The organism is Desulfonauticus submarinus, from assembly GCF_900104045.1.
Lineage (GTDB): Bacteria > Desulfobacterota > Desulfovibrionia > Desulfovibrionales > Desulfonatronovibrionaceae > Desulfonauticus > Desulfonauticus submarinus.
Window position 1 is genome coordinate 1 of the sequence record NZ_FNIN01000012.1, and the last position, 52,517, is coordinate 52,517.

58 protein-coding genes and 3 tRNA genes are annotated in these 52,517 nt (G+C 32.8%); 20 read left to right on the top strand and 41 right to left on the bottom strand.

Going from position 1 to position 52,517, the window contains the following annotated elements; translation table 11 throughout:
- The first annotated feature begins 521 nt into the window (after nucleotides 1-521).
- On the top strand, nucleotides 522-842 hold the full coding sequence (locus tag BLP60_RS08615) for a hypothetical protein (RefSeq protein WP_092066034.1): 321 nt from the start codon (nucleotides 522-524) through the stop codon (nucleotides 840-842).
- 18 nt (nucleotides 843-860) lie between these two features.
- On the opposite strand, the gene BLP60_RS08620 is transcribed toward BLP60_RS08615, so the two are convergent.
- Both BLP60_RS08620 and BLP60_RS08625 read right to left on the bottom strand, forming a co-directional pair.
- On the bottom strand, nucleotides 861-1,076 hold the full coding sequence (locus BLP60_RS08620; RefSeq protein ID WP_092066036.1) for a hypothetical protein: 216 nt from the start codon (nucleotides 1,074-1,076) through the stop codon (nucleotides 861-863).
- Between the two features lie 9 nt (nucleotides 1,077-1,085).
- Nucleotides 1,086-2,189, bottom strand: a complete 1,104-nt coding sequence (locus tag BLP60_RS08625) for a Card1-like endonuclease domain-containing protein (protein WP_159427718.1) — start codon at nucleotides 2,187-2,189, stop codon at nucleotides 1,086-1,088.
- A gap of 153 nt (nucleotides 2,190-2,342) precedes the next feature.
- Between BLP60_RS08625 and cas1 the strand changes: the two genes are divergently transcribed.
- The 7 genes from cas1 (at nucleotide 2,343) to BLP60_RS08660 (ending at nucleotide 7,961) form a co-directional block, all read left to right on the top strand.
- Nucleotides 2,343-3,467 (top strand): CRISPR-associated endonuclease Cas1, encoded by a 1,125-nt coding sequence (gene cas1, locus BLP60_RS08630; RefSeq protein ID WP_092066040.1) that lies wholly within the window; start codon nucleotides 2,343-2,345, stop codon nucleotides 3,465-3,467.
- A gap of 1 nt (nucleotide 3,468) precedes the next feature.
- On the top strand, nucleotides 3,469-3,744 hold the full coding sequence (cas2, locus tag BLP60_RS08635) for a CRISPR-associated endonuclease Cas2 (protein ID WP_092066042.1): 276 nt from the start codon (nucleotides 3,469-3,471) through the stop codon (nucleotides 3,742-3,744).
- Entirely contained in the window at nucleotides 3,744-4,022 is a 279-nt protein-coding gene (cas2, locus tag BLP60_RS08640) for a CRISPR-associated endonuclease Cas2 (RefSeq protein ID WP_092066044.1), read from the top strand. The genes cas2 (BLP60_RS08635) and cas2 (BLP60_RS08640) overlap by 1 nt, the downstream gene beginning before the upstream one ends.
- On the top strand, nucleotides 4,019-5,131 hold the full coding sequence (csm6, locus tag BLP60_RS08645; RefSeq protein WP_092066046.1) for a CRISPR-associated ring nuclease Csm6: 1,113 nt from the start codon (nucleotides 4,019-4,021) through the stop codon (nucleotides 5,129-5,131). The genes cas2 (BLP60_RS08640) and csm6 overlap by 4 nt, the downstream gene beginning before the upstream one ends.
- Nucleotides 5,132-5,449: 318 nt before the next feature.
- The gene (locus BLP60_RS08650) at nucleotides 5,450-7,144 is read left to right on the top strand and encodes a M50 family metallopeptidase (protein WP_092066048.1); all 1,695 of its coding nucleotides are present in this window, start codon (nucleotides 5,450-5,452) and stop codon (nucleotides 7,142-7,144) included.
- Between the two features lie 112 nt (nucleotides 7,145-7,256).
- Nucleotides 7,257-7,499 (top strand): nitrile hydratase subunit alpha, encoded by a 243-nt coding sequence (locus BLP60_RS08655; protein ID WP_092066050.1) that lies wholly within the window; start codon nucleotides 7,257-7,259, stop codon nucleotides 7,497-7,499.
- A gap of 204 nt (nucleotides 7,500-7,703) precedes the next feature.
- Nucleotides 7,704-7,961 carry a hypothetical protein gene (locus BLP60_RS08660; RefSeq protein WP_092066052.1) on the top strand — a complete coding sequence of 86 codons (258 nt, stop codon included), beginning with the start codon at nucleotides 7,704-7,706 and terminating at the stop codon, nucleotides 7,959-7,961.
- Nucleotides 7,962-7,965: 4 nt separating this feature from the next.
- Here BLP60_RS08660 and panB read toward each other — a convergent pair whose 3' ends face one another.
- From panB to BLP60_RS08755, 19 genes are all read right to left on the bottom strand, one after another.
- Nucleotides 7,966-8,802: a 3-methyl-2-oxobutanoate hydroxymethyltransferase gene (gene panB / locus BLP60_RS08665; RefSeq protein WP_092066054.1), complete on the bottom strand. Its 837-nt coding sequence runs from the start codon at nucleotides 8,800-8,802 to the stop codon at nucleotides 7,966-7,968.
- Nucleotides 8,795-9,775: a DNA polymerase III subunit delta gene (gene holA, locus BLP60_RS08670; protein ID WP_092066056.1), complete on the bottom strand. Its 981-nt coding sequence runs from the start codon at nucleotides 9,773-9,775 to the stop codon at nucleotides 8,795-8,797. The genes panB and holA overlap by 8 nt, the downstream gene beginning before the upstream one ends.
- 8 nt (nucleotides 9,776-9,783) lie before the next feature.
- Nucleotides 9,784-10,281, bottom strand: coding sequence for an LPS assembly lipoprotein LptE (gene lptE / locus BLP60_RS08675; RefSeq protein ID WP_092066058.1), 498 nt, complete (start codon nucleotides 10,279-10,281; stop codon nucleotides 9,784-9,786).
- Entirely contained in the window at nucleotides 10,282-12,780 is a 2,499-nt protein-coding gene (gene leuS / locus BLP60_RS08680; protein WP_092066060.1) for a leucine--tRNA ligase, read from the bottom strand.
- Between the two features lie 16 nt (nucleotides 12,781-12,796).
- A complete protein-coding gene (locus tag BLP60_RS08685) occupies nucleotides 12,797-13,276 on the bottom strand; it encodes a hypothetical protein (protein WP_092066062.1) in 480 nt (159 codons plus the stop codon).
- On the bottom strand, nucleotides 13,251-13,742 hold the full coding sequence (gene nusB, locus BLP60_RS08690) for a transcription antitermination factor NusB (protein WP_092066064.1): 492 nt from the start codon (nucleotides 13,740-13,742) through the stop codon (nucleotides 13,251-13,253). The genes BLP60_RS08685 and nusB overlap by 26 nt, the downstream gene beginning before the upstream one ends.
- Nucleotides 13,742-14,212, bottom strand: coding sequence for a 6,7-dimethyl-8-ribityllumazine synthase (ribH, locus tag BLP60_RS08695; RefSeq protein WP_092066066.1), 471 nt, complete (start codon nucleotides 14,210-14,212; stop codon nucleotides 13,742-13,744). Before ribH ends, nusB begins: the two co-directional genes overlap by 1 nt.
- 41 nt (nucleotides 14,213-14,253) lie before the next feature.
- Nucleotides 14,254-15,459: a bifunctional 3,4-dihydroxy-2-butanone-4-phosphate synthase/GTP cyclohydrolase II gene (locus BLP60_RS08700; RefSeq protein WP_092066068.1), complete on the bottom strand. Its 1,206-nt coding sequence runs from the start codon at nucleotides 15,457-15,459 to the stop codon at nucleotides 14,254-14,256.
- A gap of 11 nt (nucleotides 15,460-15,470) precedes the next feature.
- Nucleotides 15,471-16,124: a riboflavin synthase gene (locus BLP60_RS08705; protein WP_092066070.1), complete on the bottom strand. Its 654-nt coding sequence runs from the start codon at nucleotides 16,122-16,124 to the stop codon at nucleotides 15,471-15,473.
- 3 nt (nucleotides 16,125-16,127) lie between these two features.
- The gene (ribD, locus tag BLP60_RS08710) at nucleotides 16,128-17,243 is read right to left on the bottom strand and encodes a bifunctional diaminohydroxyphosphoribosylaminopyrimidine deaminase/5-amino-6-(5-phosphoribosylamino)uracil reductase RibD (protein ID WP_092066072.1); all 1,116 of its coding nucleotides are present in this window, start codon (nucleotides 17,241-17,243) and stop codon (nucleotides 16,128-16,130) included.
- A gap of 31 nt (nucleotides 17,244-17,274) precedes the next feature.
- On the bottom strand, nucleotides 17,275-17,718 hold the full coding sequence (locus BLP60_RS08715) for a deoxycytidylate deaminase (protein WP_092066073.1): 444 nt from the start codon (nucleotides 17,716-17,718) through the stop codon (nucleotides 17,275-17,277).
- A gap of 5 nt (nucleotides 17,719-17,723) precedes the next feature.
- Nucleotides 17,724-18,968 carry a serine hydroxymethyltransferase gene (gene glyA, locus BLP60_RS08720; protein ID WP_092066074.1) on the bottom strand — a complete coding sequence of 415 codons (1,245 nt, stop codon included), beginning with the start codon at nucleotides 18,966-18,968 and terminating at the stop codon, nucleotides 17,724-17,726.
- A gap of 75 nt (nucleotides 18,969-19,043) precedes the next feature.
- Nucleotides 19,044-20,282, bottom strand: coding sequence for a beta-ketoacyl-ACP synthase II (fabF, locus tag BLP60_RS08725; RefSeq protein WP_092066076.1), 1,239 nt, complete (start codon nucleotides 20,280-20,282; stop codon nucleotides 19,044-19,046).
- A 70-nt stretch (nucleotides 20,283-20,352) separates the two neighbouring features.
- Nucleotides 20,353-20,583 (bottom strand): acyl carrier protein, encoded by a 231-nt coding sequence (gene acpP / locus BLP60_RS08730; RefSeq protein ID WP_092066078.1) that lies wholly within the window; start codon nucleotides 20,581-20,583, stop codon nucleotides 20,353-20,355.
- A gap of 49 nt (nucleotides 20,584-20,632) precedes the next feature.
- Nucleotides 20,633-21,367, bottom strand: coding sequence for a 3-oxoacyl-[acyl-carrier-protein] reductase (fabG, locus tag BLP60_RS08735; protein WP_092066080.1), 735 nt, complete (start codon nucleotides 21,365-21,367; stop codon nucleotides 20,633-20,635).
- Between the two features lie 13 nt (nucleotides 21,368-21,380).
- On the bottom strand, nucleotides 21,381-22,361 hold the full coding sequence (locus BLP60_RS08740) for a beta-ketoacyl-ACP synthase III (RefSeq protein WP_092066082.1): 981 nt from the start codon (nucleotides 22,359-22,361) through the stop codon (nucleotides 21,381-21,383).
- A 4-nt stretch (nucleotides 22,362-22,365) separates the two neighbouring features.
- Nucleotides 22,366-23,430: a phosphate acyltransferase PlsX gene (gene plsX, locus BLP60_RS08745; RefSeq protein ID WP_092066083.1), complete on the bottom strand. Its 1,065-nt coding sequence runs from the start codon at nucleotides 23,428-23,430 to the stop codon at nucleotides 22,366-22,368.
- Nucleotides 23,423-23,605: a 50S ribosomal protein L32 gene (gene rpmF, locus BLP60_RS08750; protein ID WP_092066086.1), complete on the bottom strand. Its 183-nt coding sequence runs from the start codon at nucleotides 23,603-23,605 to the stop codon at nucleotides 23,423-23,425. Before rpmF ends, plsX begins: the two co-directional genes overlap by 8 nt.
- An 11-nt stretch (nucleotides 23,606-23,616) precedes the next feature.
- A complete protein-coding gene (locus BLP60_RS08755; RefSeq protein WP_159427719.1) occupies nucleotides 23,617-24,144 on the bottom strand; it encodes a YceD family protein in 528 nt (175 codons plus the stop codon).
- Between the two features lie 148 nt (nucleotides 24,145-24,292).
- Between BLP60_RS08755 and rpmB the strand changes: the two genes are divergently transcribed.
- Complete coding sequence (rpmB, locus tag BLP60_RS08760) at nucleotides 24,293-24,490, top strand: 50S ribosomal protein L28 (RefSeq protein WP_092066090.1); 198 nt, start codon at nucleotides 24,293-24,295, stop codon at nucleotides 24,488-24,490.
- A gap of 7 nt (nucleotides 24,491-24,497) precedes the next feature.
- On the opposite strand, the gene BLP60_RS10615 is transcribed toward rpmB, so the two are convergent.
- A complete protein-coding gene (locus BLP60_RS10615; RefSeq protein WP_159427720.1) occupies nucleotides 24,498-24,644 on the bottom strand; it encodes a hypothetical protein in 147 nt (48 codons plus the stop codon).
- 91 nt (nucleotides 24,645-24,735) lie between these two features.
- Nucleotides 24,736-25,869, bottom strand: a complete 1,134-nt coding sequence (locus tag BLP60_RS08765) for a KamA family radical SAM protein (RefSeq protein ID WP_234970983.1) — start codon at nucleotides 25,867-25,869, stop codon at nucleotides 24,736-24,738.
- A gap of 177 nt (nucleotides 25,870-26,046) precedes the next feature.
- On the opposite strand from BLP60_RS08765, the gene ahbD reads away from it, so the two are divergent.
- The 8 genes from ahbD to BLP60_RS08805 all read left to right on the top strand — a co-directional run bounded on the left by ahbD (nucleotide 26,047) and on the right by BLP60_RS08805 (nucleotide 35,032).
- On the top strand, nucleotides 26,047-27,102 hold the full coding sequence (gene ahbD / locus BLP60_RS08770; RefSeq protein ID WP_092066094.1) for a heme b synthase: 1,056 nt from the start codon (nucleotides 26,047-26,049) through the stop codon (nucleotides 27,100-27,102).
- A gap of 26 nt (nucleotides 27,103-27,128) precedes the next feature.
- Nucleotides 27,129-27,587: a siroheme decarboxylase subunit alpha gene (gene ahbA / locus BLP60_RS08775; protein ID WP_092066096.1), complete on the top strand. Its 459-nt coding sequence runs from the start codon at nucleotides 27,129-27,131 to the stop codon at nucleotides 27,585-27,587.
- Nucleotides 27,584-28,258: a ribulose-phosphate 3-epimerase gene (rpe, locus tag BLP60_RS08780; protein ID WP_234970984.1), complete on the top strand. Its 675-nt coding sequence runs from the start codon at nucleotides 27,584-27,586 to the stop codon at nucleotides 28,256-28,258. The genes ahbA and rpe overlap by 4 nt, the downstream gene beginning before the upstream one ends.
- Before the next feature lie 15 nt (nucleotides 28,259-28,273).
- Complete coding sequence (locus BLP60_RS08785; protein WP_092066098.1) at nucleotides 28,274-29,194, top strand: phosphate/phosphite/phosphonate ABC transporter substrate-binding protein; 921 nt, start codon at nucleotides 28,274-28,276, stop codon at nucleotides 29,192-29,194.
- Nucleotides 29,187-31,253: an ATP-binding protein gene (locus BLP60_RS08790; RefSeq protein WP_092066100.1), complete on the top strand. Its 2,067-nt coding sequence runs from the start codon at nucleotides 29,187-29,189 to the stop codon at nucleotides 31,251-31,253. Before BLP60_RS08785 ends, BLP60_RS08790 begins: the two co-directional genes overlap by 8 nt.
- Nucleotides 31,254-31,314: 61 nt before the next feature.
- Nucleotides 31,315-31,674: a response regulator gene (locus BLP60_RS08795; protein WP_092066102.1), complete on the top strand. Its 360-nt coding sequence runs from the start codon at nucleotides 31,315-31,317 to the stop codon at nucleotides 31,672-31,674.
- The gene (locus BLP60_RS08800; protein WP_092066104.1) at nucleotides 31,675-34,044 is read left to right on the top strand and encodes a PEP/pyruvate-binding domain-containing protein; all 2,370 of its coding nucleotides are present in this window, start codon (nucleotides 31,675-31,677) and stop codon (nucleotides 34,042-34,044) included.
- A gap of 1 nt (nucleotide 34,045) precedes the next feature.
- Complete coding sequence (locus BLP60_RS08805) at nucleotides 34,046-35,032, top strand: protein-tyrosine phosphatase family protein (protein ID WP_159427721.1); 987 nt, start codon at nucleotides 34,046-34,048, stop codon at nucleotides 35,030-35,032.
- A gap of 81 nt (nucleotides 35,033-35,113) precedes the next feature.
- On the opposite strand, the gene uvrB is transcribed toward BLP60_RS08805, so the two are convergent.
- From uvrB to BLP60_RS08850, 9 genes are all read right to left on the bottom strand, one after another.
- Nucleotides 35,114-37,111: an excinuclease ABC subunit UvrB gene (gene uvrB, locus BLP60_RS08810; RefSeq protein ID WP_092066108.1), complete on the bottom strand. Its 1,998-nt coding sequence runs from the start codon at nucleotides 37,109-37,111 to the stop codon at nucleotides 35,114-35,116.
- A gap of 21 nt (nucleotides 37,112-37,132) precedes the next feature.
- The gene (gene modD / locus BLP60_RS08815; RefSeq protein WP_092066110.1) at nucleotides 37,133-37,981 is read right to left on the bottom strand and encodes a ModD protein; all 849 of its coding nucleotides are present in this window, start codon (nucleotides 37,979-37,981) and stop codon (nucleotides 37,133-37,135) included.
- A 33-nt stretch (nucleotides 37,982-38,014) separates the two neighbouring features.
- Nucleotides 38,015-39,079 (bottom strand): ABC transporter ATP-binding protein, encoded by a 1,065-nt coding sequence (locus tag BLP60_RS08820; protein WP_092066112.1) that lies wholly within the window; start codon nucleotides 39,077-39,079, stop codon nucleotides 38,015-38,017.
- On the bottom strand, nucleotides 39,076-39,858 hold the full coding sequence (locus BLP60_RS08825; protein ID WP_092066114.1) for an ABC transporter permease: 783 nt from the start codon (nucleotides 39,856-39,858) through the stop codon (nucleotides 39,076-39,078). The genes BLP60_RS08820 and BLP60_RS08825 overlap by 4 nt, the downstream gene beginning before the upstream one ends.
- The gene (gene modA, locus BLP60_RS08830) at nucleotides 39,846-40,610 is read right to left on the bottom strand and encodes a molybdate ABC transporter substrate-binding protein (RefSeq protein ID WP_092066116.1); all 765 of its coding nucleotides are present in this window, start codon (nucleotides 40,608-40,610) and stop codon (nucleotides 39,846-39,848) included. The genes BLP60_RS08825 and modA overlap by 13 nt, the downstream gene beginning before the upstream one ends.
- Before the next feature lie 139 nt (nucleotides 40,611-40,749).
- Nucleotides 40,750-41,271, bottom strand: coding sequence for a tRNA (N6-threonylcarbamoyladenosine(37)-N6)-methyltransferase TrmO (tsaA, locus tag BLP60_RS08835; protein ID WP_092066118.1), 522 nt, complete (start codon nucleotides 41,269-41,271; stop codon nucleotides 40,750-40,752).
- A 14-nt stretch (nucleotides 41,272-41,285) separates the two neighbouring features.
- On the bottom strand, nucleotides 41,286-42,374 hold the full coding sequence (locus BLP60_RS08840; RefSeq protein ID WP_092066120.1) for an iron ABC transporter substrate-binding protein: 1,089 nt from the start codon (nucleotides 42,372-42,374) through the stop codon (nucleotides 41,286-41,288).
- On the bottom strand, nucleotides 42,371-43,126 hold the full coding sequence (locus BLP60_RS08845) for an ABC transporter ATP-binding protein (RefSeq protein ID WP_092066122.1): 756 nt from the start codon (nucleotides 43,124-43,126) through the stop codon (nucleotides 42,371-42,373). Before BLP60_RS08845 ends, BLP60_RS08840 begins: the two co-directional genes overlap by 4 nt.
- Nucleotides 43,117-44,133: a FecCD family ABC transporter permease gene (locus BLP60_RS08850; protein WP_092066124.1), complete on the bottom strand. Its 1,017-nt coding sequence runs from the start codon at nucleotides 44,131-44,133 to the stop codon at nucleotides 43,117-43,119. Before BLP60_RS08850 ends, BLP60_RS08845 begins: the two co-directional genes overlap by 10 nt.
- 234 nt (nucleotides 44,134-44,367) lie before the next feature.
- On the opposite strand from BLP60_RS08850, the gene BLP60_RS08855 reads away from it, so the two are divergent.
- Both BLP60_RS08855 and BLP60_RS08860 read left to right on the top strand, forming a co-directional pair.
- A complete protein-coding gene (locus BLP60_RS08855) occupies nucleotides 44,368-46,068 on the top strand; it encodes a bifunctional metallophosphatase/5'-nucleotidase (RefSeq protein WP_092066126.1) in 1,701 nt (566 codons plus the stop codon).
- Nucleotides 46,068-46,379, top strand: a complete 312-nt coding sequence (locus BLP60_RS08860) for a J domain-containing protein (protein WP_092066128.1) — start codon at nucleotides 46,068-46,070, stop codon at nucleotides 46,377-46,379. The genes BLP60_RS08855 and BLP60_RS08860 overlap by 1 nt, the downstream gene beginning before the upstream one ends.
- Before the next feature lie 23 nt (nucleotides 46,380-46,402).
- On the opposite strand, the gene BLP60_RS08865 is transcribed toward BLP60_RS08860, so the two are convergent.
- Nucleotides 46,403-46,783 carry a cupin domain-containing protein gene (locus tag BLP60_RS08865; protein ID WP_092066130.1) on the bottom strand — a complete coding sequence of 127 codons (381 nt, stop codon included), beginning with the start codon at nucleotides 46,781-46,783 and terminating at the stop codon, nucleotides 46,403-46,405.
- A complete protein-coding gene (locus BLP60_RS08870) occupies nucleotides 46,767-47,864 on the bottom strand; it encodes a glycosyltransferase (RefSeq protein ID WP_092066132.1) in 1,098 nt (365 codons plus the stop codon). The genes BLP60_RS08865 and BLP60_RS08870 overlap by 17 nt, the downstream gene beginning before the upstream one ends.
- Here BLP60_RS08870 and BLP60_RS08875 point away from each other — a divergent pair.
- Entirely contained in the window at nucleotides 47,863-48,669 is an 807-nt protein-coding gene (locus BLP60_RS08875; protein WP_092066134.1) for a glycosyltransferase family 2 protein, read from the top strand. The two genes, BLP60_RS08870 and BLP60_RS08875, sit on opposite strands and share 2 nt — an antisense overlap.
- A gap of 23 nt (nucleotides 48,670-48,692) precedes the next feature.
- Here BLP60_RS08875 and BLP60_RS08880 read toward each other — a convergent pair whose 3' ends face one another.
- From BLP60_RS08880 to BLP60_RS08910, 7 genes are all read right to left on the bottom strand, one after another.
- Nucleotides 48,693-49,052 carry a molybdenum cofactor biosynthesis protein MoaE gene (locus BLP60_RS08880; RefSeq protein WP_092066136.1) on the bottom strand — a complete coding sequence of 120 codons (360 nt, stop codon included), beginning with the start codon at nucleotides 49,050-49,052 and terminating at the stop codon, nucleotides 48,693-48,695.
- A gap of 92 nt (nucleotides 49,053-49,144) precedes the next feature.
- Complete coding sequence (locus BLP60_RS08885) at nucleotides 49,145-49,462, bottom strand: TusE/DsrC/DsvC family sulfur relay protein (RefSeq protein WP_092066138.1); 318 nt, start codon at nucleotides 49,460-49,462, stop codon at nucleotides 49,145-49,147.
- Nucleotides 49,463-49,638: 176 nt separating this feature from the next.
- Nucleotides 49,639-51,357, bottom strand: coding sequence for a YcaO-like family protein (locus BLP60_RS08890; RefSeq protein ID WP_092066140.1), 1,719 nt, complete (start codon nucleotides 51,355-51,357; stop codon nucleotides 49,639-49,641).
- The gene (locus tag BLP60_RS08895) at nucleotides 51,350-52,069 is read right to left on the bottom strand and encodes a class I SAM-dependent methyltransferase (RefSeq protein ID WP_092066142.1); all 720 of its coding nucleotides are present in this window, start codon (nucleotides 52,067-52,069) and stop codon (nucleotides 51,350-51,352) included. The genes BLP60_RS08890 and BLP60_RS08895 overlap by 8 nt, the downstream gene beginning before the upstream one ends.
- Nucleotides 52,070-52,141: 72 nt before the next feature.
- A tRNA-Gly gene (locus BLP60_RS08900) sits at nucleotides 52,142-52,216 on the bottom strand.
- A 40-nt stretch (nucleotides 52,217-52,256) separates the two neighbouring features.
- Nucleotides 52,257-52,331 (bottom strand) — tRNA-Cys (locus tag BLP60_RS08905).
- A 5-nt stretch (nucleotides 52,332-52,336) separates the two neighbouring features.
- Nucleotides 52,337-52,411: transfer RNA gene (locus BLP60_RS08910), tRNA-Gly, on the bottom strand.
- Nucleotides 52,412-52,517: the final 106 nt, after the last annotated feature.

The following is a 52,517-nucleotide window of genomic DNA, read 5'->3' on the forward strand; positions in this document are numbered from 1 at the left end:
GTTTCTATAAAATTCCCATTTGAATTGTCCCTTGATGAAAAAAGGATTGAGACCCATCTATTTTTCTCCCAAAAATAAAAGAGCGCTCCAGTCTGTATTTGAATTGTCCCTTGATGAAAAAAGGATTGAGACTGGCCTTCATAATCGAAGGCCTTTTCTGGGCGCTCCACGCATTTGAATTGTCCCTTGATGAAAAAAGGATTGAGACAGTTTTCCAATAAGTGTTGTATGTTATCCAATTGCTTTTAGATTTGAATTGTCCCTTGATGAAAAAAGGATTGAGATAATAGTTTAAAGCTATCAAAGCTACCTTGTTTTATATTTTTTATTGAAATTTTTATTGAAAAATTAAATGGAGCGTTGACTTTTAGATTATCATATTTTTAGCAATAAATATAAATTTAATAATTAATATTGTCTCAATATTGTTTTTTCCCTATTTAACTATCTTTAAGCTAAAAAGGAGGAAAGAAATGTGGTTCGATGGATTGTGAAAATTTTATTATACAAGGAGAGGATAAATGAAACAGATAAAAGAAATCATCCAAACAACAATTAAAGATTTTGTAGAAGTTATAAAAATTCCTAGAACAATTAGAAATACCTTTAAACCAAAACTTTTATTAATTTTATCTCAAAATTTAGGCAATATCCCCAAGGATTCTAAAATTAATTATATAGAAATATCTGATACAGATGGGATGTTATATTTAGATTCTGTATTTTTGATTTATCTTCCATCTAAAATAACCAAAGCACTTTGTTTAGTAGTTAAACAAAATCCAAGTTGTTATGAAGTTTTTGTCAACCAAAATAAAATAATAGAGTATTGTTGGGATTAATGTTTATATTATATTTTGTTAATCTTTTTTAATTTCATCTATAAGTAGTTCAACATAAAATACTACAACACATACAATTAACCAAAATACAGGATTTATAATTAGATTATCTAGATTAAATTTATTTCTTGGTATTACTAATGACAATAGATGACATACTCCCAAAATAAACAAAAGGCCACGACATGAATATAAAAGAACTATAAAGAATCTTTTTACACCTTTTTTAGACATTAGTTACCTCTATGAAATCCAATCACTAATAATGTTTTTGAGATTTTTTAAACTGTTTCCATAGCTTGTTTTTATGTTTAATAGATTACAGCGCTCTAATAAAGAGGAGGATAGTTGATGAAAGGATATAAGCATAGCTTGTCCAAATGTCCCACCCATTATTTGGCGTAAAGAATCTAATTTGTATATGGGTTCGGTTGTAGAGGCTGATTTGTGATTTCTAAAAGTTTTTGTTTTGCATTCAATTAAAAACAATTTGTTGTCGCAACAAAAAGCAACATCTATTTCGTTTTCTGTATTTTCTCTTTTGACTTTAAATGTGCCAGCAAAGTCATAAATCTTATTTATTTGGCTAACAGTATAAAGGGTATATTCTTCTAGCCAACCACCATTGCAAAATTCTAGATTTTTAAATGAAGTAAATTTAAAAACATTCCTATTTATTTGTTGTAGAATATTATTTTCTTTTAAAATTGATAATAATTTTTTCATAGCAGTTGTCATTGTAGGTACTTTAAAAGTTAAATCTTGTTTGTTTCTGGATTCACTAGCATGGAAATTAAGTGTTTTTATTGCTCGGCTAAATAATTTTGGTTGAGCAATTATTTTATTTATTGCATTTAAATGGTTATTTTTTGGTTTAGATGGACTTTTTTTATTAACTTCATATCCATAAAGGTTAAAATATTGTGTCATGTTGATTAGATTAGAAGGCAAAGTTTCTATATCGTATTTTGGAGTAAGATGAATAATTTGTTTTTGATATGTATTGATATAATAACTATTCAAGTTAAATGTTTTACAGATTTCAAATCCAGCCATAGTCATTATTTTTGTCCCGCCTGTGAGATTTAAATATATTTTATATTTTGATTTGTATTTATTTACTATATTAGAAAGCTGTTTTCTTATTTGTTCCAAATTGTAAGGAAGAATTTTATATATTTCTACCATGCTGAATTTCTCTATGTTCTTTTTTAAGATGTTAGATTTAAGAAGTTTATCTTTTGAAGTAAGTAAAGCAACCTTTTCAGCTTTGAATTTTGTTAAGAGTAGGGGCATAAAATTTGGGATAGGTTGGTCAGAAACCAACATAATATGAAGTTGCTTCATTATTCCTCCTTTCATAAGAGTATATTGCAAAATTATTTTTTAAGTTAAAAACAATATTGCAGCAATATTGTTTTTTTAATTTTTTTAAAAAAATAGGTTAATGACTATAAAAAAAAGAAATAATTTAGGTCAACAAAAAAGTAGGGGTAAACGATGGCTGTAGTTTATATAACAAAGCCTCATAGCAAAGTGCATTTAGAAGGGAATCATCTTTTAGTAAAAGCTGAAAATTTTAAGCAAAACATATATACTTTTAATTTAGAGCGTTTAATTATTGTTGGAAAAGTGGAAATTACTCATGCAGCCTTAATGCATATTTTTAGAAATAATATAGATTTGGTTTATTTAACAAGACAAGGTAGGTTTGTTGGTTCTTTTTTAGGTGAATTCCCTAAAAATTTATTTTTGCGTTTGCGACAATATGAAAAAAGCAAGGATAAAGATTTTTCTCTTCAAACAGCATGTTCAATTGTAAGAGGAAAGGTTTCAAACATGCGTACTTTTGTCTTACGTATGGGTAGGGTTTTGAAAAAGCCTGTATTTCAACAAGTTGCAGATAATTTAAATAAAATATTATTTCTTTTGCCCAATGTTAAAGATGTAGAGAGCTTGCGAGGATTTGAGGGGCAAGCATCTAAAGAGTATTTTAGAGCTTATCGAGAGGGGTTTTCTCAAAATTTAAAATTTAAAAAAAGAGTTAAAAGGCCTCCTACAGATCCTGTAAATGCTTGTTTATCGTTTGGTTATACTGTGTTGTTTAATATTGTTCTTGGGGCATGTTATGCAGTAGGTCTTGATCCTGCTTTTGGGGCATTGCATTCATTAAATTATGGTCGAGCGTCTTTGGCTTTAGATTTGATGGAGGAATTTAGAACACCTATAGTAGATATGACTGTTTTAGCCTGCTTTAATCTTAAAATACTAAAAAAAGATAGTTTTGTTTTTGAAAAATTTAAGCCAGAAGATAGTGATTCAGCTATTATTGAACAAATAGATCCTTTAAAGGATAAATTCATGTCCAACGGAATTCAAGATATTGAGCAAGAAGAAGCAGATAATATAGCAAATGAGCCAGATACTGCAACAAGAGTATTATTAAAAACAGAGGCAAAAAGACTTTTTTTAAAAAGACTTGAAAGTCGCTTGAGCAAACAAATTTACTATCAACGCAAAGAAAAACGTCTTAGTTTAAGAGAAATTATTTATGCTCAAGTAGAACATTACGCCTCTTATTTAAGAGGAGAATATACAAAATATATTCCATTTCAAAGTAGATAATATGTTATATGTAGTAGCTTATGATGTTTGCTCTCCAAGACGATTGAGCAGAATTCATAAATTTTTAAAAGATTTTGGAGTTCCTGTTCAGTATTCTGTATTTGAGTGCGATTTAGATCTAGAACAAATAAATAAAATGATTGCAGGAATAAAAGATATTTTAGATTTAGAAGAAGATTCTTTAATTGTTTATCCTGTTTGTAGAGAATGTAGGCCTAAAATTAGCATTGCTGGGCAAGGTTATATTTGGATAGATAAAGAGTTTTGGGTTTACTAATGTGGGTAGTAGTTATTTACGATATTAGAAATTCAAGGCGATTGTCCAGAGTTGCCAAGGTAATGGAAGGTTATGGAAAAAGAGTGCAAAAGTCGGTTTTTGAATGTCAACTTGAGCTAAGTCATTTAAAAAGATTGCAAAGAGAAATAGAAAATATTATCAACAAAAAGGAAGATTCTGTAAAATATTTTCGTTTGTGTGGAAAGTGTTTTGAAAAAAGTTTTGTGCTTGGCCAGTGTGAACGCCATATTGTTATCCCAGAGGTAGAGATTATTTGAAAAATAGAATTTTACTTTGTCTTTGTGGTTTAACCCCTCAAGTTATCACAGAAGCAGTTTATTGTTTAGCTCATTACGAGCCCCAATTTATTCCTGATAAATTAGAAATTATTACTACTTCTAGAGGCAAGATGCATATTTTAGAAAGTTTATTGCATCCAATGCAGGGTAAATTTAACTTATTATGTAAAGAATATAATTTGAATATATTTTTTGATGAGTCTTGTATTCATGTAGTGGATTTTCAAAAAGAATATCTAGATAATTTTGAGACTAAGAATAATAATCTGAAGATGATGGATTTAATTTTAGCCATTGTAAGAAATCTTTGTTTGCCTCAAGAAAATCAAGTCTATGCTTGTCTTTCTGGTGGACGCAAGACAATGAGCTTTTATTTAGGTATGGCAATGCAGTTTTATGCTAAAGAAAATGATGAACTTTTTCATGTATTGGTTAATAAAGAGTTTGAAAATCATCCAGAATTCTATTTTCCCCCTAAAATAGAAAAGCAAATTGTTTCTGTTGATTCAAAAAGTGGGAAATTAACTTATTTTTCCAGTAAAGATGCAAAATTGGTACTATATAAAGTTCCTTTTGTAAGATTAAGGCCTTTAGGTGTAGTAAAAGATATAGAAAAAATTTCTTTTGCTAAACAAGTTAAATATGTACAAGAAACTATTAATAAATCTTTGAAATTACATGTAAACATAGGAAAAAGAACTTTAGTGTATGGAAATAGAATGGTTGAGCTAACTCCAATGGAAATGGCGTTATATTGTTTTTTTGTAAAAAAGAAACTTGATTGTCCTCAAAATAAATGTATTTTAAATTGTACAAAATGTTTTGTTTCTGTATATGATTTGGATGTAGATGTGTTAATTCGATTTTTAAATAAGATTAAAGGGCATTGGAATCCTAATTCAGCTCAACTTTATCAACTTAAACAAAAAGGGGATATTAAAAGTTGGTTTTTTCCTCATAGATCAAGAATAAACAGAAAAATAAAAAAAGTATTTGGCTCAATTGGACTTATTGAGTCTGAAAAACGTTATGCAGGTACACGATATGGTTTAAATATTGATAAAAAAAATTTAATTTTAGAAGATTAAAAAAAGTAAAAACAAATTTTTTGATTTAGGTATGAAAAAATTCAAGCCTAAGAAGAGCTTTTATTCTCTGTTATAAGGGTGTTTTGGGGTAGTTTTTGAGGCAAAAAGGGATTGAAATTAGGAAAACATAAGATTTACAAAGTTGTTATCGTTTTTTATTATCTCTCTTGTTTCCTCATAAAAAGTTTGCAAGTGTAGGCTATAGACCTACCAAGAATTGTATCCTTGAAGGCTGCATCGCATTTGATGTTCCTTTCTTGAAACTGGCAAAAATTTTGGTTTAATTCAAGAGTATAGAGGGGATAAAATTAATTTTTTATGAATAATACTGAAATGCGTGACACGTATTTAATTATTAATCCTGAGCTTTCAAATGTTCGTAAAGCAACAGAATTTGTAAAGCAATGGGCTGTAAGATCAGGGCTTGCTGATAAAATACTTTTAAGATTTCTTTTTGCTGTTAGTGAGTTAATCGAAGCTATTGTGCTGTTTTCTATTGAAAATAGTTTGAGAGAAAAAATAAATATTGAAGTCGAGCCATGGGAAGGATGGATAAAAGTAAATGTAAAGTTTTCTGCCAAAGTCCCCATAGAGCCTTATTTTGAGCATAAAGAATCTAAAAGTGATAAATTCCCAGGACATGAAATAGCTCCAGAGGTGTTTTGGCATCGTGTAGTTGTGGAGTGGGTAGATAAAGCAGAGTGGACAGAAATTGGCGGATGGAAACGAGTAAGTTTTGTTCAGTATGCAAGGCCTTCAGGTAGTCCTGGAGAATTATATTTTTTAGGTCTTGTCCCTATTCAAAGAAAAGGAGTGAATATAAAAATCGTGGGAGAAGATGTTGGCATTGTTACGATAGAAGGAGTTAGAAATGCATTTAGAATGACAAAAGAAATGATGTTTATACTCAATGCTGTAGATGGCAAACGCAATGTGAGAGAAATTTATCGTTTGTATGTAGAAAAGTTCGGAATTGTCCACCCAAAAGTAGTTGGTGGTATGATAGAAGAGCTTATAAAGCGAGGTATTTTATTACCTGGATACCGTATTACTGCAAAGGGTTCCACCCTAACAAATACAAAGCAGAATAAATTTTTGCAAAAGCTGTTGCGCTTTCAATATTCTATCCCACATCCAGATAGCTTTGTTTCATTTGTACATCGTTACTTAGGTTGGTTATGGTCTCCTTTTGTGGTTGTTGTTGCTTTTGTTTTAATATTTTCTTCTTTTCATATTCTTGTATTTAACTTCAGAGCTGTTGAATCTATTTCTGGTAAGGCATATTTGCTTTTTTCGCGCGCAGGAGGGCTAATTGGACTAGTTAGTCTTTTATTACTTAATGTGCATATTATTTTTCATGAATTATCGCATGCTGTAGTATGTAAACGATTTGGAGGGCGTATTCATGCTCTGGGCATCCTTTTTTATTATGGTTTTATATGCGCATTTGCAGATACCACTGATTCCTGGGCGTTTCCATCGCGATGGAAGAGAATAATGGTTTCTTTTGCTGGACCGTTGTCTGATCTTACTGTTTCGTGTATTTATGGTTGGGCTCATATTTTTTTTACACGGCAGAATTTAGATATATATGCTGGCGTATGTGGATTGATGAGTATTTTACTTTTTTATTTTTCTTTGGTTAATATGATACCTTTTTTTGAAACAGATGGTTATTATATCCTTTCTGATATGTTGAATATCCCCAATTTAAGGAAGAAATCATGGAATTATTTAAAACAGTTTTTGTTTTCAATTGTTTTAAACAAAGATAGGCCAAAAATTTCTTGGAAGGAAAAATTTTCGTATCTTATATTTGGAAGCGTTTCTCTTTTATGTGTTGGAGCTATATTGCTTCCGCCTATTCTTGTCGTTTTTGGATTAAAGCAATCACCCAATGATTTTGTTTGGTTTTTTTCTTGTTTTTTTGTTGTCATAATAGCATTAAAAATTTCAAAAATAGCCTTTGAATGGTATCATAAGGCTCGTTTGACCCAGATAAAATTGAAATAAATATAGTTTTTTGAACGAAGACATTAATTTTTTATGGATTTTGGAGATTTTTTTTTGTAAATAAAAAAACACATATATTCACATATATTTTATTAAAAAAAGGAGGCGTAAGATGAAAGAAAAAGAACTTTTATTAAGCCTACTTTCCGATGCTGAACTTATGGCAAAATTCAAGGAAAATCCCAAAGCAGTATTAAAAGAAAAGGGAATTGATGTTCCTGAAGATGTGGAAATTAGGGTTGTGGAAGAAACAGAAAAGGTAAAGTATTTTGTAATTCCTTATGTGGGTAGCGATGCCCCAGCTAGTATTGAGGAATTGGAACAAAGGACAGCAAAATATTGGATTATAGCGTAAAAATTTAAGTTGAAGTTTATAATTTTGTAGAATACTTGTTAAAAGAATCCTCGACGTACTTTTTTGTGACGTCGAGGATTCTTTTGTTATGTGATATTGAAGCTAAAAAATATTATGCAGGTACAAGATATAATTTAAGTTTTGATAAAAAGAAGGTTAAGTGAGAAAATTAAAAAAAGTAAATAACATAAGGAGAAATTAAAAATGAGAAAAAGTTTATGGGTAATCATAGTGTTATTGGCTTTGGTTATAAGCACTATTGCTAGTGCAGGCATTTGGACATCTATTAACTCTTTGACCTTAAAAGAAGTAAAGCCTTCCAAAACTTATGCTTTAGACGTGGTAGGCTTAAATGTAAGAGTATATGAATTTGACACTCAAGAAGAGCCTGTTCATCATTGTGTTGTTATTTTTACAGAAAGTAAGTATAAAGCTCCAGTAATGCAATGTTGGAAAAAATAAAGAGCTAACTTTCTTTTAACTCTTTTAATTCTTTTTCATTTATAGAAAAGCAGTGTTCGTGTTGAGGAAATTTTTCTTCTTCTACTTCTTTTTTAAATTGTTTTACGGCATTTTCTATTTCTGGGTTAAGGTTTAAATATTGTTTTACAAATTTGGGAACAAATCTATCAAACATGCCTACTAAATCGTGAAATACTAAAACTTGTCCATCGCAGTCCTTTCCCGCACCTATACCAATAGTAGGTATAGAAATATTTTCTGTGATTAATTTAGCTATAGGCGCTGGAATTGCTTCTAATACTATACTAAAACAACCCGCTTCTTCCAGAGCTTTAGCATCTTCTATGAGTTTTTTGGCTGCTTTGGCTGTTTTCCCTTGAACTTTAAATCCTCCTAATTGGGCGATGCTTTGAGGTGTTAGTCCTAGATGGCCTTGTACAGGAATGCCAGCATTGATGATGGCTTTTATTTGAGGAATAACTGTTGCTCCTCCCTCTAATTTCACAGCTTGAGCTCCACCTTCTTTTAAAAATCTCCCAGCATTTTCAACTGCTTGTTCTGGACTTATTTGATAGGACATAAATGGCATATCTCCTATGACCACAGAGTATTTTACAGCTCTACTTACGGCCTTTGTATGGTGGAGCATTTCTTCCATAGTGACAGCTAAAGTGTCTTTATGTCCTAATACTACCATAGCCAAAGAATCTCCAACCAAAATCATATCTATTTGGCATTTATCTAAAAGAAGGGCTGTTGGGTAGTCGTAAGCAGTTAGCATAGATAGTTTTCGTTTACCTTTTGTTTGTATTATTTCTGGTATAGTCATAGGTTTAGTCATGGAGCTCTCCTTTTTTTAGATTACTTATTTTAAATATTAGATAATCTAGTGATTCTGATGGTGTTATTTGCCCTGTTTTTATTTTTAGTTCCAAGTCTAAACACAAGTCAAACAAGAATCCTATTTTGCTAGGCCCCAGTTTTAGAGCAAGATTTTTTTTTCTTTGTTGGACAAAATTAGGTAGATATACCTTTTCTCCAAAATAGAGCATCCATAATATTTTGGCCTCTCTTTCTAAAAGCGAGAGTAAGGGGAAAATTATATTTTCTTCCTGACCCAGGTAGCTGTTTTTATAGAGCCAGGTTTTAAAGGAGTGGGGAGAGGTTAAAAGAAGATTTATAAAGTCAAAAATATTTTCATCTATCTCTAAATTTAAAATTTGAAGATGTTCTTCTTTTACTTCTTGATCTGCAGAGGCTAAAATTTCTAATTTTTCCAGTTCATGTAGACAGTATGTAGAATCAAGAGGCAAAAGTTGGCTTAATTTGTTTAGGAGTATAGGGGGAATGGTTATTTTTTTTTCTACAAAATAATTTTGAATGAATTGGGCAATATTTTTTCGGTTGAGTCCTTTAGAGCTAAATATCCATTTATTTTTTTGAGCTAGTTGATATAGAGCATGTTTTTTAAACCAAGCTGGCCAAGGAGGTTCTTTAGTTGACCATTCCTGTTCAAAAAAAAAGATACTTAGAGAAGATTTGTTAGTTGTAGTAAGATAAGGTTTTACTTGATCCCAGAATCCCTTATTAAGCTTGTTCGCTAGACGCACTACTACAACTTTTCCAGGTCCAAATAAGTTAGCTGTAGAAATGGAGTTCCAAAATTCTGACTCTAAAGGCTCGTCTGCCCAAAATACTTTTTTTTCCCAATGTTCGAGCTGAAATTGTTTAATTGTTTTGGCAAGACGTATGTTTAATATCCCACTATCTGGGCTTATAAAAAACAAAAAATTAGGTTTGTGAGGCTTAGGCATTTTTTTATTTAAAAATCATTGTTACTCAGTTGATTTAATCCTAAACGTAAGCACTCATCTACTGCTTTTGCAAGAGCCTCTTTTTTTTCTGCCTCAGAAGTATAACTTTCACTATAAGTAGTCGGTTTAGTTTTTAAGACAACAACTCCCTTTGAATCTTTAAAAATTAAAGATAAACTTACTTTTGCTGCATATTTAAAAGTTAAATCGTTTTCTTCTTTTGTTTGTTCTGAAGTGCTTATATGTTCTATTCTTACAATTAGACTTAAATCCGCAGTATTTTGACTGATGATTTTAGCGTTGCTTCTTTTAGTAATTTCTTCATTTAAAAAGCTTCTTATTTCTCCTTCTAGCCATGATTCCTGAGATGGGTTGATAACTTTTTGAATAATTATAGTTTTGGCGTTATTGGGAAAAATAATAGGAATTGTAGCACTAAAGTGATAGCCACAACCCAAAGTTATTAAACCAATAGCTATAGATAAAATAAAAGATTTTAAATACATTTATTTAACTACAATATTTACTAATTTTTTAGGTACTACAATAGTTTTTACTATTGTTTTTCCCTGAACGTGTTTTTGTACATTGCTATCTTCTAGTGCTTTGGCTTTTACTTCTTCGTCAGAGATATTTGCGGCAACCTCTATTTTGCCCCTAAGTTTCCCATTTACCTGAATAACAATAGTTAAAGTATCTTGTTGTAATGCTTCTGGATCTGCTTTTGGCCAGCTAGTTATTGCCAAGTGTTCTTTATATCCAATCATTTGCCACAATTCTTCGCAAATATGAGGCACAATAGGATAAAGTAAGCAGCACACTGAACTTAAGGCAGAAGAGAGAAGTTTAGCTCCTATTTCATCTTGTTTAAGTTCATCTTTTACCAGATAAATAAGATTTACTAACTCCATTACAGCGGCAATAGCTGTATTAAATTGAAATTTTCCCTTTAGGTCTCTGGTCACCTTGTCTATGGTTTGATGTTCTTTAAAGAGTAATTTTTTGGCATTAGGAGAAAGGTTATTTTTATCTATTTTGCAGGCAGCACCTACTGGAGAAAGTATAGGAAGCAGTTCTATGATAACTCGCCAGAGACGATTTAAAAATCTAAATGAACCATCAATACCTTGATCACTCCATTCCATGTCTTTTTCTGGTGGAGCTGCAAAAAGGCAAAAAAGTCTTACAGTATCTGCTCCATATTTTTGAATCATTTCATCTGGATCTACAACATTTCCTTTAGATTTAGACATCTTAGCGCCATCTTTCAAAACCATCCCTTGGGTAAGGAGATTTTTAAAAGGTTCATCAAGATCTATATATCCTAAGTCGCGCAGAACTTTTACAAAGAAACGAGAATAAAGAAGATGCAAAATTGCGTGTTCTACGCCTCCAATATATTGGTCTACTGGTAACCAATACTTTAAACTATTGGGGTCAAATGGTGCATCTTCTTTGCGAGGAGAGGTATAGCGTAGAAAATACCATGAAGATTCAACAAAAGTGTCCATAGTATCTGTTTCTCTTTTAGCTTTAGCGCCACATTTAGGACAGGTTGTTTCTACAAATTCTTTATATTCTGGTAATGGAGAGCGTCCATCTTCTTTAGTTTTAACGTCTAAGGGTAAAACTACTGGCAAATCCTCTTCTTTTACTGGGACTAAACCACACTTGGGGCAATAAATTACAGGGATAGGGGCTCCCCAGTAGCGTTGGCGAGATATATTCCAGTCTCTTAAGCGATAATTGACAGTTCTTTTGCCTAAATTTTTCTCTTCAAGGTATTTAGCTATGGCCACTTTTGCATCTTCGTTAAATAAGCCATTAAATTCGCCTGAATTAACTAAAAAGCCTTGTTCTGTATAGGCTTGAGTCATAGAAGAAGGATCTAGAGTTTCATTTTTAGGTTGAATAACCACTTTAAGGGGTAAATTATATTTTTTAGCAAATTCAAAGTCTCTTTGATCATGGGCAGGAACAGCCATTACAGCTCCTGTTCCATATTCTGCTAAGACAAAATTTGCCAAGTAAATTGGCATTTTTGCTCCTGTAACAGGATTGATACAGTATCTTCCAGTGAATACTCCTTCTTTTTCTAAGTCTTCAGAAGTTCTTATAATTTTGTCTAATCTTTTTGTCTTTTCAATAAATTCTTTGCAAGCCTTTTCTTGGTTAGTTCCAGAAATAAGAGCTGGAACAAGGGGGTGTTCTGGGGCCATACTCATAAAGGTAGCTCCAAAAAGAGTGTCTGGTCTGGTGGTAAATACCCTAATTTTAGTGGCTTCGCCATCTACTTGAAAATCGATTTCCACACCTTCACTTTTTCCAATCCAATTTTTTTGCATGGCCAATACTTTTTCTGGCCAGCCGCCCTTTAATTTTTCAAGATCCGCAAGTAATTCTTCTGCATAATCAGTAATTTTTAAAAACCACTGTTCTAATTCTTTTTGTTCTACTACAGAGCTACATCTCCAACAGAGGCCTTCTTCCACTTGTTCATTGGCAAGCACAGTATGACATCCAGGACACCAGTTTACAGGTGATTTTTTACGATAAACAAGCCCTTTTTCCCATAATTTGAGAAAAAATAGTTGTTCCCATTTGTAATATTTGGGATGGCAGGTAGCGATTTCTCTGTCCCAGTCATAAGAATAACCAAGTCTTTTTAACTCCTTGCGCATATAATCAATATTTTCATAGGTCCATTTTGCTGGATGAACATTGCGTTTTATAGCTGCATTTTCTGCAGGAAGCCCAAAAGCATCCCACCCCATAGGATGTAATACATTATATCCTTGCATTGTTTTTAAGCGAGCCACTACATCGCCTATGGAATAGTTTCTAACATGGCCCATGTGGATACGTCCTGATGGATAGGGAAACATTTCTAGAACATAATATTTTGGTTTTTTAGAATCATCTTTTACCTTAAAATATTCTTTTTCTTCCCAAATTTTTTGCCATTTAAGTTCAATTTCTTGAGGATTGTAATTTTTCTTGTCCATAGGTTCTCCTCGCTTTTTAAGTAGTTGTTGATAGGGATATGGAGTTATTGAAGTTTATCTTTGTTGTGGAATTTTTACTTTCTCTTAAATCGTATTTTTCTTTAAAGCAAACGTGAGTAAATTTTTTTATCCATTTAGTGAAAACTTCTTCCAAAGAATAATTTTTTACTAAAAAAAAGAATGTGCCATCCCATTTTTTAAAACTTGGCCAAATACTTTCTCCCCATTTAGTTAAAGCATCGATTAAAGAAAGTTTATAAATGCTAACCAATACCGTGGGATCAAAGCAGATGTGTTTTACATTTAAGCCAGAAATGGCCTCAAATAATACTTCTCCAAAAGGTTGGCTGGGGTGAAAAAATAACTGAAGCCATGCAGTTTTATTAGCATCTATTTTTAAGATAGTTTTAGCTTTATTTTGGCTTTTATGTAATTTTAAAATTAATGCAGGTTGGGGCAAAAGTGTATATTTATCTATCAAGCCCAAGTTGACCATTGTTTATATCCCTAGCAATGGCATCTAAAATACCATTTACAAATGTCTTAGAATGTAAATCCCCAAAATTTTTAGCTAATTCCACAGCCTCATTAATACTTACTTTAGGTGGTATATCTGGCCTAAATAGAAGTTCAAATGTAGCTAGTCTTAAAATAGTAAGTTCTATTTTTGCTATTCGATTTATTTTCCAGTTAGTAGAATATCTTGCAATATGGTCATCTATTTGGGATAAGTTTTGGATTACTCCATTTATAAGTTCCCAGGCAAAAACAGCTTGGTCTGGATAAAAATTATTTTTTCTTTTATCTGGGAAGTTGTCTAAACTGAGTTGTAATTGTTTTAATATTTTTTCTGGGCATTCACTCTGTAAGCTAAAATTAAGTGCATACAGAACTTGAAAAGCAAATTCCCGTTGTTTTCTTCTTGAAGGAGTTTTATCTAATTTTGGACTTGTTTCCTGCATTAGATCTGTTCCATTACCCTAATAGTTTCTAAAAGAGCTTGGGCTGCTTCAGCTCCTTTGTTTCCAGCTTTGCTTCCTGCGCGTTCAATGGCTTGTTCTAATGTATCTGTGGTAAGTACCCCAAAACCAACAGGAGTTTCTGTTTCTAAGCTAACTAGGGCAATTCCTTTGCTAGCTTCTGCGGCAACATAATCAAAATGAGGAGTGGCTCCTCTAATGATTGCTCCTAAACAGATTACCCCATCAAATTTTTTACTTTTAGCTAACTTTTTGGCCACAAGAGGAAGTTCAAATGCGCCAGGAACTCTAACCAAGGTTAGGTCCTCTTTTTCTAGACCATGTCTAGTTAAATAATCTACTGCCCCTGCAATGAGCTTGTCTACAATAAAGTCATTAAATCTGCTGGCCACAAGGGCAATCTTAAGACCTTTAGCTTCCAATTTTCCTTCAATGGTCTTTAGGTTCAACATTTTTTATCTCCTCTTAAAATTTTATTTCTGAGAATAAAACTTTATTTTGTTATGTTGTTTAAAAGGTGTCCTAATTTATCTCTTTTAGTTCTAAGATAACAGAAGTTTTCTTCACATGGTTTAATTTCGATAGGCACTCGCTCTACAACTTCTAATCCGTACCCTTCTAAGCCTACGATTTTTTTGGGGTTATTGGTCATGAGACGCATTTTGCTTATGCCCAAACTTACTAGAATTTGTGCGCCTATGCCATAGTCTCTTAAATCTGGTGGAAAGCCAAGGGCTAAGTTTGCCTCTACAGTGTCTTTCCCTTGTTCTTGCAGGGCATATGCCTTGATTTTATTGGCAAGACCAATACCTCTACCTTCTTGGCGCATATAAAGGATAACCCCTTTACCTTCTTTTTCTACCATTTGCATAGCTGATTTCAGTTGACTTCCACAATCACAGCGTAGAGATGCAAAAACATCTCCTGTTAAGCATTCGCTATGCACTCTGACTAGAACTGGTTCGTCTTTGTCCCATGTCCCTTTAACTAAAGCAATGTGCGTTTCTTTATCTGTTTCGCTTTCAAAGGCAATGATTTTAAAGTTCCCATAAGCAGAAGGTAGGTGAGCTTCTGCTACTTTTTTTACCAGAGAATCAAAACGCATTCTATAGCGAATCAAATCTTCTATTGTACAGATTTTTAAGTCATGTTCTTTGGCGAATTCTTCTAGGTCTGGCATTCTAGCCATGGTGCCATCATCTTTCATAATTTCACAGATTACAGCAGCTGGCTTAAGGCCTGCTAATCGGGCTAAGTCCACACTTCCTTCTGTTTGTCCTGCACGTTGTAAGACCCCTCCTTTTCTAGCTTTTAGGGGGAAAATATGACCAGGAGTTACAATATCTTGAGGCGAGACATCATCTTTAATCGCAGTGAGAATGGTAGTTGCCCTGTCATGAGCAGAAATTCCAGTGGTTACTCCATCTCTGGCTTCAATAGATACAGTAAAGGCTGTGCCAAAGCGAGATCCTCCGCGTTGAGGTTGCATTGGTAATTCTAATTTGTCGATTAATTCTGGTGCCATAGCTAAACAAATAAGACCACGACCATATTTTGCCATAAAATTAATAGCTTCTGGAGTAACCTTTTCTGCAGCTATAGTAAGGTCTCCCTCATTTTCTCTGTCTTCGTCATCTACTAAAATAATCATTTTGCCTTGTTTAAGATCTTCAATTGCTTCTTCTACACTACACTTCATTTTTGACCTCTTTAAAATCCATATTTTTGTAAAAAATCCAAAGTAATTCCACTATCAGGTTTGGATTTTTTTTCACTATTTGAGTGAGTTAAAAAACTATGCACATACTTGCCTATTAAGTCTGTTTCTAGATTAACTAAGGTCCCTTTTTGCCAAATAGAAATGGTGGTTTCTTTTTTAGTTGCAGGAATAATGTTTACTGTAAGATAACCAGAACCACAAGTGTTTACTGTAAGACTAATGCCATCTAAGGCTACTGAACCCTTGGGAATAATAAAAGGGCTTAGATCACTAGAAAATTTTAAGGTGAAAATGGTTGATTCTCCTTTGGGAGTAATTTCTACTACTTCTGCTAGGCCATCTACATGCCCAGAAACAAGATGTCCGCCTATTCTAGAGTTTAGTTGTAAGGCTTTTTCTAGGTTAACTTTGTCTCCTGATTTAAGAAATTGCAGGTTGGTTCGTTTTAGTGTTTCTTCTGAAGCATAAGCTTCAAAGTAATTATGGCCAAAGTTTTCTACAGTAAGGCACACTCCATTTACTGCAATGCTTTCTCCTTTTTTAAACTCAGAGAATTTAAATGTTTTTACTACTAATCTTTTTTCTTTTAGAGTAGGACTAATTTCAAGAATTTGTCCAATGTCTTCAATAATACCTGTAAACATATTTTAATCTCTTGGTTGAAAAATAAGTAATAAGTCTTGATCTACTTTTCGATGTTTTTTTAGTTTCAAGGACAAACAATCTTGAATAGAGTTTGCCTTTCTTCCCCAAAAGCTAGAAATACCTGCTTGGTCCCCCATAATTTTTGGTGCAAGAAAAAGCCAAAATTCATCTACTAGATGATTGAAAAAGAAGCTCTGAGCAATAAATCCACCGCCTTCTATTAGTATATAGTAGTATTGGTTTTGAAAAAGCCAGGAGGCAACTTTATATAAGTCTAAAAAGTTATCTTTTTCAGGTACAAGAATCGTTTTAATTCCCAGGTTTTTAAAAGAGTTTATTGTTTTTTGATTGTCTTTATTTTGTAGAGCAAAAAAGATAGTTTCCTGTGGTCTTTTACTCCCTAGATAATATTGTATGGGATTAGAAGGAAGATGTTTTGTTAAAATAATTGCCTTGGGAGTAGAAGAGGTGTGTTTTAAACGTACAGTAAGTTTTGGATTATCTTTTCGAAGGGTTCCACCTCCAATTAAAACTCCATTTACTTTTGATCGCAATTTATGAACTAATTTACGAGATTTTTCACAGCTAATCCAATTAGAGGCGCCCGTAGAAGTGGCAATTTTCCCATCTATAGTTGAGGCTAATTTGAGATAAAAAAATGGTCTTTTTTGAATAGTCCAACAATAAAAATCTCGGATCAAATTTTGGCATTCTTTTTCTAAAATAGGATAAACAACTTTTACTCCCTGTTGTTGGAGAAATTGGGCACCTCCACCATTTACTTTAGGGTTAGGATCTAATGTTCCAATATAAACCTCTTTTATTTTTGCTTCTAATATAGCTTTAGTACAAGGTGGTGTTTTGCCATAATGATTGCATGGTTCTAAAGTTACAAAAAGGGAGCATTTAGAGGTATCAATTCCTTTTTTTTTCGCATCAGTAATAGCTTCTACTTCTGCATGAGCACAGCCATATTTCCGATGATATCCTTTTGCTACAATTTGTCCATCTTTAGTTAGAACTGCGCCTACACATGGATTGGGGGCTGTTTTCCCTTTTCCTTTTTTTGCTAAGGAAATTGCCATTTTCATGAATGTTTTGATTTGTCTGTCAGTCATAGAGCAGCTAAGTAGAAATGATATTATATGGTTATTTTAGTTTTTTAAATTTTATTTTGGCTTCTTTTAGCATTTCTACAGCCAATTCATCTGGATAACCTTCAGCAAAATAAATAGCTTTTATCCCACAATTGATGAGCATTTTAGTACAAATAAGACACGGCTGAGTAGTGCAATAAAGAGAAGCCCCTTTTAAACTTACTCCATGCAAGGCAGCTTGAATAATAACATTTTGCTCTGCATGGAGCCCTCTGCATAATTCATGGCGTTCTCCAGAAGGAATATTCAATTGCTCCCTAAGGCAACCTATATCTAAACAATGAGTTAAGCCAGTAGGAGCTCCATTATATCCTGTGGCTAAAATACGTTTATCTTTAACTGCAATGGCTCCTACTTTGCGGCGCAAACAAGTAGATCTTTTAGCCACTAACTTGGCGATTTCCATATAATATTCATCCCAAGAAATACGTTCCATTTATTTTACCACGCAAATAGAGGGAATTGACTGGCAAATTTTTCTACTTCTTTGCGAATTTCTGATAATTGGGTTTCGTTATCTTTAGATTCTATTGCTGCTACAATCCACTTAACTATTTTTTCAATATCTTTGGGTTGCATTCCCCTTGTAGTAATGGCTGGGGTCCCTACCCGAATGCCAGAAGTTACAAAAGGTGACTTGGTTTCAAAAGGAACGGTGTTTTTGTTTACTGTAATCCCAGCTTTATCAAGAGCTTCTTCAGCTTCTTTTCCTGTAACATTTTTGTTTGTAAGGTTAATGAGTATAAGATGATTGTCTGTTCCGTCAGAGACTAAATTAAAACCAGCATTTTTTAGCTCTTCAGCCATTTTTTGAGCATTTTTAATTACTAACTTTTGATATTCTTTAAATTCAGGTTTTAGCGCTTCTCCAAAAGCCACTGCCTTGGCAGCAATTACATGCATAAGAGGACCGCCTTGAATCCCTGGAAAAATCTGAGAATTTAACGTCTTGCCAAACTCTTCAGAGCTTAAGATCATTCCACCTCTTGGTCCACGAAGAGTTTTATGTGTTGTAGTGGTTGTAAAATGAGCATAAGGTATGGGTGAAGGATGTAAATCAGCTGCAATAAGTCCTGCTATGTGGGCCATATCTACCATTAATTTTGCACCTACACTGTCTGCAATGGCTCTGAACTTGGCAAAATCTATTTCTCTAGGATAAGCACTAGCTCCAGCAACAATGACTTTTGGTTTGTGTTCTTGAGCTAATTTTTCCACTTGAGCATAATCTATAGTCTCTGTGTCTTTATTTACTCCGTAAAATACTACTTTGTATAGCTTCCCTGAAAAATTTACAGGGCTTCCGTGGGTTAGGTGCCCTCCATGAGAAAGATCCATCCCCAAAATAGTATCGCCAGGTTTTAGGCACGCAAAGTATACAGCCATGTTAGCTTGAGAACCACTATGAGGCTGAACATTAGCGTATTCGGCTTGAAAAATTTGCTTAGCCCGTTCTCTAGCCAAGTCTTCTGCCATATCTACGAATTCACATCCGCCATAATATCTTTTCCCAGGATAACCTTCAGCATATTTATGAGTTAAAACACTACTCATAGTTAATCTAACAGCAGGAGAGGCAAAATTTTCTGAGGCGATTAGTTCTAATTTTTTAAGCTGACGTTGTTCTTCTAAAAAAATTGCCTTAGCCAAATCAGGATCATGTTTTTGTAAAAATTCTAATAACATGCTCTCTCCTCACATTTTTAACATTTTTTAATTTTAAAAAATAAAGGTTTAACTTGGCTTATTTTGTTAAATTTTCTATGAGCGAAATTTTTTAAACAAAATAGAGCCATTAGTCCCACCAAATCCAAAAGAATTACATAGGGCAAATTCTATTTCTTGTTGGACACTACCATTGGCACAATAGTTAAGATCGCATTCTTCATCTGGGGTTTCTAGGTTGGTTGTACCAGGAATTTTGTCGTGATATAAACTAAGAACACTGAATACAGATTCAATACCGCCAGCTGCTCCTAGTGTATGTCCTATCATAGATTTATTTGCGGTTATTAAAATATTATAAGCATGGCTGCCAAAAACTTTTTTGATCGCTCTTGTTTCACACAGGTCATTTAACTTAGTTGAGGTTCCATGAGCGTTGATGTGATCTATTTGTTCTGGTTGCACATGTGCTTCTTTTAGGGCTCTTTGCATAGCCAAAGCCATGCCTTCTCCATCTTCTTTAGGTGCTGTCATATGATAGGCATCAGAAGAGGCACCAAAACCAACTACTTCTGCATAAATAGTAGCTCCTCTCTCTAAAGCACTTTCTAAACTCTCTAATAAAAGTAAACCACAACCTTCTCCTATTACAAATCCATCTCTGTCTTTATCAAAGGGACGACTAGCCTTTTCTGGTTCATCATTTCTAGTGGAAAGGGCCTTCATAGCATTAAATCCAGCTACAGCCATAGGTGTGATGGTAGATTCAACTCCTCCAGTAATGATGGCTTTTACTCTACCTAGCTTAATTTCACTATAGGCAAAGCCTATTGCATGGAGACCTGAAGCACAAGCAGAGGTTGTAACCAAATTTGGTCCTTTGGCCTTAGTGCCAATAGAAATTTGTCCTGCGGCCATATTAGAAATTAGTTGGGGAATAGAGAAGGGAGAAACTTTTTTTGGACCTCTTTTTAAAAGTTTAGAGTGAAAACTTTCTATGGTTTCTAACCCTCCAAGGCCACATCCTACAATAACCCCCAAGTTTTCATTGAGTTCTTCGTCAAGAGGCCATTTGGCATCTTGCATTAACATTTTTGCAGTAGCCAAAGCATACTGACAGAATCTGTCTAATCGTTTTATTTGTTTTGGTTCGAGAAAATTTTGAACTTCAAAATTCTTTATTTCTCCTGCAATTTGAGTGTCATACTTACTACAATCAAATCTTGTAATGGGTCCAATTCCATTTTTCCCTGCTAAAAGATTTTGCCAACTTTCCTCTAAAGAATTTCCAATAGGAGTAATAGTAGCTAGTCCTGTTACTACAACTCGTTGCATAAATTAGCCTCTCTTCACAAGATAGTTTTTAAGTAGTTCCAGAAGTTTATTTCTGGAACTACTAGTTTGGTTATGTATTGGATTTAATAAAGTTAATAGCATCTTGAACTGTTCTTATTTCTTGAGCTTTGTCATCATCGATTTCTACATCGAATTCATCTTCCATAGCCATAATAAGCTCAGTAAGGTCTAAAGAGTCTGCCCCAAGGTCTTCTACAAACTTTGCTTCTGGTTTTACTTGGTCTAAAGATACTCCCAATTGTTCAGCTACTATTTCCTTTACTTTTTCTTCTACAGACATTTTAACCTCCAAATTTAATTTTTTTATTTAAGTGGGTTAAACCTTTTAATTAAAGGTACATACCGCCATTTACTCCAATAATTTGTCCTGTGATATAGCCAGCTTTTTTAGAAGCTAAAAAAGCAACCAGCTCAGCAATGTCTTCACTAGAACCAAATCTATGAAGAGGTATTTTTTCTTGATAAGATTTTTTTATTTCCTCTGGGAGTTTTTCTGTCATATCTGTAGTAATAAACCCTGGAGCTATTGCATTTACTGTAATGTTTCTAGGGGCTAACTCTAAGGCAGCTGTTTTAGTAAGACCTATAAGGCCTGCTTTTGCCGCAGCATAATTGGCTTGCCCAATATTTCCGCATTGTCCTACCACAGAAGTGATATTAATTATTCTCCCATACCGTTCTTTCATCATAATTTTTGCAGCTTGTTGAAGAAAAATAAATGCCCCTGTTAAATTCACTCTTAATACGTCTTCCCATTGTTCTTTTTTAAGTCTGACAATAAGGGCATCTTTGGTAATACCAGCATTGTTCACTAATACTTCTAATTTTACCTTGCCTTTAACTTGCTCTTTAAAAAAATTTGTAACTTCTTCCCAATTACTGCTATCTAAACAAAAGGCCTTTGCCTCAACTCCTTTTTGTTTAATTTCTTCTACCACTTCTTGAGCTAGGTTTGGCTTACTTACATAAGTGAAAAAAATTTGAAAACCTTGCTCTGCCAGTTTTAACGCAATAGATTTGCCGATTCCTCTAGATGCTCCTGTTATGATAGCCGTTTTTGTCATAATGTTATACCCCTTAAAATTCTAAAATACTTGCGCCCCAAGTAAAACCACCTCCAAAAGCTACAAGCAAGACTTTATCCCCTTTTCTTATTTTATTTTTTTCATAAGCTTCACTTAAAGCTAGTGGTATAGAGGCAGCAGACGTATTGCCATAGTTTTGAACATTTATGTATACCTTGTCTAGGGATAGGTCCAATTTTTTAGCAAGTGCTTCAATAATACGGATATTGGCTTGATGAGGAATGAAAAGGTTAATATCTTTTGAACTTAAATTGTTGCTTTCTAATATTTCTTCGCAGATGCTCGCCATAGAACGTACAGCGTGTTTAAATACTTCCCGTCCTTTCATTTGCACAAAATATTTTTCATCTATAATTTTACCGAGCTGGGGAGGATGCATGGAACCTCCACCAATTACAGTTAACAGGTTTCCTAATGTCCCATCTGCTTTTAATCTTACATCCTTTATTTTAATATTAGATGAAGATTCTCTAGATACAATAATTGCTCCAGCAGCATCTCCAAACAATACACAGGTAGTGCGATCTTGAAAATTCATTCTAGAGCTTAGAATTTCTGAGGCAACTACTAACACTTTTGCCTTTTCGTGAATAGCGCAGATACCTCTAGCAAGCTCTAAGGCATATAAAAAGCCTGTGCAGGCAGCGTTTACATCAAAGCAAGGAATATTTTTTAATCCTAGTTTGGCTTGGAGTACAGTTGAAGCATTTGGCACATAGGCATCTGGCGTAAACGTAGCTATCAAGATATGAGTTAAGTCTTCAGGCGTTAAATTAGCATCTTTTAAAGCATTTAAACTTGCTTTAAACGCTAAATCTGAACAGGTTTCTTTTTCTACTAGATGCCTTTGTTTTATTCCTGTTCTAGTAGTGATCCATTCATCAGATGTGTCTACTATTTTTTCTAAATCTTCATTAGTGAGAATTTTGTTTGGCACAAAATGGCCTATTCCAAGAATATTACATTTTTCCATGGTTCTATTTAATTTTTGTTTGTTGAGTATTGTTTTCCAATGCTTTTTTACTTAACAGAGAAATTTCTCTGTGCATAGAAAGACCTTCTTCTAAGTGTAAATTAGCTTTATTCCTTACAAAAGAAGCTGCCATTAACACAGCATTTTTTATAGCCTTGCTATTAGAGGAACCATGGCAGACAAGGGCAATTTTTTTCAAGCCTAATAGAGGTGCTCCTCCATATTCTGCATAATCTATTTTACGACTAAAATTTTTTAATGCTCTTCTGCCCAATAGAAAACCAATTTGAGCTAAAAGACTTTTTTTAACTTCTTGTTTTAAAATTTTAGTCAGAGAGTTTGCTAAGCCTTCCATTAATTTAAGGGCAACATTACCTACAAATCCATCGCATACAATGACATCTACATTTCCTGTAAAAATATCTCTTCCTTCTACATTCCCAATAAAGTTAAAAGAAGAGAGTTTAAATAAATTAAAGCTTTCTTTAGTAAGAGCATTTCCTTTTCCTTCTTCTTCTCCAATGGTTAAAAGACCTATTTTAGGCTCTTTAATTTTAAGGACATCTCTGGCAAAAATTTCTGCCATAAGACCAAATTGAAGAAGATGAATAGGTTTGCAGTCCACATTGGCGCCTACATCTATTAAGATAACAGGTTTTTTTTCTGTAGGTAAAATAGAAGCCAAAGCAGGGCGTTCAATGCCTTTAATTCTGCCTACAATAAACATTCCACAAGCCAGTGTAGCTCCTGAATTACCAGCACTTACTACACCATCCACTTTGCCTTTGCGGGCTAAGAGAAAGGCTTTTTGAATAGAAGAATCTTTTCGTTTTCTTAAGACTTCAGAAGGTTTTTCTTCCATGCCCACAACTTCGCTTGCTGGGCAGATGTCAATACTTAAGCCTTTTATGTTCTCTTGCCCCAGAATATTTTTTATCTTCCCCTCATCTCCCACTAAAACCACAGAGAGATTTTTAGTGCGAGCGGCTTGGATGGCGCCTGGGACAATTACTTCTGGGCCGTGGTCTCCTCCCATTGCATCCACGGCAATGCAAGGCTTTTTACTCATTATCCTCGCGTCTTAAATATTGTTTGCCCCTATATTTTCCACACGCAGGACATACACTATGAGGAAGAGTAGCCTCCCCGCAAGAACAGTAAATAAAATTGGGAGTGTCTAAATGATGATGAGATCTTCTCATTCCTTTTTTTGATTTAGAAGTTCTTTTTTTTGGATTAGCCATTTTTTTACCCCTTATTTAGAATTTATTTTTAGTTGTCTAAAAATGCTAAGCCTTGGATCCCCATTATCTTGCTCACAAGAGCATTCCCCTTGGTTTAGGTTTTGTCCACATTTGGGGCAAAGGCCCTTACAATTTTTTTGGCATAATTTTTTTTCAGGCAATGCCAATAAGAACTGTTCCCACAATACCTGAAATACATTTAACTCAAAGTGATCATCAACATAACGTAACAGCCGTTCTCCTAAAAGCTCGATTTCTTGAGGCTCAAATTCTTCAAAAAAATCAAAAGAGCTTTTTATCTCAATTTTGGCTGGCTCTAAACACCTATCGCAAGGGAATAGAGCGTACCCTTGCAATGTCCCCTGAATTAAGAACCCTTTTTTTTGAGGGAAAATGGTCAATACCATAACTAAAGGAGATTTTAGTTTAAATTCTAAGTGAAACTTTGAGACAAACTTTATCCATTCTGGAGTTGTCTCAAATGAAAATTCCCGGCCCTCAGCCGGGATATCTGTTAATTTTAGCCAGCCTTCTACCATAATACTTTTCCTTAAAAGGAGCTGAAACTTCATCTGTCTATAGTGGGAATGCCTTTCTTGTCAAGAATTTAGACTTGCCATTTTTCCTTAACAAGGATATAGACCTCTCTTCTTAATTGATTTTGAAAAAATTTTGGAGGTAATAGATATGTCTAGGCGATGTGAGATCTGCGGAAAAGGTCCTTTAGTAGGCAACAATGTGAGCCATGCTAATAATAAAACCAAAAGAAGATTTTTACCTAACTTGCAAAAAGTAAGAGCTGTTTTACCAAATGGAGAGGTAAGAAGAATTAGAGTTTGCACACGGTGTATTAGAAGTGGTGCAGTTAAAAAACCTTCTTGTTAATTTAATATTAGGTTAATTTAGCCCTGCTTTTAGGCAGGGCTTTATTATTTATTTCTTCTTCTTCCATTTCTTCTATCATTTCTTCTTTAAATTTTTCTAACTCATCTTTGTAAAAGGCAATACTTGTTTCTATTCCGCACCGCGGACAGTACACTCTAGCATTTGCTCAGCGACCTTTTATTTCCACAGGATGTCCACAGAACTTACATAAAAGCTCAGCCATTTTTATTCCTCTTGGTTAATTTTTATTCAGGCCCAAAACATCTGTATGGTTTTTGGTAAGCATAAGTGTCAACTATTTCTTGATAATCGTCAAACCAATACGCATTTGGATTTCGTTTAAAGAGCATGATGTCGCCACTGGTAGAGTCATCTGCAGCTCTATGATAGCGAAAAATAATATGTTTATCTGTTAAGGCTACAGGCTCTATTTTTCCACTAGCATGAGACATAGTAAGACGTGCTCTTTTAGCAAGGCCTGAACACATCATTTGTGCTTTTTGAAAAATTTCTAGGGCCTTTTCTATGGGGACGCTAAAACTGAAATTTCCTATGGTTGGTCTGCAAATAAATACATAGTAAGGAGGAATCCCAATATAAGATAATTTTTTAAATAAATTGGCTAAAATATAAGGGGAATCATTGATTCCTTTTAGCATAGGAGTTTGATTAGCTAAGATAACGCCCGCTTTTAGAAGAAGCTGCACGGCTTTTAGAGTTGGTTGGCTAATTTCAGCAGGATGATTAAAGTGGGTCATGATATAAATTCTTTTTTCTGGCAAACTATAAGCGGAAAGTAGTTTTATTAAATTTTCATCATTTAAAATTCGAAAAGGATTAAAGGCTAGGAGCTTAGTGCCTATTCTAATGATTTTCACATGGTTAATTTGTCTAAGCCTAGAGATAATGGTTTTAAGCTTTGAAGTAGATAAAATTAGTCCATCTCCTCCAGTAAGTAAGACATTATTTATTTCAGGATGCGCCTCAATATAGGAAAAGACAGGTTCAAGGTCTTGTATATATTCATTCATTTCAGGGTGAAGAAAAAGCCTTTTTCTAAAGCAAAATCTACAAAATCCTCCGCATACATTGCTTATAAGCATTACTGCTGTGCTTGTATATTTGTGTTGAAACCCTGGCATTATAGAGTAGTCTTTTTCATTAGAGGCATCTAATCGTCCCCATTTTTCTAGTTCTTGTAAGTTAGGGATAATTATTTTTTTTATTGGATCGTCAGGATTTTGCCAATTAATAAGAGATAAGTAGTGTTCATGTGCTCTAAAGCTGAACTTGTTTAGTACAGGTTGGAGTGCGTCTAGTTCTGTTTTGTTAATACCCTTAACTTTTTGAATATCTGTTAGATATCCTTGATTTGGCAATTTTCCCTCCTTAACATTTAGAGATGTTGAGTATTTTAAACGAAGCTTTTGAAGATATAGAAGAAGAGCTTTTAACATTGGATTAAAGTTTAAGTCAAATGGACGAAAGATTAGATTTGACTTACTTTAGGGAAGCTGGCAACAACAAAATTTAAATAAAATCAAATGGAGTTTTAAATGAATAAATTTAATCTTAGGCTAGTTGCTTGGGAGGTTACGCGTGCCTGCAACTTGGCTTGTAAGCATTGCAGGGCAGAAGCAAGGCTAGAACCTTTTGAGGGAGAGTTAGATACTAAAGAGGCTTTGAGCTTAATTGACGAATTTAAAAAATGTGGTGATCCTGTCATTATTTTTACAGGCGGAGAGCCTTTATTACGCAAGGATATTTTTGAGTTAGTTTCGTATGCGTCTTCTTTGGAGTTGCGCTCTGTTATGGCTCCTAATGGCACTTTAGTTACCTTAGAAAATGCTAGGGAGATGAAGAGAGTTGGGATTCAGAGATGTAGTATTTCTATAGATGGTGTGGACGCTAAAAGTCATGATGAGTTTAGGGGGCAACCAGGTGCATTTGAAGGAGCCTTACGAGGGATTGAATATTTAAAACAGGCTGGAATTCCTTTTCAAATTAACACTACTGTTACTAAACAAAACCTGCATAGTTTTAAGGATATTTTTTCTTTAGTAGAAAAATTAGGAGCTGTTGCTTGGCATATTTTTATGTTAGTGCCCACAGGTAGAGGCTCAGAGATTAGAGATGAGATTATTTCTGCTCAGGAATATGAAGAAGTATTAAATTGGTTTTATGATTTTAGAAAAACAACTTCTATGCACTTAAAGGCCACTTGTGCGCCCCATTACTATAGAATTATGAGACAACGAGCGAAACAGGAAGGACTTAAAGTAGATAAATCTACTTTTGGGTTAGATGCAATGACAAGAGGATGCCTTGGTGGTATTGGCTTTTGTTTTGTTTCTCATTCTGGGCAGGTTCAGCCTTGTGGATATTTGGAGCTTGACTGTGGGCAGATACGTGAAATGCCATTTTCAAAGATTTGGGAAAGTTCTCCTATTTTTTTAAATTTAAGAAATCCCAAAGCGTATAAGGGAAAATGTGGATATTGTGAATTTCATAGAGTATGTGGGGGGTGCAGAGCCAGAGCCTATACTATGAAAGGAGATTATTTAGCAGAGGAACCTCTTTGCACTTATGACCCTAAAAAAATAAAAGCGTAACTATATTCTTTTTAAAGAGAGGTGTTATGGATAAAATAGATAAAGCTATTTTAGATATTATTCAAACGGATTTTCCTTTAGTGTCTAGGCCCTATGCAGTAATTGGAGAAAAATTGGGATTAGAAGAAAAAGAAGTGTTTAACAGAGTGATAAAGTTAAAAGAAAAAGGAGTTATTAGAAGAATTGGAGCAAATTTCCAATCTAGAAAGTTAGGGTGGTTTTCTACTCTTTGTGCAGCTAAAGTGCCTAAAGAAAAATTAGAAGAATTTGTGCAAGTGGTAAATTCATATCCTGGAGTTACACATAATTATTTAAGAAAACATGATTTTAATGTGTGGTTTACATTTATTGGACCTTCAGAAGAAGAGGTAAATAAGAATTTGCTTGAGATTAAAGAAAAAACAGGCATAGCAGTTTATAGTTTGCCTGCAATTAAAATGTTTAAGATAAAAGTGGATTTTCCTATGCAGAGGAGGAATAAGTGAAAAAAAGAATTATTTTGTCACCATCTTTATTATCTGCGAATTTTGGAAGATTAGAAGAAGAACTTTTTGCTTTAGAAGAAGCTGGTTTAAAATGGGTGCATTGGGATGTAATGGATGGTATTTTTGTCCCAAATATTACTTTTGGTCCTCCAGTAATTAGGCAGTTGCGAAAGAAGAGCAAATTGTTTTTTGATGTGCATTTAATGATAGATAAGCCAGAAAGGTTTTTTGAGGTGTTTACAGATGCGGGGGCAGACTTAATTTGTTTTCATGCAGAAGCAAGTTTGCATTTAGAGAGAGCAGTGCAAAAGGTAAAAGATTTGGGAGTCAAAGTAGGGGTAGCCTTAAATCCTGCGACACCCCTTTGTAAAATAAAATATCTTTTGCCAGATTTAGATATGGTTTTGCTTATGAGTGTAAATCCTGGTTTTGGAGGACAGAAGTTTATTCCTTTTACTAAAGAAAAAATCAAAGAGCTAAGACAATTGCTGGAAGAGAAACAACTTTCTGTAGATATTCAGATAGATGGTGGAGTGAGTCCTCAAAATATAGGAGAGTTGGCAAGTTTAGGGGCAAATATTTTTGTATCTGGCTCTGCATTTTTTAATTTCCCTCCGTATGGGCAAAGATATGAAACTTTTTTAAAGGCTCTTAAGGATAAAGACAGTTAAATTGTGTGATCAAAAATGAAAAAGATTTTATTGTTGTTTATTGTTTTTTCTTTTTTTCTAGGGGCGTGTGAGGATAAAGATTATCCTTATGTAGATTTAAATGATCGTCAAGATATTGCTATTTCTCCCTCCAAACCTGCTTTGACTTATGCTTATTTGCCTCAATATTCGCATACAGTCTCTTTTGAACGACATCATCTTTTGGTAAAATATCTTAGCGCTGTTACAGGGTTGCCAATTAGACAGGTTTTCCCTGATTCTTTTGCAGATCATATTAAAATGGTGGGAAACGGAAAGCTAGATATCTCTTATTCAAATCCTTTTGTTTACGTAAAGATTGCTAAGCGTTATAAAGCTCAAGCTATTGCAAGAGTAGTTGAAAATACAGGAACTCCATATTTTCGAGGCCAAATCATTTGTCGAAAGGATAATAAGGCAATTAATTCTGTTTCTGATTTAAAAGGAAAGTCTTGGATTGCTGTGGATCCTTCGTCAGCAGGTGGTTATCTTTTTGTGTTAGGTTATCTCTTGAATCATGGATTAAAACTTTCTGATTTTTCTGAGGTTAGCTTTGCAAGAGGGTCTGGAGGCAAACAAGAGCAAGTTGTTATGGCAGTTTATTTAGGAAAATATGATTTTGGCTCTATTAGAGAGGGAACTTTAGATGTAGTTAAAAAAGAGATAGATGTTTCTCAGATCCGTGTTCTTGCCAATACTCAATGGTATCCTGGTTGGGTGTTTGCAGTTAGAAGTGGGCTTAGTAAAAACGTTAAGGAGAAAATTCAGCAGGCTTTGTTAAGATTAGATATTGCAAAGCCAGACTATAGAAAAATTTTAGAAGCAGCAGGCTTTAAAAAAGTGATTTTAGCTACAGATAAAGACTATGATCCTATTCGTAATTTATGTAAGAAATTAAATATTAACTTAGATGAATAAATTAAAAAATATTTATTTTTCAAGATTACCGTTTCGAACCAAAATAACCTATGGTCTTAGTTTACTATTGTTGTTTTGTGGTCTTAGTGTTGGTTATTTTGTTACCCAAATTTCAGAGAAATCTATTTTATGGGAACATTATAGTAGAGGAAAGACTCTGGTAAAAAGTTTTGCTTATAGAACGATAGAACCCTTACTTGCCAGAAACTATCTTCAATTACAAAAGGTAATTACAGAACTTAAAAAATATCCAGAATTTACCTATGCCTATATTTTAGATGAACACAAGAATATTTTAATTCATTCTTTTGATAATGGATTCCCTTTAAAGTTATTGCAAATAAATGCAGCTCTTACCAATGAGATAAGTATTATAACCATTAAAACAAATTTGGGATTAGTAGATGATTTTGGAATAAAAATTACTTTAAAGGGTGAAGATATTGGGTATATTCATCTTGGCTTAAATAGACATGGTATTGCTCAAATTTTAGCTTCTCAAAGAAGAACAGCTTTTTTTACTACTTTAGGGATAATTTTTTTAGGTATATTTTTGGCTCATTGGTTTTCTCAAAATATTACTCGGCGTTTAGAGACTTTAAAATTATCTGCAGATGAGATTATTAAAGGTAATTTAGATGTACAGGCGGGTCCTTTATTTGCAAGAAATTGTTGGGATATTATGCACTGTAAGCAAAAAAATTGTCCTGCCTATAAAGATACTAGGAGACGTTGTTGGCATTTGGTTGGAACTTTGTGTGAAAATTGTAGCCAAGAAGGTTATCCTTCTAAATTGAGTTCTTGTGTGAAATGTAAAGTATATCAACAACTTTCTGGAGATGAAGTTCAAGATCTAGCCGAAGTTTTTGATGTAATGGCGTTAAGTTTAAAAAATTATATCTCTGAGATTAGAAATCAACAAAAAGAGTTAAAACGACAGGAAAATTTACTTAGAACCATAGTTAATACTACTCCTGATTTTATTACCTTCCAAGACATAGATTTAAAGTATCAGATGGCCAACAAAGCGTTTTGTGATTATTTTAAAACAACAGAAAGAGATGTCTTAGGGAAAACAGATTTTGATATTTTTTCTCCTGAACAAGCAGATCATAATTATCACGAGGATAAACAGATTTTTCTTACGAAAAAACCTCTTTCTAAAGAGATTCAGGTAAGAAAAGGGAAACAGGAACGATGGTTTCATGTATTAAAGGTTCCTGTGTTTGAAGGTGATAAGATGGTGGGCCTTTTACTTACTGCCAGAGATATTACTATGTTGAAAAAGTATCAGGAACAACTTTTGGCTTCTCAAAAAATGGAACATTTAGGTCGATTAGCTGGTGGTGTTGCCCATGAGATAAATACGCCCCTTAGTATTATCCTAGGTTATACTCAACTTTTGTTAGAAGATGTGGACAATCCTCAATGGAGAGAGGATCTAAAAACTATTGAAAAACAAACAAAAGTTTGTCGAAAAATTGTTGCGGATTTACTTCGTTTTTCAAGGCAAGGTCCAACAGAAGCCAAAAATGTCGACTTAAATGCTTCTTTAAAAGAGGTTGTTTCTTTAATTGAACATACTTTTTCCTTAAGTCATGTAACTATTTTAACTAATTTTGATTCTAGCTTACCTCCTATTAAAGGAGATGGAGAAAAATTAAAACAAGTTTGGCTAAATTTGTTAAATAATGCCTTAGATGCAATAGGAGAAAATGGATATATTTTTATTAGAACAAAGCTCTGTGCCCATAGAAGAAGGATTGTGGTTCATTTCCTAGATACTGGCTCTGGCATTCCTCAAGAAAATTTAGATAAAATTTTTGATCCTTTTTTTACCACCAAAGAAGTTGGAAAAGGTACTGGCTTGGGTCTTTCTGTAACTTTTGGTATTATAAGAGATCATGGAGGAAGGATTTTTGCTTATTCTCCTCCTCCTGTAGAATATTTGCCCAAAGAAGATAAAGCAGATGATAAAGAATGGGCAACTATTTTTATTATAGAGTTGCCTTTAAAAGAGGAAAAGTTGCCAGACGACTTAGAACCCTGTCAGGGTTAGAGTTTATTTTTTAATTTTAACACACGTTGTTTTTTATATTAGGTCCTATGAGGGGGTAAAAATGGCCAAGATTTTAGTTTTAGATGATGTGGAGGATCAGACAATTTTATTAAAAAGAATTTTAGGACGTAAAAATTATGAAGTAATAACTTTTACTTTAGAAGAAGAAGCTTTGAATTGGATAAAAGATAATCCTGTAGATTTAGCAATTTTAGATATAAAATTAAAAAAATCTAGTGGTATAGAGGTGTTAAAGGCTTTAAAAAATATTTATCCTAAAATTAAAGTCATTATGCTCACTGGTTATCCTACTTTGGAAACAGCTCAGCAAGCACTGCAGCTGGGAGCAAACGAGTATTTAGTAAAACCAATAGATAAATCTGAATTAGAAGAAAAAGTAGCCAAGGTTTTGGCTGAGTAAATGGATTGGTTAAAAAAATTCTATTTTCTTTTAAAGGCTAAAGTTTTTCCCTTAACAGCGTCTTTAAAATACAAACATTTTAGAGAACTTTTGCTTTGGGATCGCCGTTCTTTAGAAAGCATTGCGCAAATAGAGGAGATTATCTTAAAAAAAATCCCATGTGATTTTTACTTTTTATCCTTGAAGATAGATGAAGTAAAAAAGTATGTAAAACAGACTATAGAATGTTTAATTCAAATAAATCCTCAATATATAATTTTAAGAGAATATTTTAAAAAGGTTTGTTTTTATCTTGATTTAAATTTAAAGTTTGCATTCCCTTCTCCAGAACTTCCTTTTGTTTTGCCTCTTTACCAGGCTAAAAATTCTTTTTTATGCGGAGGCAAAGCATCTTCTTTGTCTAAAATATTAGAATTAGATATAAAGATAAATATTCTCCCTGGGTTTGTAATTACTACCCAAGCATTTTCCTTTTTTTTAAAGGAAAATGATTTGATCAGTTTTATTAGATTGCAGCTATCATCTTTAGATAATAATGATTTTTCTAAGATAAAAAAAATAAGCTCTGAGATTCAAGAAAAAATTTTAAATAGCCCTGTTCCTGATAAACTTAAACAGGAAGTAGAACATGCTCTTAAAAATCTAAAGTTCAGTAAATTTGCCTTTCGCTCTAGTGCGCATCTTGAAGACAGTTGTTTTTCTTTTGCAGGGCAATACAAGTCGTGTTTAAATGTAGAGAAAAATAAGTGGGAAGAGGCATATAAACAAGTATTAGCTAGTAAATATGCTCCTTCAGCGATAACTTATCGTCTCAAATCCCACCTACCAGACACAATGACTCCAATGGCTGTTTTGGTTATGCCCATGTTAAGTCCAGAGAAAAGTGGAGTAATGTACACCTCTTTGCCAGAGAATAGAGCAAATTTAGGTATTTTTTATGTTTCTGGGATAGGAGAAAATCTTGTAGGAGGAGAACAAAAAGGAGATAAAATTATATTAGAAAAAAAATATAACAAAAAAATAGAACTGTTAGATAAAGGGATTAAAACCCTCTTCAAATGGGGGCTAGCCTTAGAAAATATCTTACAACACCCATTAGATATAGAGTGGGCAATTCAAGATTCTAGAGTGTATTTGTTGCAGGTTCGTCCTTTTATGTTTTTTGAACATTCTTCAAAAGAGATAGATCTTCCTGTTTTGACTGAGGGAAGTGGAGTATCTTTTGGATTTGGTTGTGGCTCTATTTTTGTTTTAAATAGTTTAAAAGACATAGAGAAGGTTCCAGCTAAAAGTATTGTTTGGACAAAATATTTATATCCTGAGCTCACTCTTATTTTAGATAAAGTTTCAGGGATAATTGCAAAAGAAGGAAGCCTTGCTTCTCATTTTAGTCATATCGCACGGGAAATAGCAAAGCCTGTACTTACAGGCATTACATTAGATGAGCTACCTTTAAATGGCCAAGTTGTATCAATAGATGGTCAAACAGGCAAAGTATTTTTAGGCAAAATTAAAATAAATGAAAGTATAAAATCTACTCCATTTGAATGTAAAAGTGCTGAAACATTAAATAAAATATTGACTCATTTATCTAAATTAAATCTTGTTACTACAGATGAAAACTTTGTCCCAGAAAATTGTAGATCTTTACATGATTTAGTGCGTTATTGTCATGAAATGGCTATTAAAGAGATGTTTTATTTACAACCAAGTAATAGGAAAAGAGTAGTGAAACAGTTAAAAACAAGTCTACCTCTTTCTATTTTTATTTTTAATTTAGGTAGCGCTTGGGAAAAATTTAAAAAAGACAAAAAATATATTAATCTAGAGGATATAAAAAGCACTCCATTTCAGTATTTATTTAAAGGTTTTTTAAATTCTGCTGTTTCTTGGGGAAATACGCCACCTAATTTTGATTGGGATAAGTTTGATGACTTGAGTGCAGGTATATTTAATCCTAAGAATGCTATTGAACTAAATAGTTTTTGTCTTTTAGATAAAGATTATATGCACTTTATGTTGCGTTTTGGTTATCATTTTACATTAATAGATGCGCTTGTATCAGATATAACAGAACAAAATTATGTTCAAGTTAGTTTTAAAGGAGGAGGAGGACTAGAGATTGGGAAAAATTTAAGGTTAAAATTAATTTCTTTTGTTTTTAGAAAGATGCACTTTCAGATAAAACGAGAAGGAGATTTTTTAAAGGCAACCTTAAGATCAAGAACAAAAGATGAACTTAAGATGATTTTAGAATTACTAGGTATTCTTTTTGGATTGACTAGAATGCTAGATATGCATTTAAATTTTTCAAATTATAAAAATTATGTTCATACTTTTTTAAATTTGCTTAAAGAATATGGATTTTAATATGTTTAATGGTATTGCTAAATTTTTTTCTCCTCCCAAAAAGAGTATAAATTGGGTAACTGCTAATTTAGCTGAAGGACCTGCACCTACAACTATACGGCAAATTAACTTTTTAAAAAATAATGGAATTCAAGCTATTTTAAATTTATGTGCTGAATGTCCGTGGATCGTAGAAAATGAGAGAAAGGCCGGATTTGAGGTTTATTTTTTACCTGTAGAAGATGAAGATGTCCCTTCTTGGGATGAACTAGAAAAGGCTTTAACCTGGTTAGAGGAGAATATATTTTTAGGCAAAAAGGTATATATTCACTGCAAATACGGTATTGGTAGGACAGGAACAATTTTAGCTGCTTATCTTTGTAGGCGTGGTATGAGTTTAAAGCAGGTAGAATCTGTTTTGAAATCTCTTAGAGCTAAACCAGAAAGTTATCCTCAATGGCAGTTACTTTTAAAATATCAAAAAACACAAGGTCATTTAAAAGAACTTAGTCCATGTATTTCTTTAGAATGTGGTTTGCATTATATTCCGTTTTTTAAAGCACTTCAAAAGATTTATAATCAGGTTGAGTCCTTTTATTCTCCTAATCAAAGACAATGTGGGAAAGAACATTCATTATGTTGCAGAAAAGGAAAAAAACTTTTTTTGGTTGAGGCATATTATTTACAATTTAACTTTAATCTTGCGCTTAATTTAAATATTAGAAATAAAATTTTAAATAATTTGAATAGTAACATGCTTTGCCCCCTGAATAACAATAGTAGTTGCATTTTATTTAATTATCGACCATTTGATTGCAGATTAAGTGATTTTGCTACAAAGGATATAGAAAGATTAAATTATTTTAAGAATAAAATTTTTAAAATCAATATGAGCTTTTTAAAAGTTAATTTTCAAATTAAAAATTTTCAGCACAAGTTCGATATAGAACAATCTATTAGTGGAAAATATGTTCAGAGCTTTTTTTCTTGTATTGTGCATAAAAAATAATTTTTAGACAATAACAATTCAAACTAAAAAAGATAAATTTTATTTTTTAAATTGTTAATAAAATTAGTAAAATTAAGATGTTTAACTTATTTTTAAAAGAAAATCTTTTAAGCGTAATATTTTATCTCTAATCTGGGCAGCTTTTTCAAATTCTAGGTTTTTAGCAAATGTGTTCATTTGTTTTTCTAATTTTTTTATTTCTTTTTCTATTTCTTGAGGGGTTTTACTATAAAATAAAGTTGTTTCTTCTTTTATTTCTTTAGAGATGTCTTTTTCTGAGCAATAAAGATCATATAAGGCATGGTTAGCTTGTTTTTTTATAGTAGTTGGTGTGATATTATGGGTTTGATTAAATTTCTGTTGTTTTTTACGTCTGCGGTTTGTTTCGTAAATAGCTTGCTGCATAGCAGGAGTGATTTTATCTGCATACATAATAACTTTTCCATTTACGTTTCTAGCCGCTCTTCCAAAAATTTGGATAAGAGAACGAAAAGATCTTAAAAAACCTTCTTTATCAGCATCTAAAATAGCTATTAAAGCTACTTCTGGCAAATCTAATCCTTCTCTTAATAGGTTTATACCAATTAATATGTCGAATTCATCTGTTCTTAGCCCTTGAATTAAGTTTACCCTTTCTAGGGTATCTATATCGGAGTGCATATACTTACATCTCAAGCCTCTTTCATCTAAGAATTCACTTAAATCTTCTGCTAACCTTTTAGTAAGAGTTGTAATAAGTATTTTTTGTTGTTTTTGGGTAGCTTTTACACATTCTTGAATTAAATCTGGAATTTGATTCGCAGTTGGTCGTACTTCAATTTCAGGGTCTAAAAGACCTGTTGGGCGAATAATTTGTTCTATGATATAGGGAGTAGAACGTTCTAACTCCCAATCTCCTGGAGTGGCAGAAACATAAATACATTGGTTAATGCAGTTTAAGAATTCTTTAAAGTTTAAGGGACGATTGTCTAATGCTGATGGAAGACGAAAGCCAAACTCTACTAGGGTTTGTTTACGGGATCTATCTCCATTGTACATGCCTCTAATTTGAGGAATAGTGATATGTGATTCGTCAATAAACAAGATAAAATCTTTGGGAAAGTAATTTAATAAACAGGCAGGAGGTTCACCTGGTTTTCTACCATCTAAATGTCTTGAATAATTTTCTATACCTTTACAATATCCTAATTCTTCCATCATTTCTAGATCATAAAGAGTCCTTTCTTCTAATCTTTTGGCTTCGAGAAGTTTTCCTTGGGAGTTTAGAACTTCTAACCTTTGCCTAAGTTCTTCTCTTATATCTATCATGGCTCTTTTAAGATTTTCTCTGTCAGACACATAATGGCTTGCAGGAAAGATAATAGTTTTAGGTAAAGGTCTTATTACTTCACCGGTAAGCGAATCTATTTCATATATATTATCTATTTCATCGCCAAAAAATTCTATTCTTATAGATTTATCTTCCATATAAGATGGAATTATCTCTAATACATCTCCTCGTATTCTAAATGTTCCTCTCTTGAAGTCATATTCGTTTCTCTCATATTGAACTTCTATTAACCTACTAATCAAATGTTCTATATCTATCTTTTGTCCTTGTTCAACTGGAACAATTAATTTTGAATAGTATTCAGGTGAACCTAATCCATAAATACAAGAAACAGAAGCAACAATAATTACATCTTTTCTCGTCAATAGAGAATGTGTTGCTGCATGTCTTAATTTATCTATTTCTTCATTTATTGAGGAATCTTTTTCAATGTAAATGTCTTGATGCGGTAAATATGCTTCTGGTTGGTAATAATCATAATAGCTTACAAAATGTTCTACAGCATTTTCAGGGAAAAGGGACTTAAATTCAGAGTAAAGTTGGGCTGCCAGAGTTTTGTTTGGAGCTATTATAAGGGCAGGCTTATTTACCTGTGCAATAACATTTGCCATAGTGAAAGTTTTGCCAGAGCCTGTAACTCCTAGGAGTACTTGTTCTCTTATCCCTTGATTTAAATTTTGGACTAAAGAGGTAATGGCCTGAGGTTGATCGCCTTTTGGTTTTAAGTTAGTTTTCAGTTTAAATCTCATAAGTAGTGCTATTCATGGATATTAAATTGGTTCTATAAGAGACTTTATATCTGCTGGTTTTCCAAAATAAGGCCATGAGGTTACCATAAGGACAACACCTGCTTTAGCATATCCTTCTACATTTGATGGGTTTATGCCGCCTGCAATGGCTACTTTGCACTGGGGATTATTTTTTTGAATTTCTGAAATTACTTTTTTTGTATCTTGAATAGAAAATTTGTCTAATTGTAAAATATCTACTCCTGCTTTAGCCAACTTTATAGCGTCTTTTAGATTATGGACTTCTACTGTGATTGTTTTTTCTGGGGCATTTTGTTTTAATTCTGATAACCTTTTAATAAAACCATCTATCCCTCCTAAGAACTTTAAATGCTCATCAAATACTAAAATTGTTTCAGAAAGTCCTAGTCTATGAGGTAATCCTCCTCCTGCCAGAACTGCTTTTATAGATAATTTTTTTGTAAAGGGCATATTTTTTCTAGTAGTAACTACTTTTGCTTTTGGATTGATATTTTGTGCAAGATCGACCAATTGTTTTGTTCTAGTAGCAATTCCAGAGCTATATTCTAACCAGATATTCCCTAACCTCCAGATTTTATGAATGGCATCAACCCCACCTTTTGCCTGAAAAAAACAGATATTTTTTTCTAAAGTTGTTCCTGAAGGAGTTGTCTTAATGACTTGTAATCCTAGTTTTAGGCATAGCCTTTCTACCTCTTCTGTTCCGCAGATAGTGGTTGTTTCTCTAGTTGAATAAGATATTTTAGCTTGTTGAGAGTTAGATAAACCTAAACTAAAGGTAGTAAGGTCTGCATAAGGTATATCTTCTTCAATGTATCGGTCTAAGTCAGATTCAGAAAAATAAATCATGTTATCCTCCTTAAAGTAAGGTCTTAGGAATTTTTAGGTTTGAGGTATAATTTTTAAATTTTCTGGTTTTAAGTAAATAAAAACTTTTTTCCCTGGTCGTAAGTTTAGCTGTTTTAACATATTGTAAGTCATAAGTGCTCGGCAAGAAAAATTATTGCTTTTTAAATGTAAGGTAAACAGATTTGTTTCTTTAAAAATATGTTCTATATAAGCTGGAAAGATGTTAGGCAATTTTTGGGGTGGCTCTAGGAAGATCATTATCTCATCTGGCTTTATACAAAGAAAAACTTTTTTTGAGGATGGTTGAAAGTCTGTTGTATGGAGAATACAACCATTACATTCTAAGAGAGTTCCTGAAGAATAAACTCTTTGTACTCGCGCTTCAAAAATATCTGTGCCTATAAATTTAGCAATAAATTTTGTTTTAGGTTGAGAAAAAATTTCCTTTATTGTCCCAAATTGGAGTAATTCCCCTTTTTTGAAAAAAGCGACTTTATTGGCTAAAGACCATACGTCATCTAAATCGTGAGTTACATGAATGATTGTGGTGTTAAATTCTTTGGTAGTCTGTTTTAATAAAATACGTAATTCTCTTTTAGTGTTTATATCTAAGGCTGAAAGTGGTTCATCCATTAATAATAATTTTGGATTTACAATAAGGGCTCTTGCTAAGGCAACTCTTTGTTGTTCCCCGCCAGATAAGGTTTCAGGAAATCGAGATAAAAGATCATCTATTTGTAACTTTTGAGCAATACTCAATACTTTTGCTTTAATTTTTAATTTACTTTTTTCTTTTTTTCGCAATCCATAGGCAATGTTATCAAATACTGTAAAATTAGGTAATAAGGCATAGTCTTGGTAAACTATGCCAATATTTCTTTTACAAGGAGCAAGGTCAACAATGTTTTTTCCTTCTAATAAAATTTGTCCTTGTTTGGGCTTATAAAAACCAATGATGCATTCTAGAAGAATTGTTTTCCCAGATCCAGTGGGTCCTATGATAGTAAGATAATCTCCTTTTTCTATAGAAAGATTAATATTTTTTAGAAAAAAATTTCCTAAAGTTATATGTAAATTTTTGATCTGTAAAAAATTCATAGACTTACCTCTGCTTTTTCAAAAATAAAAATAGCAAGAAAAGATATGATTACCAATACAATTCCACTTGTGATTGCCATACCCATGTTTCCATACGAGATATTTAAATACAGAGTTATTGGTAAAACTTCAGTTTGCATATAAGATCCACCAGCTAAAATTAAAACAGTTCCAAAAGTACCAATACAACGAGCAAAAGAAATCACAGAAGATGCAATAATTCCACTTTTAGCCAAGGGTAGACTAACATTTATAAAAGTTTCATATTGAGTGTATCCTAAGCTGCGAGAGACAAATTCTAAACGGGGATTGATAAAGTCAAAAGTAGATTTCATTATTCGAATTGCATAAGGTAAAGCAGTAAAAAATTGGGCAGCTACAATACCTTGCTTGGTAAAGACAAAGTTTAGTCCGAGTTTTTGGAGCATGCTTCCAAAACCAGTGTTCCCGAAAAGTAAAAGCAAACATAGACCTAATACTAACTCTGGAAAAGCTACTGGTAGATCACAGATTGTTTTCACTAATGTTTTCCCCCAAAATTCAAAACGAGAAAGGGTATATCCTATGGGCAAGGCAAAAAACATTACCAAGAGAGAGGAAATAAGGCTGGTAGTTAAGGATAGTTTTAGAGAAAATATCATTTCAGAAGTCAATAAATTGGTCCAAATTTCTTTAAAGTTTGGAACCATAAAAAGAGATAAAATCGCCCCTATTAAAAGTATTGTAATAAAAAAGGAAATAAGCAGGAAACTAGCTTTAAACCAGTTTATTTTGAACATGGCTTAAATCCCCATTTTTCCCATATTTTAAGACCTTCAGGAGAAGAAATATATTCGTTAAACAAAGCGGCTAGTTTTTTTTGTTTGCATGCAATGGTAATTGCCGTGGGAATTGTTTTGATGATGTTATTTTGAGGTGAAATTGGAATTATTTGTATTTTGTTTTTGTTTTCTGCCCAAGCTGTTAAGTCTTGCCAAATAATTGCAGCATCTACTTGTTTTAAGGCAACATAAATTAAAAGTTGATTTACTGTGGGTGCCAGGACTTTAGTGTTTTTTAAAACTTCTTTGTATATCCCCAGATTAGTCAATAGTTTTTTACTAACTTTGCCTATGGCAGGAGATTTTGGATCGCCTAAAGCAACCTTAATTCCTGGTTTGGCCAAGTCTGAGAGTGTGTTGATATGAGCTGGGTTCCCCTTAGGAACCACAATTACTGGAATATGCAACACTAGATTTTTAATACTTTTTTGAATAATCCATCCATTTTTGAGAGCATCTTGGGTGTACTTATAAGCTCCAGGTATAAATATGTCGCAGTATTTGCCTGTGGCAATCATTCCAAACAATTCTCCAGAACTTCCGTAGTGAATGTTTACTCTAACTTTATATTTTTGTTCAAAATTTTGTTTAAGCTCTTCCATTGGTTTAATTAAACCTGCTCCAGCATATATTAAAAGATTTTGAGCTGCGCTGCTAGAAACAGAAAAACAAAATACTGCTGCCAATATTAACCATTTTACAAGATTCATAGTTAAGACCTCCTAACTTTTTTAAAGAAGACAAAGATTAAAAGCATAAAAAAATATTTCTGTCAATATTGACATAAGTTAAAAGAATAAATCTTCTCTTAGAGTATGTTAGAATAAGGTAGGAAAAAGAAACTATTTGTTATAATTCTTGTTCTATATATTTTACCCAGTTAGGAATATTAAAATTTGATGCATGATGATAATAGGGCATATATGGTTTGATATCTAAAACAGGGCTTTTATGTAAGGCCTCGAATCCTAAAACAGTTAAAATATTATTCTCTATATTTAGTAATTTTACAGTTGAGATTAAAATTGAGTTTGGTCGTATAGGAGAACATGTAGCAAATATGCCTTTTGGTTCTATATGGGGGATTCCCATTGGTCTTATTTTACAAGGACATTTTTTATTTTGAATCAGGTGCGGCCAGTAGGTAATAATAATATGCGAAAACTCATGAATTCCTTCTAACATTTCTTGATATTGAGGATAAATAACTATCTGACAACAACTATTTTTTATTTTTTCTCTGTATTTTTTGGCTTTAAGTTTCCATTTTTGGAAATCTTTTGGGTTATCTTTAGGAGGTAATTCTAGAGGTTTTTTAAGTGAACTTTTTACAAAGCCGATGGGATTAAATTTTATCTCAAATTCTTGCATTTTAATTGCCCTATTTATTTATTTATACTAAAGATATTTATTTGTTTGCCTAATGGACCATATATTTTCTTTAATTCTTCATAGACTTCATTACCCACAAAAAAACGATAAATTGAATTTGCCTTTTGTTCTATATTGATATCTTTGAATTTATTTGGGTAAAGTATTTTACCTATAGCATAACAATCTACTAAAGCTGTATCTATGTTAGTAGAGTAGTAGTTATAGGGGAATAAAAGGTAAACATGTTTATTTATAAATGCTTTTAGACTTTTGTAAAAAGGATATTTTTTCCTTAAATCGTGTTGAAAAATTTTAAAACCTCCGCCGTCTAAGAAAATAATCTCAGGGTTTAGTGCTAGCAACATTTCCTTATCTAAAAAAATATGTGTACCTATTGTTGGTGTTAATTGTTGGGCAACATTATTTACTTTAACCCAGCTAAAGGGCAAATATTCTCTATCTGTACTTTCTATACCGTGAGGCCCTCTATAACCTATACAACCTATATAAGTTTGAGCAATATTTTGTAAGGATATCTGTTTAGTTCTTTGTTCTAAATCTTTTTTTGTTTTTTGGATAAAGTCTTGTATTTCCGCTGCTCTCTTTGTTTTATTTAATATTTTCCCTACTAAATTTAAAGATGCATATATTTTTTCAAATTTTTTAAGAGTTAGACTGCCATAATCTAATACTACTACAGGAATATTTAAGATGTTTTGGATTTCGTCTGCTGTATTTTTTTGAAACGCGGTAGCGAATATTACTTGAGGCTTTAAGGTTAAAATTTTTTCTAAATAAGGTTTTTTATTTATGCCTGCAGGCCCTCCAGGGCCTATGGCAGGCAATTTGGAGAGGAAAGGGTTTGCAATTAAATATGGCGTACACTTTTTTTTGCGTTTTTCTATTTTTTCTACGCCAACTACAAGGTGTTGAGCTTGTAAATAGACTATTAAGCGCAAACATCCTGGCCCAAGGCAAATAATTTTGTTTATTTTTTCTGGCACATTTACTTTTCTGCCCAAGAGATCAGTAAAAATTTGGGCTTTTGCATTAGAAATAATAAAAAATACACATAATAATCCTAAAAATATTTTTTTCATAATGGCACCACCACTGGATTTTTATTTATATAATTTATAATTACATTTACTCCATATATTTCTTTAATAATCTCAGGAGTTATGTCATTTTTTGAATTTGCAATAAATGGAATATTGTTTTTATTTATAAAAATAAATCTATCCCCAAATTTAAGAGCTAAATTAATGTCATGGATACTGATAATAGTAGATATCTTTTTTGTTTTTGTGGCTTTTTTTATAAGAGACATGATTTCTAATTGATTTTTTAAATCCAAACTACTGGTTGGTTCGTCAAAAAGAATGATTTTAGGCTCTTGTACTAATGCCCTTGCTATGATAACTTTTTGAATTTCTCCTCCACTCAAGTGGGATAAAGGTTTTAGAGCTAAAGGTTGGAGGGAAAGTTCTTGAATAATATTGTCAACTAAATTTAAATCTTTGGTAGTTGCTTTCCAAGAAAAATGTGGTTTTCTACCTAATAAAATAGTTTCATAAACAGTTAAAGAAGAAGTGGGAGGAATTTGGGGCACATAAGCTAAGTGTTTGGCCAACTTATTGGTGGGCACTTGTTTTATATTTTTATTAGCTAAGAATATAGCACCTGTATATTTTGATAGAATTTTGGCAATGCATTTTAAAAGAGTTGATTTCCCTGCTCCATTTACACCTAAAAGACATAAAATTTCACCTGTTTTTATATAAAAAGAGATGTTTTTTAAGACAGAGTCTTTTTGATAACAAAAATTGAGATTTTTTACAGTTAAAACCATCTTGAAGACCTCATCAATAAATATAAAAACATTGGAGCACCAAGAAAAGATGTAGTTATTCCCACTGGCAAATTACCTAAATGAAAAATGTTTCTGGCAATATTGTCAGCTCCTAAAAGTAAAACTGCCCCAATTACACAAGAGCAGGGTAAAAGTAATAAAAAGTTGTTACCTGTAAGTTTTCTGGCTAAGTGGGGGCTAATTAATCCAACAAAAGCAATAATTCCCAAAAAAGAGGTAATAATAGCTGCTAATAAGGAAGAGATTAAAATTAGAGTAATTTTAATTCGTTGAATGTTGATTCCCAATGTATAGGCTGTTTCTTCTCCACAGTCTAAAGCATTTAACTCCCAACTTTTGGCAAAAGAGTAGATAGCTGAAAATATCACTAATATCCCCATGATCATAATTTCTGTCCAATTTGCGCGGGCAACATCTCCAAAAGTCCAAAATACTACACTGGCTAATTGAGTTTCATCTGCAAGATATTGGATTAAAATAGTAGCAGCACTAAAAAGAGAAGAAATAGCAACTCCAGCTAAAATGATTGATTCAGAACTTAGTCTTTTTAATCTAGAGAGATATAAAATAACAATAGAGCCACTTATTGCACCTAAAAAGGCAAAGGTAGAGGTGGAAAGAAATTTATTTCCAAATATAATTACACTTAAAGATGCTCCAAAAGCGGCTCCATGCGTAATCCCTAGAGTAGAAGGAGAAGCAAGAGGATTTTTTAATATGCCTTGAATCAAGATACCTGCCAAAGATAAACCACATCCTCCGATTACAGCAGAAAATATTCTAGGTAGACGAATGTTTAAAAGGATAGTTCTTTTTAAAGAGTTTTCTTGTCCTAAAAAAATATTAATTATTTCTGGAATCGTTAGTTTGTATGTTCCTAAAAGCGTAAAGGTTATTATGCAGATAAATAAGAATAATATCCAGCGGAATAAAAGATTTTTTTTACGATTGAATTGCTTATTATACGAAAATGTACATTCTGACATTTTATCCTCAAAAATAAATTTTGGCTTTGTGTTATCTTTTAATTAATATTATGTCAATCGGTTCTAAGTATTACAAAATAATATTTATAGTAAACGGGGCGCGCTTGTTATTTTGTTGGGTGATTTGAGGATTATGTTTTATTTGTATTTTTAAGAGAAATGGGTTGATTTTTGTATTAATTAAGATAATTATTTTTCCTAAATTTTTAAGCTATTAAGTCTAGGAGGAGATAGATGAAAATAAATTTAAGTTGGAGAATATTTTTCGCAATTTGGATTTGTTTTATAATCGGCTGTGCCCAAAAACCCGTTCAAACCCAAAGTAAGTCTTATTTTCCTTTAACGGTTATTCATGTAAATGACACTCATTCTCATCTTGATCCTATTTCTTTAAAAATAAAATTAGATGGTAAAAAATATTATGTTAAAAGTGGAGGATATGCAAGAATATATTCTTATGTAGAAAAAATAAGAAAAGAAAGAAAGAATGTATTCTTCTTGCATGCTGGAGATATGGTACAAGGTACTATATATTTTACTTTGTGTCATGGAAAAGCAGATATAGATGTTTTAAATTCGTTATCCTTAGATGCTGCTGTGTTAGGTAATCATGAATTTGATAAAGGCCCAAAATTTTTATTACATAACATTTTATTTAAAGCTAAATTTCCTATTTTAAGTGCAAATGTAAAATCTAATTTATTTAAGAATATATTTTATCCTTTTATAATAAAAAAATTTAAAAAAGAAAAAGTTGCTATTGTTGGACTTACAACACCCTCTACAAAAGTTATCTCTTCCCCTGGCCCTGATGTAAAATTTGAAAATACATTAAAAATAGCTCGAAATGTAGTTAGTTATTTAAAATCTAGCGGTATTAATAAAATTATCTTTTTAACTCATCTTGGATTTAAAAGAGACCTTGAACTTGCTAAAAAAGTAGAAGATATAGATGTTATAGTAGGTGGGCATTCACATACTCTACTAGGTCAGTGGGATATTTTGGGCAAACACGATCTTCCTCCTTATCCTGTACTTATCTATAATGATAAAAAACCTGTTTTGATAGCAACCAGTTGGGAGTGGGGTAAAGTGGTTGGTGACTTAGACTTGGTATTTGATTCTAAGGGAGTATTGTTGCCAGCTAGTTGGAAAAATTCCAAATGTATAATGTTAATTAGTTCTGAAATAAAGTTTAAAACTAAAAGTGGGGAAAAAGTTCTTGTAAAAGGTACTGACTATAAAATGTTGATTCAGAAATTAGCAAAATCCAATGTTATTGTTATGCCAGAGGATCAAAAAATTAAGGCTATTATTAACAAGTATTCAAAAATAGTTGAAAAGCAAAGACAAAAAGTTGTTGCTACTATTACTCAAAATTTGTGGCATGTGCGTTTGCCTGGTGACACAGTAGAGGGACAAAAGTTGAAACAGGGTTCTCTATTAGCCCCTTTAGTTGCAAAAGCCTTTTTACTTAAGGCTAGACAAAATGGTGGAGCTGATTTGGCTTTGGAAAATGCAGGAGCTGTTCGTAAAAGTCTTAAAAAAGGAAAGGTTTCATTGGCAGATATTTATGAGGTGCTGCCATTTGGCAATACCTTATGCGTATTACAGATTACAGGTAAAAAATTAAAAATAGCCCTAGAAAATGCTGTGAGGCGCTCTTTGTTAGAAAAGAAAAATACAGGCTCTTTTCCTTATCTTGCTGGGGCTAGATTGATTTGGTCTAATAATAAAGAACTGATGGGTATAGAGGTGTTTGAAAATGGTGCTTGGGAATCTTTAAAAGAAGATAAAGTGTATAGAGTAGTTACAAATTCATATTTAGCTAGCGGTGGAGATTTTTATAAAGAGTTTAAAGGTGCTGTTAAAGAAGATTTGGGTTTTTTGTGTGCAGATGTTTTTTTAGAATTTTTAAGAGGAAGTAATTTTTAATGAGCAAAGAAGATATATTAGAGGCTAAGAAAATTTTAGATTTGCCAGATAAGGTATCTTTAAAAGAGATTAAACAAAAATATTATATGTTATTAAAAAGGTGGCATCCTGATAGGTGTAAAGAAAATCAGCAGAAATGTAAGGAGATGACTCAAAAAATAACAATAGCTTATTCTATTATTTTAAAATATTTTGAAGAGTATAAAATTGATTTTAGTGAAAAGGCATTAAAAGATGTTCTTTCTCCAGAAGAATGGTGGTTTGAGCGTTTTGGGCATGACCCTGTGTGGGGAAAGAAGAATAGATTTTAACTAATTTTTGATTAAGACAAAAGTTACTCCAAAATTTCTGTGTCTTCATGACTATATGGAGGCGCACAACAACACAAAATTTTTAGATCAGTATCTTCTGTATTAGTTACTTGATGAGGTGTATTAGGGGGTATTAAGATCGTATCTCCTTTAGTAATGTGAAAAATATTTTCTCCTAACGTCATTTTTCCTTGTCCTTCTAAGACATGATAAATTTCTTCTGATGTCTTATGGATATGTAAAAAAGTTGTTTTATAAGGAGGAATAATTGCTTCAGCAAGACTTTGGTTGCTATTTCCATGAACTTTAGGATGCATAAGCTCTTTGATAATGGAATTATCTTTGGTAATATATTCTTTTAATTCTAAATATTTAGTTATAATAGGCTTACTTAGCTTGCTCATATATCCTAAGGGTTTTTTGGTAAAATGTTTGCTCTGTAAGTTTAGAAATAGTTTCCTGTTCAGACTTTAGGATATTTATTTTAAAGTTGGGGTCAAGACATTTTTCGATTTTTTTGGCAAGTTCTTTAGGATTGTTAGGAGAGACAAGGGCGTTTTGGGGTAATATATCTGGCAAAACTCCTACTTTTGTGCCAATAAGAGGAATTTTACAAGCCATTATTTCTAATCCTGCTCTTATAATTGTTTCAGAATATAAAGAAGCTACAATTCCTAAATCTAGAGCATTTATAAATGCCCTAGGATTAGATATTTTGCCTGTAATAGTAGTAATCTCTGCAATTTTATATTGATGGAGCCAATTTTTAATGGTGTTTTCCGATAATGCTGAACTAAATCCTATAAGTAATAGTCGGATATGATTGATTTTTTTTTGATTATATAGAATAGAGATAGCCTGAATTAATTGTTTTTGGCCTTTTACTTTATCAAATCGACCTAAAAGCCCAACCACGAAGTGATTTGAGTTAAATTTGAGGTCAGCTCTAGTTTGTTGGCGTTCTTTTGGGGAAGCATAGAATTTTTGTGTGTCTACCCCACCTATTACTAAAAAAAGTTTTTCTTTTGGAACCCTAAGTGCATGGGTAAAATGATTGAACATTCTAGAATTTGTTGCAATAACGGCTTTAGCTACTTTTCTATGAAGCCAGAGATTAAAAATATTATTTTTGGGTAAACGTTGATCCCCTCTTGTTCTGATAAGTTTATATTTAAATTTTTTTGCTAAGAGTCCAAATAAAATAAAGGCTTCTCCTCGATGACAATTGATAATATCTGGTTTAAACTCTTTTATTATTTGCTGAAGTTGTAAATAGGTGTGAACAATTTTTAAAGGATTATTGGTATTGAGTTCTAAAGTCTTATAACTCAGACCTGTTTGTTTAACTTTGTTTAAGGTTTGCGTTTTGGGTAAACAGAGGATAAGAACTTTATGCCCACGTTGGGCAAATAGTTGACCTAAAAAGAGTCCATACCATGCAGTGGCATTAAACCAACGAACATTTATAACTTGAATAATTCTCATGTTAGTTTCTGTAATAATTCCTACTTATAATAGAGCTTCTTTTTTAAAAGATGCTGTATTGTCGGTCCTTGAACAAACATATACTAACTTAGAACTTATAATAGTTGATGATGGTTCCACAGATGATACCTCTTCAGTTGTAAGTAGAATTAAGGATAAACGTTTAAGATATTTTTATCAAGAAAATAAAGGTGTTGCAGCTGCAAGGAATTTTGGACTTAGTTTAGCTAAAGGAGATATTATTTCTTTTTTAGATTCAGATGACTATTGGCTGCCTACTAAATTGGAAAAACAGGTAAATTTTCTCCAACAAACTAATTTTTGCGTTGTTCAGTGTTTAGAAAAATGGATTAGAAAAGGTAAACTCGTTAATAAGAAAAGAAAGCATTTTATGCCTGCTGGTTGGTTTTGGGAAAAGGCTCTGGAAATGTGTTTGATTGGGCCATCTTGTGTTTTGTTATATAAACAGGTGTTTGATGAAATAGGCTTGTTTGATGAAAATTTTGTTGCCTGTGAAGATTATGAGCTTTGGTTAAGACTTCTTTTGCACTATCCTGTAGGTATTGTGCCAGAAGAATTGGTGGTTAAAAGAGGAGGACATTTTGATCAACTCTCAAGAAGTATTTTAGGTTTGGATTTGTATCGTATTTATGCTTTGATAAAGCTCAAAAAACGTATTGTTAAAGATGTGGCTTTAGTGGAGAAGATGTTACAAACAAAAGCCAAATTTTATATTCAAGGCTGTTTAAAGCGAGGCAAATTAGAAGAAGCTGAGCGCATTATAAAATTATTAAATATTAAATAGAAAAGGAAACAGAAATTTTAGCTTTAAATTACTTCTGTTTTATCCATAGCTTTAGACTTAATTTCATCAAGTAGCTCACTTAGTACAGGTTTTACATGTTCTCTAATATCTCCTGCTACGATAATAAAGAGAAGATCATCTCCAGGCAAAAATTCTCCTTCCTTAGCGTTCACTATAATTTTAAAGATACCAGGTTTTTGTTCATATTGTTGGACTAATTTTTCTATAAGATGATAGTTAGGTTTTACCTTTAATTTTTTTACTAGGCCTTCTCTTTTTCTTGACCAAGCCCTTACAGTCCCATTGTGAATAAGTATCATTCCTACTTGTTCTGCAAAGCCTGGTAATTTTTTTAATTTTTTTATTTCTTGGCTAATATCCATCTTTTGTTTCTTATTAGGTGGGATAAATAGGTTAAATAGTAAAATAAAAAGGCGGGATAATCCCGCCTTTATTTTTAGCACGCAGCAATAAACTATACACAGCCAGTTGGTTTTGGCAAACCAGCCATCTTACATGCTCCCTTACCAGGTCCAGATGGGAACAATTCATAGATTTGTTTCAACTTGAAGCCAGTAACCTTGGAAAGAATTCTAACCATAGGAGCGATACCATTCTTTTTGTAGTAGTCTTGTAAGAATTCGATAACTTTTCTATGATCGTCAGTAATTTCCTTGATGCCTTCTTGTTCTTTTACATATTCAACCCACTCTTCACACCAGTCCTCAAACCTTTGTAAGAAACCGTCTTCATCAACTTCAAATTTTTTGCCTTTGAATTCAACAACAGCCATTTTCTAACCTCCTTAAAAGATTATTTTTTGTTGACCCTGAACCACCAGAGTCACATTCTCTATTAATGCATAGCTAAGATTTCCTAAAATAAGACATTATTTTTTGTCAATGTTTTTTTAAAAAACAGGTCATTTACTTATTATTTAAAGTAAGGTGAAGACTCGATCTTTTTATATTACATTGTATTTAGTTCTTTTTGGGCAAAGTCAAGATGTGGTTCTAATTCCAAGGCTTTTTTAAGAAAAAATTTAGCGCTTTCTTGATCTCCTAAATGTTTATAACATATTCCAATATTAGCCAAGTCTATGGCAGAGCCACTATCAAGAGAGAGAGCTTGTTCAAAATATGTTAGAGCCTTAGAATAATCCTTTTGTTTAAAATAAGCTACTCCTATTAAATTATGGTATTCCTTTACATCAGGCACTAGTGAAATAGCTTGAGTTAAAATAGGAGGGATTTCGCTCCATTTTTCTTCTAAGCTTAGACTATAAGCCCAATAAAATAAACTTAACGCTTGTTCTTCTGGCTGAGGTTGGATTTTGCTTGCTTTTTGAAAAAATTTACTTGCTTGTTCAATTTCAGATAGTTTTAATAAGGTCAATCCTTTAAAAAAAGGTATAAAATGGGCATTAGGATAATATTTTTCCAGAATATTTAGCTTTTCCCAAGCAGCTTCAGGTGGTTCATTTTCTGCTATTAATCTTCCTACAAAAAGGCCTAAACTAGCTTGAGAAGTCCTTTCTCTAAAGGCGAATCCTGGTATTATGTTGTAGTTAGTAGGAATATTTAAGTTAGGATGCATAGTAGAGATGGCATATAGAGTATAATCCATCTGTTTTAAAGCAGAAGCCAATGATTTTAGTTCGTTGTAAATATCATCTGCTTCTAAATTGGGAAGGCAGTTAAGAGAAATAAATTCTCCTTGCATGACCCAATCTACTTCTTTTAACGAAGTATATTTTGCTAATCCTGAGGGCTCATAGGTACTATTAGTAGAAAAATCTCCACCAAGCTGAGCTACTTCTGTAAGGGCTCTAATAGCTGCTTTGGCTGGTGAAGTAGCTGTCCCTGCTGTGAAGACTATTTCACTTTTATAAGGAAATGTACTTGGATCATACGCTAAAGCTGCTATTGTGGGTACAGGAAAACCATAAGAGAAATCTTTAAGCCATACTTTTATACCTTGACGTGTGAACTTATTCCAAAGGTCCACGAGAGTTTGATCTGTAAAGGTTGTGGGATCAATAGTGGGACATATTTGTTTTTGTCCTTCAATTAGGGCACAGACATGTCGTTCTATAAGTTCACAAGCGCCTTGGAGTATAGACTCTTCAAATGTATTTCCTGCTGATGAGCCATTATATTCATTTAAAAGTTTGAACCAGTTAAAGGGTAAGTAAGTCTCTTCTTCTGTAGTTATTTTTAAGGCTAAGGTAAAATCCCATTTTATTAAGTCTAAAATCTCAATTGCTTTGCTAGGAGATAGATTGTCTTGTACAGATTTAAGTAGTTCTTTTATGGGTATTACTTTTTCTCCAAATTTGTTTTTAGCTTCAGAGTATGTTAAATGAAAAAAGTTCTCTTTTTCTTGGACAAAATTAAAAAAACTAAAACGTTCTACCAATTCCATTAAAGCAGAAGCTTTTGCTTGTTCTGGAGAAGAACCTTTCCCCATTTGCTTGCGAGAAGGCATAATCTTTTTAGCCTTAGGTCCACAGATACTCATATAAACGGGGATACCTAATCTGCCTATGTCGATTCTTTTTAATTCAAAAAGAATCTCTTGTCCGAATTTTTTTAACGCACTTTCTACCTTTTTTACTGTGTGTTCAGGAGAGAATGCTTTATCTAGATCTTTTGTATATTTTTTAGGACATGCTTTAAGTTTAAACATATTTTTTTAACTTCAATCTAAAAATATTACATAGAAATTTTTCATTATCTGTATCGTCTTGGCTTTTATAGCCAATAGTTTTTTGTTGGATGTGAAATTCTTTTTTTGCTAAATCAAAAAAATGGTTAGATTTACGGGTATAACTCTGGGATAAGATAACTTCATTTTCTTTTTTAGCCTTTAAATTTTTACTTAAAAATTTTACTAAAGGCCTATAACTATGTTCTAAATATAATACTTCAGAACCGATGATATAATCTACTGGCTCAATGTTTTGAGACTCAATAAAATTTATTTTTTTTACTTCTGCATTTTTGTTTAATTTATTTTTTAAAATATTTATTTGCATAAATAAAAGTGCATCAGGTTCAATATCAGATAAAATGACTTTAAATCCTTTTTTGGCAAGAAAAAGGCCACATAGCCCTAATCCTGCTCCAATTTCTAAAACAGTTTTGTTAGAATTAGTCGGGATATATTTTAAAAGAAAATGCGTCAGAAGTACTGAAGCAGGCCAAATTTTAGCCCAGAAGGGGAGTTCTATTTGTTCTTGGGTTTGGGCAAGTTTATCAATATAAGATTCCAAATCTTTGATTTGGAGAATAGAGAGGCTAATGCCTCCTATCTTAATAGGTTCAAAGGTAAGAGGATATTTTTTTTCTGCGATTTGTATTAATTCATTTAGAGAATATTTTTGTATATTTTGTATCATCTTTTTTCCTTGCTTCTAATTAATGGGCTTAGACTTTTAGAGTAAAATTTTTAGAGAGGCAAGTTTTAATATTGGAGCGGGAGACGGGATTTGAACCCGCGACTTCAACCTTGGCAAGGTTGCACTCTACCACTGAGTTACTCCCGCGGATATTGATTTTTGAGAGAACTAGGAAAAAGATTTTAAGTGGAGGCGGCATCCGGATTTGAACCGGAGAATGGCGGTTTTGCAGACCGCTGCCTTACCGCTTGGCTATGCCGCCTTGTTTGGAGCGGGAGACGGGATTTGAACCCGCGACTTCAACCTTGGCAAGGTTGCACTCTACCACTGAGTTACTCCCGCTCACATACTTGAGACGTACTTCTTTAATCCAAGCTATGTTTAACTGTCAAGGTTTTGTTTCGGTAGTTTTTAATTAGTTTTTCTCTTAAATGGCATAGTTTTTCAC

Excerpts from the sequence above, each read along its gene's own strand:
- BLP60_RS08615 (WP_092066034.1), top strand. The coding sequence starts at position 522 with ATGAAACAGATAAAAGAAATCATCCAAACAACAATTAAAGATTTTGTA.
- BLP60_RS08620 (WP_092066036.1), bottom strand. The coding sequence starts at position 1,076 with ATGTCTAAAAAAGGTGTAAAAAGATTCTTTATAGTTCTTTTATATTCA.
- BLP60_RS08625 (WP_159427718.1), bottom strand. The coding sequence starts at position 2,189 with ATGAAGCAACTTCATATTATGTTGGTTTCTGACCAACCTATCCCAAAT.
- cas1 (WP_092066040.1), top strand. The coding sequence starts at position 2,343 with ATGGCTGTAGTTTATATAACAAAGCCTCATAGCAAAGTGCATTTAGAA.
- cas2 (WP_092066042.1), top strand. The coding sequence starts at position 3,469 with ATGTTATATGTAGTAGCTTATGATGTTTGCTCTCCAAGACGATTGAGC.
- cas2 (WP_092066044.1), top strand. The coding sequence starts at position 3,744 with ATGTGGGTAGTAGTTATTTACGATATTAGAAATTCAAGGCGATTGTCC.
- BLP60_RS08650 (WP_092066048.1), top strand. The coding sequence starts at position 5,450 with ATGAATAATACTGAAATGCGTGACACGTATTTAATTATTAATCCTGAG.
- BLP60_RS08655 (WP_092066050.1), top strand. The coding sequence starts at position 7,257 with ATGAAAGAAAAAGAACTTTTATTAAGCCTACTTTCCGATGCTGAACTT.
- BLP60_RS08660 (WP_092066052.1), top strand. The coding sequence starts at position 7,704 with ATGAGAAAAAGTTTATGGGTAATCATAGTGTTATTGGCTTTGGTTATA.
- panB (WP_092066054.1), bottom strand. The coding sequence starts at position 8,802 with ATGACTAAACCTATGACTATACCAGAAATAATACAAACAAAAGGTAAA.
- holA (WP_092066056.1), bottom strand. The coding sequence starts at position 9,775 with ATGCCTAAGCCTCACAAACCTAATTTTTTGTTTTTTATAAGCCCAGAT.
- lptE (WP_092066058.1), bottom strand. The coding sequence starts at position 10,281 with ATGTATTTAAAATCTTTTATTTTATCTATAGCTATTGGTTTAATAACT.
- leuS (WP_092066060.1), bottom strand. The coding sequence starts at position 12,780 with ATGGACAAGAAAAATTACAATCCTCAAGAAATTGAACTTAAATGGCAA.
- BLP60_RS08685 (WP_092066062.1), bottom strand. The coding sequence starts at position 13,276 with ATGGTCAACTTGGGCTTGATAGATAAATATACACTTTTGCCCCAACCT.
- nusB (WP_092066064.1), bottom strand. The coding sequence starts at position 13,742 with ATGCAGGAAACAAGTCCAAAATTAGATAAAACTCCTTCAAGAAGAAAA.
- ribH (WP_092066066.1), bottom strand. The coding sequence starts at position 14,212 with ATGTTGAACCTAAAGACCATTGAAGGAAAATTGGAAGCTAAAGGTCTT.
- BLP60_RS08700 (WP_092066068.1), bottom strand. The coding sequence starts at position 15,459 with ATGAAGTGTAGTGTAGAAGAAGCAATTGAAGATCTTAAACAAGGCAAA.
- BLP60_RS08705 (WP_092066070.1), bottom strand. The coding sequence starts at position 16,124 with ATGTTTACAGGTATTATTGAAGACATTGGACAAATTCTTGAAATTAGT.
- ribD (WP_092066072.1), bottom strand. The coding sequence starts at position 17,243 with ATGACTGACAGACAAATCAAAACATTCATGAAAATGGCAATTTCCTTA.
- BLP60_RS08715 (WP_092066073.1), bottom strand. The coding sequence starts at position 17,718 with ATGGAACGTATTTCTTGGGATGAATATTATATGGAAATCGCCAAGTTA.
- glyA (WP_092066074.1), bottom strand. The coding sequence starts at position 18,968 with ATGTTATTAGAATTTTTACAAAAACATGATCCTGATTTGGCTAAGGCA.
- fabF (WP_092066076.1), bottom strand. The coding sequence starts at position 20,282 with ATGCAACGAGTTGTAGTAACAGGACTAGCTACTATTACTCCTATTGGA.
- acpP (WP_092066078.1), bottom strand. The coding sequence starts at position 20,583 with ATGTCTGTAGAAGAAAAAGTAAAGGAAATAGTAGCTGAACAATTGGGA.
- fabG (WP_092066080.1), bottom strand. The coding sequence starts at position 21,367 with ATGACAAAAACGGCTATCATAACAGGAGCATCTAGAGGAATCGGCAAA.
- BLP60_RS08740 (WP_092066082.1), bottom strand. The coding sequence starts at position 22,361 with ATGGAAAAATGTAATATTCTTGGAATAGGCCATTTTGTGCCAAACAAA.
- plsX (WP_092066083.1), bottom strand. The coding sequence starts at position 23,430 with ATGAGTAAAAAGCCTTGCATTGCCGTGGATGCAATGGGAGGAGACCAC.
- rpmF (WP_092066086.1), bottom strand. The coding sequence starts at position 23,605 with ATGGCTAATCCAAAAAAAAGAACTTCTAAATCAAAAAAAGGAATGAGA.
- BLP60_RS08755 (WP_159427719.1), bottom strand. The coding sequence starts at position 24,144 with ATGGTAGAAGGCTGGCTAAAATTAACAGATATCCCGGCTGAGGGCCGG.
- rpmB (WP_092066090.1), top strand. The coding sequence starts at position 24,293 with ATGTCTAGGCGATGTGAGATCTGCGGAAAAGGTCCTTTAGTAGGCAAC.
- ahbD (WP_092066094.1), top strand. The coding sequence starts at position 26,047 with ATGAATAAATTTAATCTTAGGCTAGTTGCTTGGGAGGTTACGCGTGCC.
- ahbA (WP_092066096.1), top strand. The coding sequence starts at position 27,129 with ATGGATAAAATAGATAAAGCTATTTTAGATATTATTCAAACGGATTTT.
- BLP60_RS08785 (WP_092066098.1), top strand. The coding sequence starts at position 28,274 with ATGAAAAAGATTTTATTGTTGTTTATTGTTTTTTCTTTTTTTCTAGGG.
- BLP60_RS08790 (WP_092066100.1), top strand. The coding sequence starts at position 29,187 with ATGAATAAATTAAAAAATATTTATTTTTCAAGATTACCGTTTCGAACC.
- BLP60_RS08795 (WP_092066102.1), top strand. The coding sequence starts at position 31,315 with ATGGCCAAGATTTTAGTTTTAGATGATGTGGAGGATCAGACAATTTTA.
- BLP60_RS08800 (WP_092066104.1), top strand. The coding sequence starts at position 31,675 with ATGGATTGGTTAAAAAAATTCTATTTTCTTTTAAAGGCTAAAGTTTTT.
- BLP60_RS08805 (WP_159427721.1), top strand. The coding sequence starts at position 34,046 with ATGTTTAATGGTATTGCTAAATTTTTTTCTCCTCCCAAAAAGAGTATA.
- uvrB (WP_092066108.1), bottom strand. The coding sequence starts at position 37,111 with ATGAGATTTAAACTGAAAACTAACTTAAAACCAAAAGGCGATCAACCT.
- modD (WP_092066110.1), bottom strand. The coding sequence starts at position 37,981 with ATGATTTATTTTTCTGAATCTGACTTAGACCGATACATTGAAGAAGAT.
- BLP60_RS08820 (WP_092066112.1), bottom strand. The coding sequence starts at position 39,079 with ATGAATTTTTTACAGATCAAAAATTTACATATAACTTTAGGAAATTTT.
- BLP60_RS08825 (WP_092066114.1), bottom strand. The coding sequence starts at position 39,858 with ATGTTCAAAATAAACTGGTTTAAAGCTAGTTTCCTGCTTATTTCCTTT.
- modA (WP_092066116.1), bottom strand. The coding sequence starts at position 40,610 with ATGAATCTTGTAAAATGGTTAATATTGGCAGCAGTATTTTGTTTTTCT.
- tsaA (WP_092066118.1), bottom strand. The coding sequence starts at position 41,271 with ATGCAAGAATTTGAGATAAAATTTAATCCCATCGGCTTTGTAAAAAGT.
- BLP60_RS08840 (WP_092066120.1), bottom strand. The coding sequence starts at position 42,374 with ATGAAAAAAATATTTTTAGGATTATTATGTGTATTTTTTATTATTTCT.
- BLP60_RS08845 (WP_092066122.1), bottom strand. The coding sequence starts at position 43,126 with ATGGTTTTAACTGTAAAAAATCTCAATTTTTGTTATCAAAAAGACTCT.
- BLP60_RS08850 (WP_092066124.1), bottom strand. The coding sequence starts at position 44,133 with ATGTCAGAATGTACATTTTCGTATAATAAGCAATTCAATCGTAAAAAA.
- BLP60_RS08855 (WP_092066126.1), top strand. The coding sequence starts at position 44,368 with ATGAAAATAAATTTAAGTTGGAGAATATTTTTCGCAATTTGGATTTGT.
- BLP60_RS08860 (WP_092066128.1), top strand. The coding sequence starts at position 46,068 with ATGAGCAAAGAAGATATATTAGAGGCTAAGAAAATTTTAGATTTGCCA.
- BLP60_RS08865 (WP_092066130.1), bottom strand. The coding sequence starts at position 46,783 with ATGAGCAAGCTAAGTAAGCCTATTATAACTAAATATTTAGAATTAAAA.
- BLP60_RS08875 (WP_092066134.1), top strand. The coding sequence starts at position 47,863 with ATGTTAGTTTCTGTAATAATTCCTACTTATAATAGAGCTTCTTTTTTA.
- BLP60_RS08870 (WP_092066132.1), bottom strand. The coding sequence starts at position 47,864 with ATGAGAATTATTCAAGTTATAAATGTTCGTTGGTTTAATGCCACTGCA.
- BLP60_RS08880 (WP_092066136.1), bottom strand. The coding sequence starts at position 49,052 with ATGGATATTAGCCAAGAAATAAAAAAATTAAAAAAATTACCAGGCTTT.
- BLP60_RS08885 (WP_092066138.1), bottom strand. The coding sequence starts at position 49,462 with ATGGCTGTTGTTGAATTCAAAGGCAAAAAATTTGAAGTTGATGAAGAC.
- BLP60_RS08890 (WP_092066140.1), bottom strand. The coding sequence starts at position 51,357 with ATGTTTAAACTTAAAGCATGTCCTAAAAAATATACAAAAGATCTAGAT.
- BLP60_RS08895 (WP_092066142.1), bottom strand. The coding sequence starts at position 52,069 with ATGATACAAAATATACAAAAATATTCTCTAAATGAATTAATACAAATC.